The organism is Sediminibacter sp. Hel_I_10 (assembly GCF_000688335.1).
GTDB lineage: Bacteria > Bacteroidota > Bacteroidia > Flavobacteriales > Flavobacteriaceae > Psychroserpens.
Genome location: NZ_JHZX01000001.1, coordinates 3979335 through 4037005, shown reverse-complemented (window position 1 = coordinate 4037005; position 57671 = coordinate 3979335). Strand labels below are relative to the sequence as shown.

The following is a 57671-nucleotide window of genomic DNA, read 5'->3' as shown; positions in this document are numbered from 1 at the left end:
ACTGCTGATGCCACTGACATCTACCGAGACTCTTCCATTTTCATGAGACATCAAATATTTGAATTTCTCACCCCATTTGATGTCATTGAATTTATAAGACGATCGGGAGTAGACCGATTGGGAAAAGGTTTCGTCAAAAGCTTTAATGACCACGATGATCTCCAGATCTCTGCGGAACAGGTCTTCAACACTTAACTCCTGAAACGGACTCTCTTTGGTGATGGGATGCACGATGGTCCATACCGCAGGAAGAAACACCACTTTAGAACGTTCGAGATCTAAAGGATAGAAGTTTCTCAGTTCAGAATTTTCCCTTAAAATAGAGAGCGAGACCGAAGCCTCTACCTCAAGCAGCTGATTGCCGTGCGGGTTCACCACGCGAAACATAAAACCGTTGATGTCTTTATAAGGCGCCATTACCGCATAATCACTATACTTAAGTTTGGCGGCAGGTTTCGAGAATCGGCCATAGACCATCCCTGTGGCCAAAGCAAAGCCTAAAAGCCCCATCATAGATTCTGTAGCCGCTACAATGTTTGCCAAAATTCCTGTAGGGGCTACCTGCCCATAGCCAAGAGTGGTAATGGTTTGGGCACTAAAGAAAAAAGCCTCGGTAAACTGTTCAAAAGGTGTGACCCCATAGATTCCCGTGAGGTGTTCAACGCCAATGATCATGTAAATGGACGCAAAGAGCAGGTTCACACAGAAGTAGGTAGAGAGTATTAAGCCTAAAAAACGTGGCCAAGACATGGACACCAGTGTATGGAAGAAGTTGATTTTTTCCAGAAGCGGTACATTGTCTTTTTTAATGTTGAAGGATCCATCCTTGTTCAATACTCGATAATGCCCAGATGTGGCTTTCTCACCAAGGCCAAAGTCGTCAAACTGCTCCTTCTTATATGCTTTTGCTGTTTCCTTTAAATCCATTACATCGATTACAATATATAGGCTAAACGATTACTTGATTCGAACTGCTTGTGTGGCGAAGGACAACCCTTGTTGGCCCATGGTAGAATTCATGATGCCCTCAAATAAAGGCTGCGGCGTGCCTGCAGGGATTTTCCATTCAAAGATAAAATTAGATCCAGTGCCTCCGGTGATATCTACCTCATCAATAATGATTTCGGTAGTTTCTAAAGGTGCTAAATAGATGGGGTTGTCAAAATAGGTACGCACGGGTTTGCCATGGGTGTCAAAATATTCGGCTTTTAGGATATAAATGGTATCTGAGATGCTCGTATTTCTTAAGCTCACCATAGCCGTAAGGTTATGGGTTTTATGTTCTGAGGTGCTGTAAATTTGAGAATAAATGGAAAGGTAGGATGTGCCAGACTCCAAGGAATCCTTAGCAGGCACAGTGGTGGTGCGTTTGGACCAGTTTTCGGGATGTATAGAACTCATCTCTCTCCCTTCATTACAACTACAGATGAGGAGTATGAGGGTACTTAGAGTTAGATACTTTAGTGTTATTTTCATAAGATTTTTTGTGTTGCCGCTAATTTACGGATTTATTAGCTTTAAAACAGGGTGTATACATATCGCTTTTCTTATTGCAACACGGCGTTCTTTTTTGAAAAAATCGCGTTTGAGACCTGAAAATTAGCAGCCTATGTGTTTTTAAAATGACTACATTTCAGCCGTTTAACCTGATCAAAATTTGTATATGGAATTTAAAAAATTACTTTTTGTTTTTGTTTGTGCAATTGCTTTAAAAAGCCAGGCACAATCTTACAGTTTTTTTATTGCTACCGCAGAGTATAGCAACTTGACGGGGAGTACGTCTTTAAACGGTACTGCCACTTGGGATGACCCAGCGTTCATTATTCCTGTTGGCTTTGACTTTGAATATTTTGGTGTGCCCTTAAGTACGTTCTATCTTTCTGAAATTGGACTTGGTGGCTTATTAGTCAATGTACCTAATGATTTTGGCTTTGTGTCTATCTTGCAACCCTACGGCGCTGATATTATAGACAGGGGCTATGATAGTGAAACGGGTGGGACTCCAACGGGCTCACTCTCTCCGATCTCCTATAAGTTGGAAGGAACGGCGGGTAACCGTATTTTAAAAGTGGAATGGAATAATGTTGGTTTTTATAGCGATGTTGAAGTCAATGGAGCGGCGAATAGCAATTTCACCAATTTTCAATTATGGTTGTTTGAAGCAGATGATAGTATTGAAATACACTTTGGCCCCAATAATATTACCGACCTTGATTTGGCCTTTGATGATCTTGGCGGTTCTTCGGTAGTTTTAGTGGAGTCGATAAACTTTGATACTGGTGCTTTGGGAGATAGTGGAGCGATTACCTTGATCGGTTCTCCAACAAACCCAAGCGTCTCTGTAGTTACAGACACTGATGACATTGAATTTGCAGTATTAGATGGTGTGATTCCTAACGGAACCGTGTATCGTTTTGAACCTTCCAATTTAAGCGCGGCTGGTTTTGAGCGTATGGCTTTCAAATTGTTCCCTAATCCTTCAAGCGATGTGATTAGCATTACAGGCTTAACCCAAACAGAAGCTTTTAGCATTTATGATGTTATGGGAAGAGAAGTCATGCAAGGTGATCTTCAGCCTAAGAGCAGATTAACTATTGAAACCCTTTCCAAAGGACTTTACCTTATGGAATTCTCAAATGGAAACACGTTTAGGTTTCTAAAGCAGTAACTTAAAATGCTTTACTTATAGTGAAGGTTCAGTTTATGTTTTTCTTAGCGCTTTAAGATAAGCCTATCATTTAAGTCATTAAAGACGCCTATTTCCAACGAAATAGGCGTCTTTTTTTAACCGCTATCTTTTCCTGAAATTTTAGGTCTGGATTCAAATGGCTTCAACTATTTCCTACAGAAAAAGTGATTTTAACAGCACACATCCTTGCTTATTTTTTAATTTTAGAAAAAACTTTAAAATTTCAATTTTATGACACAACGATTACTCCATTTATTTTTAACCTTCGGCATCATTACCGTGGGATTTGCACAAGACTATACCACCCCAAATACCGGGATGATTTATAGCTTAGATGATCTGGTAACAGAGAGTCCGAGTACGATGTCGGTTTCAGGAGCCACCTATACCATGGTGGGAAATATTACTATTTCTGAGAATGATACCCTTTTGATTGATTCTGATCTTACTTTAGAGATTGGCGCAGAGCTGTTGATCACGGTTTTTGGGACCTTTACGGTCACTGCAGAAGACGTTACTTTTACCGCCATTGATACCGCAGCACCTTATGAGGGTTTCAGGTTTGAGGAGTTTTCTGAGGTGGACATTCAAAATTCCACTATTCAATACGGTGGTGGTCTGCGTGTGCTCACCGAAACCTTCACCCTTAACAATTGTACAGTAACCAATAATGTTTCTGGCGCTGCTACAGGAAGTGTGATTGCGCTGTCTCGAGGCGTCGCGCAAATCACCAACAACAGCATTACCTTTAATGAAACCCCAGCCATTAGTTCTGGGGCTAACAATGCAGTGTCTGCTTATATTTTCAACAATTACATTGAGGGGAACAATCAGGAAAATTCCAACAGGCCCCAAATTAACATGGGTGCTACCATGACGACAGATACCTTAAAGATCATTCAGAATACCATTAAAGGAGATGTTAGTTTAACCAGTGTTGGAGGGATTGCCGTGGCCAATCTTGTTGGTGGCAATGTTAAGGCCATTATTGATGACAATATCATACAAGATAACCGTTACGGGATTACCGTGGTTGGAGGTAACTCTTTTGCTTATATAAGAGATAATATTATTGAGGATAATGATACGCAGAACAACCCTAACCTTGGCGGGAGTGGGATTTCTTTGAGCAATGGCTCAAACAGTATGGACGTTGTTGCCAGAGGTAACCAAATCCGTCGTAATTTATGGGGTATCACGGTGCTTTCTGGCGCTTCTATTAACCTTGGGGATGACGACGGGAATGCAGGTCAAAATGTATTCTCTGATAACGGCAATGGCGGCACCACTTATGCCTTGTACAACAACACCTCAAACACACTATCGGCCATGAATAATTGTTGGGATGAAGCCAACGCACCCATTACCCTTGAAGATGCAGAAGCGGTGATTGTTCACCAAGTAGACGATTCTAGCTTGGGAGAAGTACTCTTTGATCCTGTAAACTGTGTATTCTTGGGAGTGGATCCTATCTCTTCGGAAAATATTGCCATCTACCCTAACCCTACAGAGGGCAGATTATTTATCGCTAACAATTCCGAATTTAATACCTTAAATGTCTATACATTGGAAGGAAAGCTCATTTTTGAGAGCCCCTTAAACACCGGAACACAAGAATTGTATTTGGATCTCCATACCGGCATGTACCTTATGGAATTGAAAGGCGCCAATGTGGGACTGATTAAAAAGTTAATGGTGAACTAAGGTTTTAACCTAACACTTACATTTGCATTAAAAGCCCCTCCATTTTGGAAGGGCTTTTTTTATAGCAGCACAGATTCTAGATCTGCTCCTACCTCATAAAATTATACGTTTTTGTTGTTTATAATCTTTGCTTTTTAATGTTTTGTTAAAAAGAGAATGAACGTTCATTTTTGTCATACCTTTGTATCAGAATTTAATAATTATGGCCCAACTTCAAAAAAGTATAGACAAACGTAATGCACTGGTAAGAGCAACAATTCAATTGGTAAATGACAATGGTTTTCATGCCACCTCTATGAATAAGATTGCGAAAATGGCCAATGTGTCTCCGGCGACCATTTACCTCTATTTCGAAAATAAGCAAGATTTGGTCAATAAGACTTACATTGATGTCAAGGCAGAATACACTAAGTATGCTTTTGCGAATTATAATGAAACGATGTCTGTTGCAGAAGGTTTTGAAATCATTTGGAAACGTATCGCCGATTTCAAGCTTGAAGAATCTGAAAATGCCATGTTTCTGGCACAATGTGATAATACGCCCATAATTGATGAACCAAGCTTACAAGAAGGGATTCGACATCTACAGCCTCTACTCGATTTATGGGAACGCGGTAAAAAGGAGGGCATCATCAAGCCCTTATCCAACTACCTACTATATGCCTATGCCATTAATCCGCTCTCCTTTTTGATGATGTCTCAAAACAGAGGCGCATTTCAATTGGATAAAAATCAATTAGAAGACGCTTATCAAGCGGCTTGGAGCAGTATTAAAGTGCTTAAATAAGATGAAAAAAACAGCCATTATATTAGGAGCATCAGGTCTTACAGGCGGTTGTGTTTTAGACCAACTTGCTAAGGATGATCGTTACGATAGCATTAAACTGATCTCCAGATCAAAACTAGAGGGTTTACCTCCAAAAGTGACCCAGTATATTGGAGACCTTTTACAATTAGATCAATTTAAGTCTCACTTTACAGCAGATGAGGTCTATTGTTGTATTGGGACCACCACGAGCAAGACGCCAGATAAAGATCTGTATAGACAGATAGATTATGGAATCCCTGTGGCGGCAGCAAGATTGGTAAAGGCACAGCAAATTCCTAAGTTTTTAGTGATCTCTGCCATGGGAGCCGATGAGGAGAGTCGTATTTTTTATAATAGAACCAAAGGCGAGATGGAAGCCGATGTTTTAAAGCAAGATGTGAGGCACACTTACATTTTTAGACCCGCCCTAATTGGAGGGGATCGTGACGAAAAACGCACTATGGAACAACTGGGTTTACGTTTTTTTGAACTCCTTCAGCCACTGCTTGTAGGTCCGTTAAAAAAATACCAAATCATTGAAGCCGAAACCATCGCACGAGCCATGATTCACTTAGCAAATGATGCAAGCACTTCGGAAACCATCTTTAGCTCAGAAGCCATTAAAGCACAAGCAACAAAAACAACAACCAACTTATAAAATAACATACAATGGAATTATTAGATAAACTCAACTGGCGTTATGCTGCCAAAGCCATGAACGGTGAAAAAGTAGCCGAAGCTAAAATTGATCACATTTTAGAAGCTGCACGTTTGGCGCCTACCTCAAGTGGCTTACAGCCTTTTGAAATTATAGTGATTAAGAATCAAGATATTAAAGAACAAATTAAACCAGTAGCTTGGAACCAAAGTGTGATTACAGACTGTTCTCACCTACTCGTTTTTGCTGCTTGGGATACCTATACGGCAGATCGCATCAATTACATGTTTGATTTGACCAACGAGATTCGTGGCTTTAAAAATGAAGGTTGGGAGAATTACAGACAGATGCTGCTTAACTCTTATCCGCAAAAAGATGCCGAAGAGAATTTTAATCATACGGCAAAACAAGCCTACATCGCGTTTTCTCAAGCCATTAGTGCAGCGGCCTTTGAAGGTGTGGATGCCACACCTATTGAGGGGTTTGACCCAGACGCCGTAGATAAGATCTTAGGACTTCGTGAAAAAGGACTGCGCAGTGCCGTTTTATTGCCTTTAGGCTATAGAAAAGAAGAAGACGATTGGTTGGTGAACCTGGTTAAGGTAAGAAAACCAATGGACGAATTAGTCACAGTCATGGAGTAATTCTCTTTTTGAGTGCACATCACAATTACAAACCAAAAACAAAACAACAATGAACAATTTTGAATTTCATAACCCGACCAAAATCATATTTGGAAAGGACACGATAAAACAACTCGACAGCCAAATCCCAAAAGATGTCAAAGTATTGCTACTCTATGGTGGCGGCAGTATTAAGAAAAATGGTATTTATGATCAGGTGAAATCCGCTCTATCGGCATTAGACGTTGTGGAGTTTGGTGGGATTCCCGCCAATCCGGAATATGCAAAATTGATGGAAGCGCTCAACGTTATTAAAGACGAGAAGATCACATATTTATTGGCCGTAGGTGGCGGATCGGTGATTGACGGGACCAAGTTTCTCTCGGCAGCCGCTTTATATGATGGCGATACCCCTTGGGATATCTTAACCCAAAATATAAGAACAGAAAAAGGCATGCCTTTTGGTACGGTTTTAACCTTACCTGCAACAGGTTCTGAAATGAACTCAGGATCGGTAATCACGAGAGAAGAGACCCAAGAAAAACTCGCTATGGGCGGACCTGGATTGTTTCCCGTGTTCTCTATTTTAGATCCTCAAGTCATTACCTCTATCCCCGAGCGTCAATTGGCAAATGGATTGACCGATGCATTTACCCACGTTTTAGAGCAATACATGACTTACCCGATTGGTGCTTTATTACAAGATCGTTTTGCCGAGAGCATTTTACAAACACTTATTGAAGTAGCGCCTCGGGTGTTGAAAGATCCAACAGATTACAAAGCAGCCTCTAATTTTATGTGGAGTTGTACGATGGCCTTAAACGGCCTCATTCAAAAAGGTGTTCCAACCGATTGGGCGGTACACGCTATGGGTCATGAACTCACCGCTTTATTTGGAATTGATCACGCCCGTACCCTAGCCGTTATTGCGCCGAGCCATTACAAATTCAACTTTGAGACTAAGAAAGAAAAACTAGCCCAGTATGCAGAACGTGTTTGGAATGTTACCGAAGGCAGTACCGATGATAAGGCTTACGCAGCCATAGAAAAAACGGTAGCCTTCTTTCATGACCTAGGCATTGATACTAAGTTATCAGATTACACCAAGGACTATGAAGGGACTGCAGAAAAAATATCAAAACGCTTTACAGACCGTGGTTGGAAAGGATTAGGGGAACACCAGTCCTTATCACCAGATCAGGTGGAAAAGATTGTAAAAATGGCCTATTAAGCCGTAGTTATGAGAATTTTTCCATCATTAGCCATAGCGCTCACGATCCTTACAGCATCCAGCTGTAAGCAAACGACAAAAGAAAGTTCTTCTGAAAAGGTTTCAGAAGACACCACAACTATAAAACAAGACAAAGACATGAATGTATTATTTGTATTAACATCTCACGATCAATTGGGAGATACCGGAAAGAAAACAGGATTTTGGGTAGAAGAATTTGCTAGCCCATATTACACCTTATTAGATAAAGGCGCACACATTACCATTGCGACGCCAAAAGGAGGCGCTGCACCAGTAGACCCAACCAGTGATGCTCCAGATGCGGCTACAGAAGCCACTAAGCGTTATGATAAAGACGAACAAGCGCAGGCACGTATTGCCGACACCAAAAAATTATCGGATATGAATCCAGATGATTTTGACGCGGTGTTTTATCCAGGAGGTCACGGTCCATTATGGGATTTGGCCAACGATAGCACTTCTATTGCTTTAATAGAAAAATTCTATAGCCAAGATAAGCCCGTAGCATTTGTATGCCACGCCCCTGCTGCCTTAAAAGGCGTTAAAAACAGTGATGGGACGCTGTTGGTGAAAGGTAAAAAAGTGACTGGATTTTCAAACAAAGAAGAAGCAGCCGTAGGATTAACCGATGTTGTGCCATTGTTGGTAGAAGATATGTTGATTGAAAGTGGCGCTAAGTATTCTAATGGCGACAACTGGGAACCATATGTGTTGCAAGATGGTCTTTTGATTACAGGCCAGAACCCAGCATCTTCAACCGGAGTTGCTGAAAAATTATTAGAAGCTTTAAAATAATCCCTATGTAATCCCTATTGATTCATAGCCAAAAGCCTGTAGACTTCGTGTTTGCAGGCTTTTATTTTGGTCTCAGCTGTTCATTCGTTTTCTTATCTACGCTTTGTTTCTCATAGTCATAGGGCCGAAAACTATTCAAAACTTAGACATTGATAGGATTTATTGCTCACTGGCATACTGGGTATAGTCACTCGCATTTTCCAGTGTATATTTTGAACTGTTTGCTATAAAAATATCAAAATACGCTGTATGAGTTGCGCCCATCACAATCAATACTCTATCCGCTTTGGTCACTGGGATGTCTGAGAAATTGGTATACATTCTTAAGTTGCGTTTGTAAAACTCTGCAATAACATCTGCCCCTTCAAATTGATCTGGTGTATGCATTGTGGCTAATACATTATAAAAATCAAAGGTGGCCATTTTAGCGGCTTTGGTATTAATTTCTTCAAACTGTTCCAACAAGGGTTTCTCATTCAACTGTTCGTAGTACGTCATGGTTTGTTGAACTTGTAGGCTGTCTTCCGCATTCTGATTGGCTATTTGGATTAAGCTGGGGTAGTCAAAACCAATAGGGTTATCAATGCCATAGATGGTTTTGGTACCACTTAATCTAGCAACTTCCATCGCTATGACGTTGACCTCTTCGGAATAATTAATTCTGCTGGTGCGATCGGTCTTATAGTTTTGATAGGTCTCGTTCATGAACTCAGTGCTTTCCGGGGGAATTTCAACACAGATAATGGTGGGTTTAAAGGCCACCAGCTCATCTACTATCTTTTTAATTGCTGCTTTAGATTGCGGGTTGTTAACATCTGTAATTGAGGCATAAGCGTCTGTGCTTCCGCTAAGATGAATGGTCCCAAAGTTCAATACAGGGATGCCTGAGGTCTCTGTTGCTTTTATTGGTGATTGTTTGGGGGTATCCTTCTTAATTTCCGAATTACAGGATAAAACGAGTAGCGTTAATACGCTTATAAAACATGTCTTCATAACTATTTAAAAATTGAAACGGAGTGATTTCATCTGCTGCTAAATTAATTATTGTAGGTGTTCCATCGGAATCAAAATCCCATTAATTTGAGATGCTTTTTTTGACCCAGCAGTATCTCGTACCGTATCACTGTTATAGTCTTTTATTCTGATACCAATTGTTCCTGTTTCCGTAGATGTTTGATGCCGTTTGATCTCATGGGTTTGCTCAATCATTTTGATTATAAAATGAGATGCAACTCAGGTTATGTTAGACAGTAGTCGTGTTTCAAGCAGCGTTTTAATTATCAATGGTAGGTTAGATAATATATGAACTACAGTAAAATGAGGCATTCAAGCTGTTAGGATTTATTATTTAGATTTGTTCTAGATAATTTGGATATGTAAAAGCACATAGATACTTTTGCCAAAAATAATCTATTTATACTAAGTCTAAATAAAAACTAATGAATAAACCAATTCTTATCGTCATCTTTTTATTGCTAACCCATTTCGCGTTTTCACAGTCTGGTAGTGTCATAGGTAGCGTAACAGACCAAACCGAATTGCCGCTAGAAGGCGTTAACGTTTTTTTGAAAAACACCAGTAAAGGCGTTCAAACCAATAACAACGGTGAGTTTGAATTAAACAAGATTGAGCCAGGAGAGTATACCTTGATGGTTACCTATTTGGGATTTAAAACCAGAGAACTATCTGTTTCTGTATCAAATTATCAGCGCACCAATGTCCCATCCATAGTGCTTTATGAAGGCAATGAGATTTTAAGCGAAGTTGTTATCGAAGGGGAGCGTCGTAATAAATTCTCCAGAAAAAAAACGGCTTATGTTTCAAAACTGCCTTTAAAAGATATCGAAAACACTCAAGTCTATAGTACTGTTACCTCAGAACTCTTAGAGTCTCTTGTGGTCACAAATTTTGACGATGCCTTGAAAAATGCTACTGGAGTTGAGCAATTATGGAATTCTACTGGTCGTGGTGGTGATGGCGCCGGTTATTTCTCGCTTCGGGGCTTTGCCGTTCAACCACAACTGGTGAACGGTCTACCTGGCATAACCAACGGAACAATTAATGCTGCAAACATTGAACGTATTGAAGTTTTAAAAGGCCCTTCTGCAACCTTATTTGGTAATGCGGTGAGTTCTTACGGAGGACTTATTAACGTGGTTACTAAGAAACCTTATGAAGGTTCTGGTGGTAGCTTATCATTTACTTCGGGAAGTTATGGCTTTAATCAAATTGTAGGGGACGTCAACACAGCCCTTAGCAAAAAAGATAATTTATATTTTAGATTGAACACTGCGTATACCACGAGTCAAAGTTTTCAGGACGCGGGATTCCGGAAATCCTTTTTTGTGGCTCCCTCTCTATCGTATCGCGTGAATAACAGATTGTCATTTTCATTTTATGGTGAAATTACACAAGCGGAGCAAACCAACCCTATGTTTTTATTCTTAAACCGAAGTGCACCCACCGTAGCTGCCAATCTTGAAGCATTGGATTACAACAATAAACTCTCATTTACAAGCAATGACTTGAGCCTACAAAATCCAACCCAGAACTATAGAGTTGAAATGGATTATAAGCTATCGGATTCTTGGCAATCACAAACCTTACTTTCTAAAAGTGTAACCTCAACAAAAGGCTATTATTCGTATTTATTTGATCACGGATTATTGGAAGGTAACACCTATACCAGATACATTAACAAGCAGAATGCCAATACACAAACCACGGACATTCAACAAAATTTTATTGGTGATTTTGAAGTCGCATCTCTAAGAAATAGAGTGGTTATTGGGTTGGATTACTTTAGTGCCACACAAACCGATAATGGTACTGGTTATGCCTTTTATGGCAACATTACCCCTAATGGTGGCTCTAATGGAGACAACCCTTTTACAGGGGAGGTGATAGAAAATGATATGTATCCATTGTCAACATCGGCAGTTGATGCGGTATTGGCATCACAAGCTGTCAACAATCTAAAATCAACATACAGTATCTACAGTGTTTATGCCTCTGATGTTTTAAATATTACCGATAACTTTTCAGCTATGGTTGGCTTAAGGTTGGATCATTTTGATAACGAAGGGGATTTGTCAAATCTTGAAGATGATTACGATCAGACGACCTTATCTCCAAAATTCGGACTTCTTTTTCAGCCCATTAAGAATAAGGTTTCTATTTTTGGAAATTATCAAAATGGCTTTACAAACGTAGCCCCACAATTGGTGGGTAATCCTGACGAAATTCAATCTTTACAAACTTTTGATCCAGAACAGGCCAACCAGATCGAGTTTGGGGTCAAGACCAACTTATTTCATAACCGTTTGAATGTTATCGTAAGTTATTATGATATCAAAGTGAAGGATCGTGTTATTACAGACCCCTCATCTCCCTTTAATAAAATTCAAGGTGGTGAAGTGGTGAGCAAAGGCTTTGAAGTTGAAATCAACGCCAACCCAATTAACGGTTTGAACATTAGAGCCGGATTTAGTAATAACGATAGCGAAACCACAAAATCTGATAATGCCGAAATCTTAAATAGAAGACCATTGGAGGCAGGACCAGAAACCGTTTATAATTTTTGGGCAAATTATGAATTTCAAGAAGGGTCTTTAGAAGGCTTTGGCGTTGGTGCCGGTTTTAATGGTGCAAGTGAACGCTTTGCAATCAATTATGCTTCTACAGGTGAGTTTATTTTACCAAGCTACACCATTGCAAATGCTTCCATCTTTTATCAAGCAGATCGCTATCGTTTTAGTCTAAAATTGAATAACGCTTTCAATAAAGAATATTATAAGGGTTGGACCACTATTACGCCACAGATGCCAAGAGCGTTATTAGCGAAAATATCATATCAATTTTAATTAGTCGAGTCAGAAAGCGCAGCTTTTTTTAGGCTGCGCTTTTTAAATATTTAAAAGATGACATTTAAGAAGGTTATATTTCAATTACACAAAATACTAGGCCTTGCCACCGGTTTGATTGTATTTATTGTAGCCATTACGGGTTGCTGTTGGGCTTTTAAAGATGACATAGAGAGTCTTTATGACGACTATAAAACCGTTATCGCACAAGATGCGCCCGTATTAACAGCTACGGAAGCCAGGGATCTTGCCGTTGAAGTATTTCCCAATCAAACCGTTCACGGTACGGTTTTTAAGAAAGGCGACGATGCCATTGAAGTGATTTTTTATGATGCAGCACCAGAATTCTATCAAAGTGTTTTCTTAAACCCTTATTCGGGAGACGTGATTCAAATCGATGACCACCTATCGGGATTTTTTGCATTTGTACTAAAGGGACATATACGTCTTTGGTTGCCTAAAGCCATTGGAGAGCATGTTGTTGGTATTTCCGTTTTAATTTTTATACTCATTATTATTTCAGGGTTTATGTTATGGCTTCCGAAGAAACGTAAACACCTAAAGCAACGCTTAACATTTGATTGGAAAGCGACCACCCGTTGGAAACGTAAAAATTTTGATTTGCACACCGTGGTTGGTTTTTACATTTGCACCTTGGCTTTAATTTTGGCTTTTACGGGATCTATGATGTCTTATAATTGGTTGAGGTATGGTGTTTATAAAGCTACAGGAGGCGAGAAAGCGATTGCTTTTACTATTCCTGAAAATAAAAGTGAACCGTTGGAACATGATAAGACTAGCCCAATGGATCAACTCATTGTAAGGCTTCATAAGGCATTACCGAATGCAGAAAGTTTTGAATTGCATTATCCCCACACTGAAGAGGAAAGTATTTTTGTTGAGATTTCGAAAAGTAAAGGCCTGATTTACGATTCCGATTATCGATTTTTTGACCAACATACATTACAAGAAATAGAAACACCAAGTCTTTACGGGAGCTATAAGAATGCTAAGGTCGCTGACAAAATTCAGCGTATGAATTACGACATACACATAGGAGCCATAGGTGGTATTGTAGGAAAGATTATTGTATTTTTAATCAGTTTACTAACCGCTAGTTTGCCTGTTACAGGAGTTTTATTGTGGTATGGTCGCCATTACAAAAAGAAAAAGAAACCGATTCAAGCGTCATAAATAGCCAGAGCTTTAAAACTAGGTTTTGAAGCCCTACTCCATCATCTTTTTCTTGCTTCCTTTACTGAGTTCATTCAAACTTTCTAAAATATCCTGCATCTTAGCCTTGTGGGTATCTTGTTTTTCACTTAGGGTCCAAGCAATGACCTGATAATAGTTGTCTTGACCTTCGTACATGCCGTAGGCATAATAGATTTGGATGCCCTCAATCTTAGAATCTACAGTAACAAACCGTGCTGGCAAACCGTTAACATTGTCCTCTGAAACTTCAGAAATGGTAGGATTGGTCAATGCGGTTTTCATATCGTCTAAGGTCAAGTTGGTATAACCCTCTATATCAGAAGTATAGGTTTCTGTTAAGTCATAATCTGTTAATACTTGATGAAATTCCTCTTTTGGCTCATCAATAACCACCACATAAAACTCTTTAAACAAATGTTGGTATTGAAGGGAGGCATCATCATTTAAATTAGAAGTTTCTGAAAGAAAACTAGGTAAAGTCAGTTCGTAAAGATTCTTTTTAGCAATGGTTTGTGTGTCTTGTTGATCGGCACAGCTGGCGCATAGCAAGGTTAGAGGTAGCCAAAGAAGTAGATAAAGGTGTTTCATTCGGTGTGAAGTATTGCAGAAGGTGTTGTCATTTTAGATCACAATTTAGTAAATACAATTGTAATGTTGAGTCGTCATCTATTTTGAGTGAGCATATCACAATGAAAAGCCTCTTAGAAAAAACCGTAATCCCTTACTTCTTTTTGACTTTCAAGATTAAAATCCGCAATTATTCAGTAAATACGGCATTTGTGACTATTTTTGTAGGGATCACAATATACATCACATGTTAGATTTTGCAGTAATAGGAGCGGCACAAGCAGGCTTGTCAATGGCTTATCACTTAAAAGCTATGGACAAGGATTTTATTGTTTTAGATGGTAAAGACGAGATTGGAGCTTCATGGCTGAGCCGATGGGATTCTCTAAAATTATTTACGCCTACCGAATTCAATCATTTGCCAGGGCTGGAATTTGATGCCCCGAAGGGCCATTATCCAACCAAATTTGAGGTGGCCAACTATTTTAAAAATTATGTGGATGTCTTCAAGATTCCGGTGCAGTTAAACACCTTGGTCACTTCCGTACATAAAACAGAAGACGGTTTTGAGGTGGTGCACAACGGTGGTAACATCTTGGCAAGAAACGTTATTGTGGCTACAGGACCTTTCCATATTCCCTACACACCACCCTGTCATAAGAGAATGGCTGATGACATTTTTCAAATGCACAGTAATAATTATAAGCGTGAAAAACAGTTAGAACAAGGCGATGCCTTAGTTGTTGGTGGTGGAGACTCTGGATATCAAATCTTAAACGAAATTTCTAAAGATGCCTCAAGAACAGTCTATTTTTCTGGAGATACCACTGTTAAGTCCTTACCCCAGAATTTTTTAGGAAAAACACTCTGGTGGTGGTTTACAAAGATTGGATTCTTGAGTTATAATAAGTACAGTTGGATAGGTAAAAGTCTCAGTTCTATAACCCAACCCGTAATAGGTACCGATGTTAAAGAAATTCTATCTAGAGAGAATGTCATCCCTGTAGGGAGAACAAAAGATGCTTTGAACGAGCAGATCATTTTTGAAGACCAAAAAGTATCTAGCATCAAAAACGTGATTTGGGCCACGGGCTATCGTCCTAATTTTACATGGATTGATGGTTTAGAGTTGGACTCTGATGGCTATCCTAAAAATTACAGAGGGGTAAGCAACATTGACGGACTCTATTTTATAGGGCTGCCATGGCTGTTTACGAGAGGCTCTGCAACTCTAGGCGGTGTCTCAAAAGATGCAGAATACTTAGCGACGGTGATTCAAGAGCAAGCAGAGAAGCGCGCCACGGCATAATGGCGTTTCGGTAAGCTTTTAAAATTAGTGTACGTTTTTTCTGAAATGAGCGCGAACACAAAAAACTAAACAAATGGGACATCAATGGATTGCATTCATAGCACTACTGATTTTTTTAATATTCATTTTTCTTTTTTGGAGGTTGACTCGTGGTTATGCGAAAAAAAAATATGGTGAAAAGATGTGGACACATTGGCCAACGCGATTGTCCTATTGGCAAGCGGCTATATTATATGGTATTGGATTTACAGTGATTGCAATGTATCTTTTAAAATCGGGAACTGTTTTGACGTTTTAGAAGTTAAAACTAAACATGGAATTGCATAAAGCTACAATTGAATTATAACTTGATAAGGACTAAGAAAAGCCATCAGATAAGAAAATCATATTGAACCCCAATAGAAACATCAATGTATAAGCTATGAATTTTACAGACTCGATTGGTTCTATTGGAGTATTTTTGATATTACTTGCTTACATTCTTAATGTTTTAGGCAAGATCAAACATAGCGCTCTTTTGTTTATGTTACTCAATTTCGTTGGTGCCACATTGGCCTGTTGGGCTTCTATACGAATGGCTTACGTGCCGTTTATCATCTTAGAAGGCGTTTGGGCTTTGGTGTCGCTCATCGCGCTTTTGAAATATAAACAACGTAAGCCTTAGGTCTTGAGCAGTCGCCTTATTTACTTTTTTTAAAAAACCTTATGAATTTCAAAATGAAGATTGTTCGCAAGGTGTTTTAATGATATTCCTTATGCCGGTATAGAAGTTTGTCGTCTTTTGAAATACACATAAAAACTTAGGATAATGGCTAAAGAAGACACTAAGGTCATCATTGTCCCCGGAACAAATTTTACAAATCCGCCCAGATCCAAAAATAGGAAGTATCCTAAATCTGCCAATCCACCTACCAGTGCGGCGATAAAAATGGCATTTGTCTGCCCTTTCCAAATATAGAAGGCAGCGATAAACGTGACCAGTCCAATCCAAAGTAAATTGAATCCGTGTTGCCCTATAATAGCGCCAGTGGCTTTTGGGTAATCCATCTGAAGACTATTGGGGTTTACTGCATCTGCAATGCCAGTAATGGAAGCGGTAATATCATCTGTTAATATCCCTTTCATGGTCATGATGCCAGCTAAGATGTGCACAAGGCCCCAAACCATCCATAATAGAGCAGCTGTTTTTAATACGGTAGTGAGTTGTTTCATTTCAGTATGTTTTAGAATCACAAAGATGCTTTACAGAAACATGTTACACATTAATGTAGATTAAGAAATGACACTTTACGTTTTTATTTCATACGTTCCTTTTTGAGTTTGCTTAGGGCTTCTGGCGTAATACCCAAATAAGACGCTACCATTTTTTGAGGGACACGTTGTAGTATTTCAGGATAGGTTTCTTCAAAATGAGCATAGCGCTCTATAGCCGAAAAGCTCATAAGCATAACCACCCGTTTTTGTAATACCGACATGCGTTTAATAAGCGCAGCAACATTTTTGCTTTCTTGGTTGAGGTCTTTTGCTGTTACCATAACTACGGAATCTTCTAGAGCATCAATATACAAATCGCAAGGGCGGTCTTTTGATTGACTGTCAGCAATGGTCCAGCGTTCTGGTGCAAACATAAAGATATGCACTTTGCCTTTCTGGTCTATAGTGTAACTTCTCAAGAGTCCGGAAATCACGTGATACACCTTAGTATTCAAATCGCCGCTGTGCTGCAGCAATTCCCCTTTTTTTACGCTCATCTGTTTCAAAGCACACTGCTATTTAATGTACATACAAGTTACATAGAATATCAATAATAAGCGGAGAATGGTGTCTTGCTCTATGTTTCTCATATCATCTTACAGATTTCTTGGTTTGCAATTATTTTGGAAATTATGTTCCTTTCATAATAACATCTGCAAAGACCTTTGAAATACCTAGCTTTTCCAAATAAATCAAGACATATCCCATACTTCAATATGAGCTAAAATAATTCTACTAACTTTACAAGACCAATTCATGCAAACATTTCAATTTCATTTTAAACGTTAGAACTTATGAGTGCATCCAAAATAGAAGTTTCAGGAAGTTATCTCATCAAAGCCATGCTTGTTGTTGGTGGCATTTTGGCATTTCTATATATTGGAGCTACGCTTTTACTGCCTTTAGTGGTTGCCGCTATTATTGCCATTCTTTTAGACAAACCCACTCAAAAGCTACAACAATGGGGTTTGCCCAGTTGGTTGGCCATTTCTATTTCTATTGTCTTGATGGTGGTCATTTTTTTATTGTTGAGCTGGTTCATAGGTTCGCAAATAAATATCATTGTAGACGATTGGCCTACCATTAAAGACAAATCCACAGAAAAATTGAATGCGCTAAGTGAATGGGCCAATGAAACCTTAAATTGGGAATACAAGGACTATATCAATAATAACAAACGTCTTGTTGAGAAACTCGAAGGTTTGGCAAGCAGTGCGGTGTCCTCTTTCGTCAATCTACTGTCGCAATCGCTCATCATTTTTGTCTACATTGTACTTCTTCTCATGCAAAAAAGCATGTTCATTCGGTTCTTTAAAAAATTAACTTCTGATGCCGTTGCTATGACGGGACTTTTAAGTGGTGCTGCAACCATTATTAGCAGTTATCTCTTCGGAAAATCCAAGATCATGGTGATGCTGTTCGTTATATATTACCTTGGCTTTATGTTGGGCTCTGTGCCATATGCTTTGTTTTTGGCCTTGTTTGCAGCATTATTTTCAATTATTCCTTATGTAGGAAATATTATTGGTGGAGGTCTTGCCTTAATGCTCTCTTATTTATACGCTGGCACCACTCCTGCCCTTATTGTACTTGCTGTGATCTCGGCAGCACAATTGCTTGAAAATTACATTCTCACACCTTGGATTATTGGTGATGAAACGGGTCTAAATCCTTTTATTACCGTGTTTGGGATCATTCTATTCTCGATGATTTGGGGCACCGTAGGCGCGATAATCGCCTTGCCAATTATAGGAGTGATTAAGGTGATATTTGAGCATACCAAAGGCATGGAGGCCTATGCTTTTTTACTAAAGAAGGAAGATTGAGTTTAGAGATGTTCTTTAAATTTAAAGATTTTGGAAGATGTAAACCTCTAGCAGATAAGCTTAAGGTTTTAACGCCTCATCCTATTCTTGGGCTTTCTTAAATTTTAAGACCGACGCGTTTTTAGGATTGTAGACATACAGTTCCGAAGCATCTAATTTTACAACTTTTAGGGATTCCTTGAGGTTATCGCTATCAATCCACAAGGTTTGTTGATCTGCATCAATGCTCCATGTTCCCGTTAATTCAATTTCAAAAGGCGACCTGTTTATAAAATCACCTGTGTCAAGAAAGGTATAATTAACGATTTCAGTCTCATTATGTTTTAAAATCAAATCGCTCTCTTTTCCATTTTTTATGCGTCCGTTATAAAACCATGTACCAATCAAGTCTGCGGCATTGATTTTAATGCCCACAATCTCCGCCATGGTGTTTTTTGCGATTTCAATTGTAGGGTTGGTACTGATTTTTGAAAATTGCAATTCCCGACTGTCCTGCTTAAAAATGAGTTGATAGTCACTTAGGGCAATTAATTCAACAGCATAGCTATACCCTTTTGAAGCGTTAAATTGATAGGTGCTGTCTGATAAAAGCGCATAGGTCCCCGTTTCTAATTTCCCCATGACAAGGTGATTGTAATGACTTTGGTCAAACGATAGCTTCATGTCCTTAAAGAACTCATTGGCGATTTCAAGACCTTCGTCGTCAATATCTACATGATCAGGTATTTTCTCATAAGTCCAAGTGCCTATCAAGAAATTATCCTGCGCATGTAGTGTGCTGATGGTCAACCATACCATCAGTATAAAAAGTGTATTTTTGATCATAGTGTTCTAAATGTATATGCCTCTTAAGGTCAAAACAAAGATATCTCTTTATCGCTTTCCTATAGCAAATTTTGTGAGCAGCCCATCTCTTTTTTTTTAGTGTTACGCTATTGTTTTAAAATAAGATAAGACTTGAAGGAACTTGCTATTCAACTTGAATTGAAAGTCGCTGAAGACTATTGTGCTTTTGAGGATCTCACTTTGTTCTTAAACCGCTATTGAGCGTTTCATAATAAAACGTATAGGTGTAAGTTGTGGTGTTTAAAATGATAATTTTTATATTAGTGGGATTCTTAATTACCAGAAATTAGAAATGGGGAAAAATCATTTTGGAATGAAATATCAACATACTACAGGTTTCAATTAATTGTTGCTGGAATTATTTTGGTGATTGTTCTCGTTATAGCTATTTGGAAATATTTTTATTAATTGAAAAACGAAATAACTGGCTGTATCAGGTCCTTTATCATTTTTACTAGCGCACGGCTATCTAAGAGAGAAACCCTGTAATTTATCGGGACTGTAGGAATTTCCATAATGCTTGTAACTAATTCCCTTAAAATGTGATAAATTAAGCATATCAACTATTCAACTCATTTTAATTCAATACTCTATAATTCAATATTTGAAAATCATCAAAAACATACTTTTATTTCAGAAAAAGATATTTTTTATATCATATACACTCTCCATGATTGTCGGAATTTTATTTGATTTTCAACCAAAAATGATTGGTTTGAGCTTTTTGTTCATTTCACCTTTTACGCACTATTTTTTCTATGAAATAAAACATAAAAACCAATATTATTTCTTCTATAATTCAGGAATAAGTAATGTCATGCTCTGGATGTCAACTTTTGTTATTGGATTAATTAATCTATTGATATTAATTTTAATATGAATAAACTTCATGTAGATAGCGTCACAAAATCTTATGACAACAAAGTCATTTTAAGTGATGTTTTTATTTCTTGTGTAAAAGGAGAAATCAAAGGTTTGATTGGTAGAAATGGTTCAGGAAAATCTACTCTTTTAAAAATTATTTTCGGAACGGAAAAATCAGATTACAAATTTGTGAGAATTGGGAATGAAGTTATAAAGAACGTATCCGATGGAAGAAATCTCATCAACTATTTACCTCAAAATAATTTTTTGCCAAATAACATTTCAATAAAGACATTGATTAGTTTATTTCTTCAAAAAAATAATAGAAAAGCAGTATTGGAGAACGAATATGTGAAGCCATTACTGCATCAAAGAAATCAAAATTTGTCTGGTGGAGAAAAAAGAATAATTGAAATTTTATTAATTATTCATTCTGAAGCACAATTTATATTACTTGATGAGCCATTTAATGGGGTCAGTCCAATTGTAAGGGATTATATTATTAAATATATTAGAAGCATGAAATCATCAAAAGGATTTATCATCACTGATCATGATTATGAACATATCATAGATTTAGCAGATAGTATTCTCTATTTACAAAGCGGAATTTTAAAAGAACTAAAAGATAAAAGCGAATTAGTAGCTTTAGGATATATGACAGAAGCTACTTATAACAGTACTTATAAGAACAAGTCTTCAACTTGATTGAATAAACCCACTAATATGCAAATAAACACTATGCCTTATTTAAAACCGACCTATTTTTTTGATTTTGAGACCGCACCCATTCAAGAGCTGATCTCTGAGTTAAAAACTGAACAGCTTTCAGATAAAGCCAAAGCCATAGCATTATACACCAAAGTACGTGATGGTTGGACATACGATCCCTACACGATCAGTCTTTCAGAAGAAAAGTATAAGTCAAGTCATATCGCCAAAAAACAGTCTGGTAATTGTGTTGAAAAAGCCATTCTGTTAATTGCTTGCCTTCGTGCTTTAGACATACCGGCAAGATTGCATCTTGGGAAAGTAAAAAACCATATTGCAGTAGAACGATTGACCGAAAAGTTTGGGTCTAATGAATTAACGCCTCATGGCATGGTTAACGCCTATCTAGGGAATACTTGGTTAAAAATGTCGCCAGCATTTAATGCGTCCTTGTGTGAGAAATTGAATGTAGACCCTTTGGATTTTGATGGCGAACAGCATTCGTTTTTACAACAGTACAACAGCAATGGCCTGCGGTTTATGGAATACATTGACGATTACGGCCATTTTGAAGATGTGCCCATTGATTTTATGAAACAGAATATTAAAGCACACTATCCTCATATTTTTGATATCAATGAAAATATTAAGGAATTCAAACTTTAAGAGCCTGGTGATGAATCAAAATGTAATTCAGTTGATCTTCCATAGAACTCCTGAAATGTGCTTTGGAAAACATCACGTCGTGCAAATGCTAATCCATTAAATAATTTTTACTTCAAAACCAGTCCCACTCCTATTTTTTCAAGTAGATATGGGTTGTGATCAATCACCAAGATGTCATTTGTAGCACTCAGTTCTTTTAAGATCTCATAAAGCAAATCAATATCTGCATAATGCAAGCCAGTACTTGGTTCATCTAAAATAAAGAGCTCGTTTTCAGGACTCTCTTTCAGCCAGTTCAATAACAGTAAACGTTGCTTCTCTCCAGAAGAAAGCGACTGCACCGTTTGTTCTAAACTCAAATGTGCCAAGCCAATAGCTTCTAAACTTTTGATAAGTGCTTCGCTACTAGCAGCTATTTTAAAATCTGAACTCCATAAACTTAATTCCGCAATAGTCATCGCCAGAACCTGAGCAATGGTTTTAGAATGCACCTCATAAGCTAAAATATGGGGTTGATAACGTTTGCCATCACATACTTCGCAAATTTCAATGGCATTGGCTGCAAGGTCTAAACTGGTTTCGATATATCCCATGCCTTTACAATTTGGGCATTGGCTATTTTTGGTCTTATATGAGAAGTCTTTTGCTTTTAAGTCGGTTTTACTAGCAAATAGAGCACTAATGTCCTTTAACAAACCTAAGTAATTTACTAGTAAGGTCTGGTTATAGGTTCTTAGTTTTTTAGGTTCAAAATAATGGGCGCCACTATACGTTTTTGGGAAATCAATGTAACTACAATTGATGGGTTGATTGGTTTTGATACTTGGGATCAAGATGTCTTTTACCAATGTGGTTTTACCAACGCCAGATTTCCCTGTTAGCGCTGTGATACCGCCAATGGGTACCTGTAATTTATCTTTCGATAGGGTGTGCTTGGCTAACTTTTTAATGTTGACATGCGTTGTCCCGTCTTTAAGTTTTACGGTTTTGCTAGGTGCTTTTAAAAAAGGATGGCAACCGGGTTGTTGCAATAATCCTTCTGTATTGCCTTCATAGGTGATATAGCCGCCTAATGCTCCTGCTTTTGGTCCAATTTGTACGATATGATCTGCCGCATGAATGATGGATTTATCATGCTCAATCACAATCACAGTATTTCCTTTAGCAATTAGCTCTTTCAGTATGCGTATCAAGTCTGGAATATTTTCTTGAGATAGGCCTGCAGAAGGTTCATCTAATAAATAGGTGATTCCTTTTAACGGACTCTTTAACTGCTTGATGAGAGCCACCCGTTGATTTTCTCCACCTGAAAGTGTTGGTGATTTTCGGTTGAGTTGCAGGTAATCAATATGCAGTTCCTTTGCTCTTGCAATGGTATTGTGAAGGTGCGGCTCAATTTTGGAGAGCAGTTGTCCGTCAATATCTTTAGTACTGGTATTTTGAGATAGCCACTCGCCTAGCGCTTTAAAATCCATAGCGGTAATGGCAGCAATGGATTTGCCCCCAATGTGAAACTTCAATCGCGCCGGTTTTAACCCGCTGCTCTTACAATGGCTGCATTCCTGTTGAGAAAAAAGCGCTGTAAGATGACCGATGTTTTTGTTTTTTCGAGTTTTATAATATTCGTCTTGTAGGTAGGTAAACAAACCTTTCCATGGCATACTAAGCGCTTGCGTTCCCTGTCTTGTTTTTGTTTGATAGACCCAATTGGCTTTCCAAATTCGATCTCCGGTACCATGCAACACGATGTCTTTTTGTTGTGATGAGAGTTTATTAAATGGGGTTTCCAAAGTAAAATCATGTTCATCTCCTATTGCCTTTAAAATGGCCATATGTTGCCCTAAAGGGTCTCCATAATAACCAATGGCTTTATTGTGGCTAAAAACACCGCTCGCAATACTTTTATTGGTATCTAAAACCAACTTATCAAGATCGGGACGTAATTCTTGACCAATACCTTCACAAATGGTACATTTTCCTAATTCGTGGTTATTAGAAAAATGACTTGCAGATAACTCTTCACCTTCATATTGCGCTTTTCGGGAAAAAGCAAATCGTAAGACTTTATCAATGCCCGTTTGCTTTGCAATATCCGAACGTAGGGACTCGTTTTTTTGTTTTCTTGTAATGCAAATACTAGGTGTTAGGCCTTCAATATAATTGACGTCAAACTGAAAATTCACTCCTACTCTAGATTGTTGGTATGCCGAAAACTGTTTGGTCATTTCCTGAAGTCCATAACCGTGCAACGTATCAATTACCAAAGACGATTTACCCGAGCCTGATATACCCGTAACCACCGATAACTGTTGCTTGGGAAAATCCAAATCCAAGTCCTTGAGTGCATGAGTTCTTGCACCTCTAATAGCAATGTGATCTCTTTGCTGAGGCGCTTCATCATTTATGGCAATAGTTTCAACCTCTAATGCATTATCTACCCAAATATCACAAGCAGAAAGAAATAAAGGATGATTTTCAAAACACAGGATGCCTGCCGTTTGCGCCTTTAGTTGGTTGAGGGCGTCCAACAATTGCACCACATTTTGATGGTGTAATCCTATACTAGGTTCTTCCAACACCAAAAGCGTTTGTTTCGATTTTTTGGCGAAGTGTTTGGTCAGTTTAATACGCTGTGCTTCTCCTCCCGATAAGGTGTTAGAAGGCTGACCAAGTTTGATATATCCCAGACCCAATTGGATCATTAAGGACAAGATCTCGGTAATCTTCTTTTCTTCGGAAAAGAAATCGTAAGCCTCTTCAATACTGAGATTGTAGATAGCGGCTATGGTTTTGTCTTTATAATGTGCGCGAAGCACTTCCGCCTTAAACCGTTTTCCGTTGCAGGTGGGACAGGTTTGGTTGATGCTGCCCATGACGCTCATAGAAAGGGTAATCACGCCAGCGCCTTCACAAATTTCACAGCGTCCTTTTTTATTATTAAAGGAAAAGGCACTTTTTCCAAGATTTAAGGATTTGGCTTCCTGGGTTTTCGCCAGCAGATCCCTGGTCTTATCCGCTAAACCTGTATAAGTTGCTGGATTACTTCGTGGAGTTTTACCAATGGGTTGATCGTTGACCGTTAGCAGATTTAAACCCTCCTGTTGGCAGTAACTCGTGATATGTTTTAAAAACTGAGGTGTTTTTCGACTCACCACAGCTAATTGATTTGTTTTTGGCTGAAGGTTGGCTAGCGTCTGTTTTATGCTATTGTTTTCTGAATTTTGAGCCTTTTCAGCACTCACCATTGCAATGGCAGATAAGGTAGGACTGTTGCGGTTTTTGACCTTTAAAAAGTCTGCCGTGGTACCGTTATAAACCACTTCCCCGCCGTAAATTCCGGCTTTAGGTCCTAACTCTACAATCCAATCCGAGGCTTTTATGAAGTCTAAGTCATGTTCTACCACCATGACTGTATTGCCACGTTTGATCAATCGGTCCAAAATATGGAGCAGATACCTTTGGTAATTGGCGGATAAGCCAATAGAAGGCTCATCAAACACATACAGTATTCCTTGCAGGTTGCTATTGACTTGATTGATGAGCTTAATGCGCTGTCCATCTCCAGAAGAGATGGACGTACTCGGTGTACTCAATTGATAATGGTCCATGCCTAGACGAATGAGATCTAACAACTGAGTGGCCATTTTATCGACCAGAAGCTTTTCGCCGCTATTTAACTCAAGTTGATTGAGATGCGCATACAAATCGGTTAAAGGCAGCTCCATCCAGTCTTGAAAATTTAAGCCCTTCCAATGGTATTTGAGATGTTCGGCTTTAATACGGCCACCCTTGCAACTTGGGCAGACTTTAGAGCTTGCAAATTTCAAGATATTGGGATTCCTATCCCGTCTTAAAATGTCTTGCATGATGGGTAGCATTCCTTTATAGTAGCCCTCTTCGCGAGGTTTGGCCTTAATACCTTGCCAACGAAGACGTGACTCCAGTCCATGTTTTCCGTAGAAGACCTTGAGCCGATCACTACCGTTTAGAACGACGTCTTTTTGTGCCTCAGACAGTGTTTTCCAAGGGATGTCTACCGAAAAGCCATGTGCTTTACAGACCTTATTAAGTTCTTCTACCGTTATTTGGGAATATACGATATAGCCGTTAGGCAAAGTCGTTGTTATAGCGCCTTCTCTCAGGGTTTTATTGGGATCACCCACCAATTTGTCAAGATCAATATACTCTGCTTCACCAATGCCACGGCACACCTCACAGGCGCCTTTAGGGTGGTTAAAGGAAAACAGGGACTTGCTCATGGTATTCTCACCAGAATAACGGGCAAAAATAATTCTAAAGATGGCGGCCAACTCAGAGAGCGTTCCAAAGGTGGCATTGATGGATTGGAAGCGTTTGGTTTGTTCTACCTTTATTACAGGTGGTAAGTCTTCAAGATCATCGACCTCTGCCGTGGGAATCATTTCCCCATTTTGTTGACTATACGCTGGTAAGCTTTCTAGAAAGTAACGGTAGCCTTCATTAGCAATCACGCCCATAGCCAAGGAAGATTTCCCAGAGCCAGACAACCCGGTGACCACGATTAAACGGTTTTCAGGTATGTTCAAATCGATATTCTTGAGATTATTTTGATGGGCATTGGTGATCTTCATACTGCGAAAGGCTTCTTTAGTTTTAGAATTTCCAAAGGTATAAAGAATATAAGGGCTTATAGAAGCGTCTGGGGAGCTTTTGGTAACGCGTTCTAAATTTTAATTAGAACGATTGTTTTATAAAAAACCTTCGGAGTATTTGATAAAATGTATTTTAGTTGACCTAAATTTATCCAATAATTTTGAACTAAATTATGAGACGGTTTATATTACGTTTGACGTTCTCATGTATAATTAAGACAATTTATGTTTAGTTTTTTATTCAATCATATTGCCCTTTCTGTAAAAGATGTGGATCAATCTGTTGCATTTTATCAGGAGGTTCTTCAACTTGAGGAGATTAAGAATACGGCTTCAGACTCAAAAACGAGATGGCTATCCCTTGGTGAAGGCAAACAGCTTCATCTGATTCCTCGTCCAAATTCTGAAATTAAAATAAATAAGGCCGTTCATTTTGCGTTATCAACAACTGATATAAATGCCTTGATCAAGCATCTGGAAGCATTAAAAATCGATTACTCAGACTGGAAGGATACACCGAACAAAGATTATATTCGAAAAGATAAGGTTAAACAGGTTTACTTTCAAGATCCAAACGGTTATTGGATTGAAATCAATGATGCGATCTAACTTCTGAAACACTGTCCTTCTGATTTTTCAACCTGCCAAGTTTATTTGTATTTCCTAAATTAGTTTATAGTTTTTGTAATTACTGTCAATCGAAACGCTTTGTATTACTAAGTACGTTTCAATAAAAAATAAATTTAGGTTGTTAAAAATTGTCGTGGATAGCAAAGTAAATTAGATTCAAGAAAGGTGGCTATAAAAAAGGAGCCAACACCATAGAATTAGTAAATGGCTATAACTTGTTTTGCCAATAATTAGTTTTCTCATAATTTCTTCTTAAATATGTTCATACCACGTTTAGCATCAATATTTTTACACTATTGAAAAAGAAAATCATCATTATCGGTTCTGGGATTGGAGGTTTAGGTGCTGCTGCCTTGTTGGCTAAATCTGGATATGAAGTTACTGTAATTGAAAAAAACACCAATCTAGGCGGTCGTGCCAATATTTTTGAAGCCAACGGTTACACTTTTGATATGGGGCCTTCCTGGTATTTAATGCCCGATGTTTTTGAACACTATTTCAAATTACTAGATGAAGATCTTTCAAAACACTTAGATCTAGTTAAACTTTCCCCCTCTTACCGTGTGTTTTTTTCTAATGATAAGGAGTTACCTGTAGTTGATATTCATTCCGATTTAGAAAAAGATTTACCTCTTTTCGAACAGTTAGAACCCGGTATTACGCCTAAGATTAAAGAATACCTCAAACGTTCTGGTGAACAATATGAGATGGCGAAAAATACGTTCATGTATCGTAATCTTGGGTTTTCTTTAGATTTTTTAAAGTGGGATGTGATAAAAAAAGGGATTGAACTCAATCCGTTTCAAACCATGCAATCTTATCTCAACAGCTGGTTTAAAAGTGATCGTGTCAAAAAAATACTAGAATATACCTTAGTGTTTCTGGGTTCAGATCCGTCAAAAACTCCTGCCATGTATAACATCATGAATGCCATAGATTTTAATATGGGCGTTTATTACCCCAAAGGTGGTATTTATGAGATTGTAAAGGCTTTAGTCACTATTAATAAAGCACATGGCACTCAATTTATAACCAATAGTTCTGTGTCTCAAATCATAGTGGAAAATAAAAAAGCTACGGGTGTACAACTTGAGGATGGCAGTGTGTTAGAAGCTGATATGGTCATCTCTAATGCCGATTTATGGTTTACAGAAACACATTTGCTTGAGAAACGGTATCAAACCTATCCTGAGAAGTATTGGGAAAAGGCCGTCATTAGTCCAAGTGCTTTTATCATGTATTTGGGTTTAGACAGAGAATTAGATATTTTAAGTCATCACAACCTTCGCTTCGGTGGAGATTGGAAACAAAATTTTAAGGAGCTGTTTGATACGCCCCAACTCCCAGATGATCCCAGTTATTACATCTGTAAGCCTACGGAAACTGATCCGGCATTATCGCCACCAGGAACTGATAATTTGTTTGTTCTGGTACCTATTCCTCCAGGTTTAGAACTATCTAAAGCGACTATGGCAAGTTACCGTCAGAAAATTTTAAATCTTATGAAAGCCGATTTAGACCTTCCAGATCTGGAAGACTATGTTGTTTACGAAAGATCTTACTGGAGCGACGATTTCCGAAGCGATTATAATGCATATAAAGGTACCGCTTTAGGTTTGGCACATACTTTAAAACAAACCCTAAAACGTCCTTTAAACTATAGTAAGAAGGTGAAAAACCTTTATTATGTAGGCGCAGGTACAAGTCCTGGGATTGGGATGCCAATTTGTTTGATTTCGGCAGAACTCGTTTACAAACGTATTCAAAAGATTAAAAATCCAAGACCTTTAGAGTCGCTGTAGACTCACTAAAACATATCTTGAAAAAACATATAGAAAAATAAAACTGCTCCAGATGCCACATTTATAAGTGGAAAATAGGTGTAATATTTAAACAGCTTTGATTTGTTGTTGATACTAAGCAATACGATAGCGACATAAATAAGTCCAAAAGAGATGGCAATAACACCTACAAAATAGAAGCCTATAGAAGCAGATATGAGATAGGCCAATAAGCAGAACCAAAGGGCTTTTTTCTCACCGAGCATAGTGGCTAAAGTATGTACTCCAGCTTTCTCATCGGCTTCAATATCTGGAATAGCCGAGTAGGTTTGCATCCCGAATGCCCAAATAAGTCCGCCTATTACGGCTAACCATTGAATGTTTGTATTGCCGGTTATAAAAAAGCCAACCAGTGCTGGTGACACATATATTATTGCAGAAAACAGAACATCTAATGGTGGTTTACTTTTAGCGCGTATGGGAGCTGCAGAATAAAATAACCCTGTGAATAAAAATACGGTTAAGGCTAATTTTGCATACACATTTACCATAAAAAAGAAAGGCACAAAAGGAATGAGTAGCACTCCCATAATCCACCACAGACTTTTATGTTTTTCGGGTTCTAGTACCGATTCATATTTTACTTTCTTCTCGTTATATATATCGGTTTGATAATCATAAATATCATTTACACCATAAATAAACACATTTGCTGGTAAAGAGAAAAATATGCCGAATACTATTAAAAGTATGGTAGTAGTCGTATCATAAACAAATAGGTTTCCTGAAGACATAACACCTACAAGAAAAGTTCCAAGTACATACATCCAGAATCTTGGTCTGGATAAAAAGAAAACTTCTTTGGGTGTTAACCTCATAAGAGAGCGAAAATTGGATGATAGCAACACTTTATCTTGTATTTTGGATGAGTTGTTTATGTTTCAATTAATTTGTTATTGAGTTGAGACAACAGATTGAAGTCTATTTATCACAGATCATCAATCAATCAATCAATCTTTATAGCATGCTCTTATTGTTATAATATCTTAAACCGCAGTTTTTTTTCTTGTTTCTTTTTACTTGAAATAGAGCTTTTCATCTCAACGTCACTTCAATATTGAAAAAACTATCTTTGTAAAAAAAACAAAGATGCCAAGTTCGCTTACCATAGTTACATTGTTTTCATCCTTCTCCTTTCTCTTTTACGGCCTAAGCTGTTTAACTTCTAAGCGCATGGCCAAAGAATTTGAACGGTTTGGTCTTAGCAAACAACGAAATCTTGTGGGCATGTTACAATTGCTAGGCGGTTTAGGTTTGGGAATTGGCTATTACATGTCTGTAACAATAGCGGCTATTAGTGCTGCGGGTCTTAGCGTACTCATGTTTTTGGGCTTTTTTGTACGATTAAAAATCAAAGACTCTGTAGTGGCTTCGGCTCCAGCATTAATGTATGCTTTACTCAATCTATATTTGGCACTATTATTTTTTAAAGCCTTCGTTTAAGCTATTATTTGATCAGAAAAAGCAATAATCAAACAAAGCACAAGAAATATAGCCGCTGGCATGCTTTTATATAAAGGATCATTGATTTTAAAGTGCATGATAATAGAGCCGAGTAATAATACTGCAAGTGCTAAAGCGGCAGGCTGTGCCAATAGAGTGAACCAGATTGAAGCTAACAAACAAAGCGCTAAGACTACCTTCAGAACTCCTACAACATAAAGCATCCAAGCGGGCAAACCATAGACCTCAAATTCTTGTTTCAGGTTTTGGGCATTACCACCACGCCATTTGGTAGGTGCATCTTTTTGTATCAGCCACACATTAATAAGGCTAATAGAAACAATAAATTTTAAAACGATAATTATGTAAGTCATTGTTTTTTTTGTTTAATTATTATGTAAGAATATAAAACAAAATCAAGAAATTACGTAAAAACGGGACTTATTTTAAGTTTATTTTAATATGAACTGTTAATAAAGTCTTAAATCGATTTGAATCCTATCTTCGTCCATAAAGTTTAGATTCACTACAGCAGCACCTTCAGCACTAATCTTATTTCGGGTTCAAGATATGATCTATACGGGCTTCAATATCTTGATAATGGTATTGGGTTTCGGTTCCTACTTGTTTTTTTGCAGCGGCCTCTACTTGGCGTTTCAACGTTTGAAGTTCACCTCTCACCAAGGCTCTAACGTCGCTTTGATTGACATCATAATATTGGTTTGTACGGTCACGATCAAGATCTTCAGTCATGAGATACGCCATGCGATCCACATAAGCACGTTGCAAATTTCTTCGGAAAACATCTACATTGCTACTCGTTCCTACTTCTTTCCAGATGCCCTTACGTAAATTCTGTAACATGTCTAAAGCAGAATAGTTATCGGCGTTTAAAGTATGGTGATCCATCAGTAGCCCCAATCGGTCAAAACTTAGGAGTGCATCGATATAACGGCTTTGTAGACGACTCAGGCGCTGGGTATAGCCTCCATAATCAATTTTCTGAAGTAAGCGTTTATCCAACAACCACTGGGGTGTCTCAAAAGCATTGTTTTGCACCCATTGCATACTGGCTTGTTGTTTAGCTTTAGGCACGGCATTATAGGCCAAGCCGCCTTGTTTGGGGGTAATCAAGTGTTCTTCTACACCGCCTACATAATTAAGCACATGAAAGACATAGCGGTTATAGCAGCTCAACAATTCGCCATAGAGCTCCTCCAAATCTTCATAATCATTGGTTTGATCGCTGGTCCATTCTGGCAAATTCTGAATCACCACCTTTAAGTTTTTCAAGGCATAATTAGAGGCTTCGATAGCATTGTCTCCAATATCTTCTGTTTGTGAGGTTGGATCAAACCGGCTACCCTGCTTTCCGAAGACATATTTAGGATCGCCTGCCTTTTCTAAAATCCAAGCATCTAGCACAGGACGCTCAGCCTCTGCTGTGTAAGCCGCGGGAATATCGCGATAGCCCCAATTGATGGCATAATGGTCATACGGACCAATCTGCCGTATAAACCTAATGTTTTCATCGCCAGGTTGGGCAATGTAATTATAACGGGCATAATCCATAATCGTCGAGGCAATCCCAAACTCTTGAGTAAAATCACCATTTCTATAGCTCTCTACATCATAAGCCTTGCTGGCACTCATATTATGTGGTAAACCGAGCGCATGGCCTACTTCATGGGCAATGACCATTTTCATCATCTCACCGATCTCCTCGTCTGGAGTATTTAAGCTTCGCGCCGAAGGATTTGCTGCACCAGTTTCCAATAAATAACGATTTCTATACGAGCGCAAATGGTTATGATACCAAATGATATCACTCTCAATAATTTCACCACTTCTTGGGTCGGCCACACTAGGGCCCACGGCATTTCTAGTTTCACTGGCCACGTAACGCACTACAGAATAACGCACGTCTTCGGGACTAAATTCTGGATCTTCTTCTTTAGTTGGCGGATCTTTTGCAATAATGGCATTTTTAAAACCTGCGGTTTCAAAGGGTTTTTGCCAAAGTTCGATCCCTGCTTTCATGTATTTGCGCAATTTTTCGGGCGTGGCGGGATCTAAATAATATACAATTGGTTTTACGGGTTCTACCAATTCACCACGAGCATAGGCTTCAGGGTCCTTAGGTTCTAATCGCCATCTTCTAATGTAGGTTTTTTCGTCGGCCTTAAGCTGATCACTTCCGTAATCTACTTGACTGAAAGTAAACCAACCCACACGCTCATCGGCAAAACGAGGTTGCATTGGTTCTTTTGGCAACAATACCATGCTCTGATTCATTTGAAGGCTGATGGTTTCCGCAGATTCTGTAGACGGTGGCTCAGAAGCATTGTAGGTGAGATCTTGTACCACCTCTATGTTCTGCGGGAAACTTTTCATACTGGTAATAAAACTCCTAGAGGCATCTAGGTTTTTGACTTTGTAGGTGCTGCGCAACCGTGATGAGAGTCCGCTGATGGCTTTCACATCACTGTCATAAAATTTGGTAACATCTACGACCACAGCAGTAGAATCTGGGCTGAAGGCTTCAATATCAAAAGCATATAAGGTGGGCGAATAGTTATTGTTTGCTACAGAAATGCTGATAGGCAATGCTTCATCGGCCACGGCATTATAAGATTTCTCCTTGATGAGTATTTTCTTGTCAAATCGCGTCCAATGAATGAGACGTGTATTGGTTTTTGTTCCCGCATTGTAGTAGCCGCCTCCGAGATTAGCTGGGAGTTTGGCAATTCTGCTTACTAAAAGCATGTCAGTATCGAGATAATCGTTTGGGATTTCATAGTAGTACTTCGCTCCTACTTTATGCACTTTAAATAAGCCATCATCTGTAATCGCCTCTTTAGTAATCACCTTGTTATAGGGTTTAATGGCGTCTTTGTCTGGCTTAGCAGCTGCGGCAGCTTTGGCTTCTGCCTTTTCCTTATCTTTTTTCTTTTGGCGTTTGGATTGGGCTAAACCATCTTGAGTGTTAAAAAGGGATAGTGTAAGGATGAGAATAAAAAGTCGCGTCATAATGTATTAATTATCTAGTGTAGTGTTATAAAGTTCGTCTCGAGAGACCTTTAAGTCGTAATAAAAATCATCTACGGTACCCCCATAGCCGTCAATAAGGAAATATCTCAAAGAGGCGATACGCGCTTTTAATTCAGAATTGTTTAACAGATAAGCGATGCATTCATCTGAGCAATTAAAATTGGTAATAAAATCTGGATACCACGCCTCAGTACGTTCAAGTGTTTTGAGATTTTCAACCATGGCATCAAATACAATGGTTTCTACGGCTTTCATATCTTTGAAATAGAGTTTATAGAGTCCGCTCATATCATTGAGCTCTCTAGCCACTTCATTATCTTCCAAATAGACATTATCAATCATGTTGATGGTGCTATTATCAACCTCTAACACCTCTACTTGTAAAATGAGGGATGCCACTCTTGAGCCAAACCTGGTAAGGGAACTATCGTGTGCTTTCTCTAAAACTTTTAGATATTCTTGCTGCAAGGTATCGAGATTGATCCGATAGCGTTGCATCACTTCTAAGTCGCTATCAACTTGCTTTAGAACTCTGGCTTTGAGCGTAAGTGTTCTGTCTTCTGCTTTACGCTGCTCATTCCAATTATTAATGGCTAAAGCAATGAGAATACCAATAACCACTAAGATGACCTCACCTATGGCGTAGCTCAAATATTTAGCAAGACCGCTGCCTTTAGATAGACTGTAGCGCTGTTTATTAAAAAACTTCATAAAAAAGAGGTTGTCTAAAAACACTTTTAAATTCCGTTGGATTAACCAACTTGGTTTATAAGCGTAAATTTAGAAAACCTCTAAGTTACAAATTAATTAAGATGCAAGTCAAACTGAAGTCTTGCGCCCTAATGAACGATCAGATTTTAAGATTCCTCCTTGGCAATCTCTACCTTGGTATCCATCATTAACGTACGGATAGGGAATGGAATATTGATATCGTTTTTATCAAACACTTCTTTAATGAGCATGATTGCTTCACTTTGTTGAGTGAACATTTGACTTGGTTTGGTGTAATCAATATAAAAACGGGTCATAAAATTAATGGAGCTATCTCCAAATTCTAACCAATAGAACTCTACTTTTTCACCATCTTTCTGCGGAAAATGCTCAGCCATGAGTTTGGTCACCATTTCTTTTACATTGCGAAGACTAGAGCTATACCCTACCCCACATTTAACGGTGATTCTACTTCTTTCCGTCAGAGAGTAATTTACAAATGGCTCATCAACAATGAGAGAGTTGGGCATGACCACGATATGGTTGTCTGGACGTCTGAGTACAAAATTCCGAAGGGATATTTCCTCAACAAATCCATTATGACTTGAAGTTTCGATATAATCGTTAATACGTATTCTAGGCATAAACGACAGTAGCACTCCAGAGAACGTATTATTTAATGTGCCTTGTAATGCCAAACCAATGGCCAAGGCCACAACACCTGCACCGGCAAGGATACTGGTTAAGGCTTTATCTAAATCTAAAATCCCTAAGGCTATAAAAAAACCGACTAAAAAGATGACCATAAAGACCATCTTCTTGATGATACGTCTCACGGAAATGTTATCCATTTTCTTTTTAAGCAATTTTAAAACCAATGCAGAAACGATCTTGGCGAGATAATAAAAGCCAAAAAGCACCAACATGGCCAAGAGAAAGTTGGGCAGTTTTAAAATAATTGCATTAAGCCAGGCTTCTAGCTTATCATAGATTTTATCGACATACATACCGATTTCTAAAAAATGTATCATAATTTAATTTAAGGTGTTAATAGGGTTGATAATAATAGCGTACCAACAATTAATAAAATAATGGAGAGCATCCCTCCAACAATCAAAAAGTGCTTAAACTTATAAGCACCAGTGCCGTAAATTAGCGTATTGGTTTGATAGCCCATGGGTGTAAAAAAGCTAAAATTTGCACCAAACATTACCGCAATCACAAAAGGTTTTAACGGTAAATCTAAACCGGTGGCTAAAGCTATGGCAATTGGAGTAACAATAACAGCGGTGGCATTGTTAGAAATAAAGCCGCTCATAAGCATCGTCATGGCAAACAAAGATCCCAAAACGATAACGGGTGCTTGACCAGATAACAAAGATAAGAGTTTTCCTGAAATCCACATATCAGCGCCCGTGTTGCCCATGGCTACTCCTAAGGGAATCATTCCTGCCAATAAAAACACAATTTGCCAATTCACTCTTTTATATATTTTGTTCAAGTTGATACAATCAGCCAAAAGCAGTGCGCCTACACCAGCAATGGTACTCGCTAAAATGGATAGCACACTGGTAGCCGCCAAACCGATTACGGCTATTAAAACCATCATACACCACACTTGTTTGTAACGATTAACTTGATAGTCATCTTCATGCTGGCGCAATACCACGATATTATTATATTCGTAAAAAACCTCCATCTGGTTTTTATCGACGTTAATTAAAAGACGATCACCCGCTTTTACAATCAACTTTTTTATGGCTTTTGGTAAATAGACCTTTTCTTTAAGGTTGAGCATTTTCTTTTTTTGAATACCGACGGGATCTCCAATTTTATGCAAGATCACTTTGAGTTCCTGTAAGGTTTTATCAATAAATTCAGATCCGGGTAAGACCAATACTTCTACAAAAGTTGTTGCAATATTTTCCTCAATGACCTTATTGTCTTTAATCTCATCGTTTTTAAGAGACAACACAAAATCATCCTCAGAAATTAAAGAAAAATCCTGAATGTCACTCATCAAGACCAACTGATCTTCGGCACGTAAGGTGGTGTTTTTACCAGGTGCTGTATTTACATTTTCACCTCTAATCAATTTAAGGACCTTTATGTTTGGGTTTTCATAAAACGGAACCTTTGAAAATGCTTGTCCTACATATTTAGATTCGGCTCTTACCGTTAAAGTGAACAGAAAATTAGATTGTTCATTATAGGTTCTCAAGGTGTTCTCCCCGCCTTTGGGCAACCATTTACTGGCAATAGACATGAACACGACGCCTACACCCAATAATACCAGTCCGTAGAGCGAAAACTCAAAAAAGCTAAACTTCTCCATCCCATAATCTACCGCTACCGAGTTTACCAAAAGGTTGGTTGACGTACCCATAAGCGTGCAGCTTCCTCCCAAAATACCAGCGAATGAAATAGGCATTAAGAGCTTGGGTACCGAGAAATTATATTTTTTAGAGAGTTGGGCAATGATTTTTAAAAAAATAACCACGACAGCTGTTGTGCTTATAAAAGATGAAATTCCCGCAGAAACAATCATAAATACAGGTACCATAATAATGAGTGGTAAAAAACTAAGACGTTTAATAGCATCGCTAAAAAGCTGGATAACGCCATTGTCTTCTAAACCTATGGCCATGATCATCAACATTAAAACCGTGATGGTTGCAGGATTGGCAAAGCCACTTATGGCTTCTTCTGGGGTAGTGAGACCGGTAAGCACCAAGGCCACTATGATAAAAAAAGCAATTTTATCAATAGGCATGATCTCTGTGACAAAAAGCACGATAGATACCCCTATGATGGAAAATATTAAAATAATCTGGAGATCCATCGTTTATAATTAGAGCATTCTAAGATATTAAATTCATTGGCTAAAACTTCAATACCAAAGCATTTAAATGCAATGGGTTAAAGCTTTTGTTATTAGAGCCTATTTTAGGCTTCTGCACTAGCAAATATCAAGTGTTAGGGATTGCGTCAAGAATTAATAGATTTCAGCTATTTGGTGCCGCCTTTAAAGCCTATCTTTTCCAAACTATTAATAACAATTTCTACGGAAATTCTAAAACTATACATATTATGACGACCAATTTTGAATATCATGACATTAGCGCTAGTGAACGATTAGAAGCATTCACTGAAGAAAAATTAAAACCAGTCTTTAAACGGTATGAATTTGTAACCAGAGCAGACATCTTTTTCAAAAAAGAAAACACCTCTAGTGATGAAACTGGTATGAAGTGTGGTATTCGTTTAAGTGCACCTGGACCTCGCCTATTTGCTGAAAGTTCTCACGATAATTTTGAACAGTCTGTTGCAGAAACGGTAACTGAATTGTTAAGACAATTAGAGAAGCGCCAGTCTAAAATGAAGAACTATTAAATAGACATTCACTCCTATTATTTGATGTTCAGAATATCATAAAGAAATGTGAAAATTCTAGGGGCAAACATCTAGATCTCGAATGCTGTCGTAAATAGAGACAGTAACCAAAAATAAATCGAATACAATATGAAACGAATTACAGTAATTGTAGCACTTGCATTTTTAATGACCTCTTGTGTATCCAAGAAAAAATATACAGCTCTTGAGCAAGATAACGGAGAGTTAAAAAGTGAACTGACTAAAACTAAAGTTGAAAAAGAAGAACTGGAAGCTAAGTTTGACGAAATTCAAGCACGTGTTGACAACTATAACTCTAAAATAAACTCACTTACTGAAGACAATAATGCCAAATTGGTAACCGTAGATGGTGTAGTTATTTCTGAAAATCAGAAAGAGGCTTTAAGAGAAACACTAAAAAATGTACCTCCAGCTTATATGGCGACGGCCAAGACATTGAAAGATAGTATGAACCTTGCTGTTCAATTCAACCTTAAAAAGTCTATGGAGAACATTGAGGAAGATGACGATATCAATGTCAATATTGAAGAAACGGTTGTCATGATTTCTATTTCTGATAAAATGTTATTTAAGTCTGGTAGCTATAACATTAGCGATAAGGCCAATGATATTTTAGCTAAAATTGCTAAAATCGTAAACTCTGAAGAAAGTTTAGATGTTATGATTGAAGGTCATACAGATGACAAAGCGTTTGTAAGCTCTTCTGCAATTAAGGATAATTGGGACTTGAGTGTTTTAAGAGCTACAGCTGTAGTTAAGAAACTGCAAGACAAATACAACGTTGCACCTGAGAAGTTGATTGCTGCAGGACGTTCATTCTATCAACCTTTAGTAGAAAATGATACTAAAGAAAATAGAGCCACTAATAGAAGAACCCGTGTGGTGATTCTTCCAAACATTGATAAATTTTTCGCTCTAATGGCAGAAAAAAAATAATAGCATTTACTTAACCGACTTAATATTGGTTAATTAATCCGAGGAAAGACCGCTGATATAGCGGTCTTTCTTTTTTTAAATGCTTTCATTCTCTGAAATATATAACTAAAAGCAATACGAATTAACGCTGCCGAGTGGTCATGATAAATTGCAATTCAAAAAAAAGCGACACTCTTAAATTGAATTTCAAGCATAATTTTAAAACTTAAAGTTTAGTTAAAATTTTTACAGGTGAAATTGTTTGTTAATTTTGAGCATCGCTCAACTCAACTTTTTATCTATGAAAAAAATTACTTATGCGCTTCTTATATTTAGTGTGGTCATCTGTAATGCGCAGAATTCTGTAGCAAGAGAATGGAATGAAATGACGCTTATAGCTATACGTAATGATTTAGCACGTCCCACAGTGCATGCTCGAAACTTGTTTCATACCTCGGTTGTGATGTATGATGCTTGGGCGCTTTTTGATGAGAATGCAGAAACCGTATTTTTAGGTAAGGATTTTGGCGGATTTAACTGTGTCTTTACAGGTATTGCAACTCCTTCTTCATTAGATGCTGCAAGAGAGGAAATCATGAGCTATGCCATGCTACGTTTATTAAACCACCGTTTTCAAAACTCACCCAATGGTGCTTTCTTGCTCTCAGAGTTTGAAACTTTATTTACAACTCTAGGCTATGACTCCAATATCACATCCATTGACTACAGTACCGGGAGCTATGCGGCTTTAGGAAATTATATGGGAGCTCAAATGATTGCTTTTGGCTTGCAGGATAATTCTAATGAACAGTCCAATTACGCCAATAGTTTTTATACACCTTTCAACCCACCACTGATTCTTGAAAACTACTATGAGACCAATCCTATTGACCCCAACCATTGGCAACCCTTGGCTTTTGATGTTTATGTTGATCAAAGCGGTAATGAGTTTCCGTTGAGTACACCTGCATTCTTAGGTGCAGAATGGGGTCAGGTCACGCCTTTTGCATTGTCTTCTGAAAACTTGGAAATTATCAATAACAGTTTTGATTGCTATGTTTACAACAATCCGGGACCTCCAGTTTATATTCAAGACTCCAATGAAGATGGTATTTCCGATCCTTACAAATGGAATTTTGCAATGGTAGCCACTTGGTCTTCTCATTTAGATCCCGAAGACCCTACAATGATTGATATTTCACCAGCTTCTAAAGGTAATATGAATATTTTAGACCTTCCTGAAACTTTTGAGGAATATCAAGCCTTTTATGATTTTACCAATGGGGGCGATTCTAGTACAGGTTACGATCTTAATCCTGCGACTGGCCAACCTTATGAAACGCAACTGGTGAAACGTGCTGATTTTGGTCGTGTACTTGCAGAATATTGGGCAGATGGTCCTGCTTCTGAAACCCCTCCAGGACATTGGTTTACTATTTTAAACTATGTGAGCGATCATCCCTCTTTAGAAAAGCGTATTGCGGGAGAGGGCGATGTTGTAAGCGATCTGGAGTGGGACGTCAAATCTTACTTAGCCCTTGGTGGTGCCATGCACGATACCGCCGTGAATATTTGGGGTATTAAAGGCTATTACGACTATGTGAGACCAATATCTGCCATTCGTTATATGGCAGGAAAAGGACAAAGTTCTGATAGTAGTCTACCTAGTTATGATCCACATGGTTTACCCTTGATTACCGGTGCAATAGAATTAATTACTTCAGGCGACCCTTTAAGTGGTGATAATGATGAAAACGTCAATAGAATTAAAATAAAAGCTTGGAAAGGCCCAGACTTTATTGAAGATCCTACGACTGATATTGCCGGTGTCGATTGGATCATTGGTACGCATTGGTGGCCCTACCAACGCGGTACTTTTGTAACTCCAAATTTTGCAGGTTACCTTTCTGGGCACTCTACGTTTTCTAGAGCTGCTGCCGAAGTACTGACAAGACTGACCGATAATCCATTTTTTCCTGATGGTATGGGGACATTTAACGTCACACAAAACGATTTCTTATTTTTTGAAACGGGACCTTCCGAAGATATGGTGCTGCAGTGGGCTACCTATCGGGATGCTTCCGATCAAGCGAGCTTATCTCGAATCTATGGAGGCATTCACCCGCCTATTGACGATATTAGAGGTCGACAACTTGGTTATGAGTTAGGAAATAGTGCCTTTGATCTCGCCCAAACTTATTTTCAAGGCAGTCTCAGCATTCCAACAATCAACATAGCAGATCATATTTCTATCTTTCCTATGCCATTTCAAGATCAGTTGCAAATTCAAAACAAAAACACCTCTAGCTATGTCATGACCTTCATTGGTTTAGATGGTAAAATTATAACAACGTCAACCATAGCGGCGGATATGAATACTCTCAATTTAGGTCATCTTAATTCTGGCATTTATTTTGCCAAATTTAGAGATAACCACAGTGGTATTCAGTTTACTAAAAAAGTTGTTAAATACTAGTCAGAATCAGTTAACATAAGGTAATTTTGCACAAAATTTGGAACCTTATGTTTTCATTATTTAATAGTTTTAGGCTTGTAGCGCTTCTTGAAGGCATCTCGTACATTCTTCTTTTGTTTATAGCCGTGCCTATCAAGTATTTTGCGAATGACCCGCAATACGTTAAGCTTTTGGGGATGCCACATGGTATCTTGTTTTTGGCCTATATTGTTTTAGCGATTGTATTAGCTTCGGAAATGGGATGGACCAAAAAAACGCTCTTCATTGTACTTCTGGCATCCATCATTCCGTTTGGCACCTTTTATGTTGAATATAAATATTTGAAACCTAAGCGCAACTCATGAAAGACATACAATGTTTTTTCCATGACTATTTTGTAAGCATCGGCGTGTCAGAACGTGCGGCTGAGTATTTTAATATGCTTAGTTTATTGTTTGCACTTCTCATCATCATTTACATTACCGATAGGATTACACGTAAGTTGTTGATCAACACGTTCACCAAATTATCTGAACGCACAAAAACCAACTTTGATGACCTTTTGGTAAATCACCGGGCGCCACGTCATATTGCCCATATTGTGCCGTTAATCGTAACCATTAAGTTATTTCCTGTTGTTTTTTACGATTTTCCTCAGTTTGAGACCTATGTGCTTATCTTACTTAAAGTATTTGCCATAGTCATTATTGTTTGGATCATTAGAAGCATTTTAAGAACCTTTGAGAGTTACTTCAAAACCCTTCCTAGTCTAAGAGATAAGCCTATTGATAGTTATATACAAGTGGTGATGCTTTTTGTATGGATCATCGGGATTGCTTCTGCTTTGGCAGTATTGATCAATTTATCCTTTTTAAAGTTCTTCACCACTTTAGGAGCTGCTTCGGCCATCTTATTGTTGATTTTTAAAGACACCATCCTTGGTTTTGTTGCAAGTATTCAGGTTGCCATCAACGATAGTGTTAGAATTGGCGATTGGATTACTATGGATAAATATGGCGCCGATGGAGATGTTGTTGAAATCAATTTATCTACCGTTCAAGTGCAGAATTTTGACATGACCATTACCCACATTCCTACTTATGCGCTTATTGCCGATTCTTTCAAGAATTGGAGAGGCATGCAAGCCTCTGGAGGGAGACGAATTAAACGGTCTATTTTGCTCAAGGCAAAAAGTATCAAATATTTAACTGATGATAAGATCGAGGAGTTAAAAAGGATTGAGATAATTAGTCAATATCTTGGGGATCGACAACAGGAGATCAATAGTTTTAATAAAGAGAACAACGCCAATAAATCGGTACTCATCAACGGGCGCAACTTGACCAATTTGGGCGTGTTTAGAAAATATTTACAGACCTATATTGAAAACCATTCAGGAATCAATAAAGACATGTTTATTATGGTGAGACAATTGGCTCCTACAGCTCAAGGTCTTCCGTTAGAGATTTATTGTTTTAGTAGTGATAAACGTTGGCAGAATTATGAATACATCATGTCTGACATTTTCGATCATGCGCTAGCAGCGGTACCTTATTTTGACTTAGAAGTCTATGAGCTTACTTGTATTTTAGCACCGTCTTCAGACGCGTTATAAATTACTTGTCTTCTAAGCGGTCTTTTACAAACTCAATCTTTGTTTTTCCATGAGGTGCAGGCTTTCCGTCTTCACCTAAATTGACCATGATGATTTTGTCAACCGTTAAAATGGTGCCTCTGGTCATTTTGTTGCGTACCTCACACTTCATGGATAAGGACGTATTTCCAAATTTAAGAACCTCAATACCTATTTCAATAATATCTCCTTGCTTTGCAGAGGCCATAAAATTAATTTCAGACATGTATTTGGTAACGACTCTAGAATTCTCTAGCTGAATCACAGTATATAAGGCCACTTCTTCGTCAATCCAAGCTAAAAGTTGTCCTCCAAATAAGGTTTGATTGGGATTTAAATCTTCGGGCTTTACCCATTTTCTTGTATGAAATCGCATTTAAGTTCGGTTTTAATTGGTTTTAAAATAAGGTGTTCTCGTCCCTATTTGGAATTTTTAAATCATAACCCAATTCCGTATTGAGTTGTTCAATAAAGTAGGCAGATAAGAGTGGGGACTCTTTTTCTATATTTTGATGAATAAAGAAATCAACTTCGTCAATCCCTTGATCTTTCCATTCTTTGAGGCGCTGCACCCACTCATCAAGTCGTGTATAGTCGCTTTTGTGATTGGCACCAACGTATCTTACAAAAGCGGTACTATTGGTTAAGCGCATGTGCATTAAGTCTCGCCTACCAGCTGTATCAACAATCACGTTAGAGATATTATTGGTCTCGAGTAGATCATAAAGTTGATCTGCTACTACAGTCTCATTATACCAATCTGTATGTCTAAACTCTATAGCCAAAGGGATCTCTTTGGGCCAACTTTCTACAAAATCAATGACCCTATCAAAATCTTTAGGTTTAAAATTAGAATGCATTTGCAAAAAAATAGTTCCCAACTTTTCTTTTAGGTTGGCTGCATTGTTCAGGTAATTTTCTACAACACTATCAACGCCGCTCAGGCGTTTCCAATGGCTAATCTCTTGATATAATTTTGGGAAAAACTTAAAGTTTTTTGGTGTTTTGTCATACCAGGTCGCAAATTGTTCCGCAGGAAAAATACGATAAAACGTCGCATTCATTTCAATAGCATTAAACTGAGAGGAATAATACCCCAGTTCGTCTTTAGTGCCTCTAGGATAGAAGCCTTTAAGGTCTGCCCTGTTCCATTTAGCGCAGCCTACAAAAATTTGAGGCAGCACATCGTTTTTTGATTTTTCAAGAACACGCGCCGTATCTATATGATCATTAGGGAGACTGAGGTCAAGGTCTTGAGGGTTATCAACGCTTCCAAATTTCATACTGACGAATTTAACTCAAAGATACTTGAAATTTCAAGGCTTTAAAAATCTGTACCAATCTTATGTTGATTTCGATTTTGAGAATAGTTGCAGGTATTTTTTACAAACTGAGGATGTAATGAGCCGTTAGGTTTTTACAGGAATATTATTTAGGTTGAGCTATAAAAACGATTGTATGATGAATCTCATAATGCCAATATTATAGGTATACCGTCATTTGTTGATAAACTCGTTAACAACATAAGCGCTCAGTTTTGATAGTCAATCGTATTCTTCCTACATTTATTAAAAATCAGAGCCATGACACAAAGAAGCAAAGACCTAATATCTATAAGGCCAACTATTGCAACAGCCTTGGTCAATGATGATATGACGAGCGATGAGCGCTTTCAAAACGCAACGCTAAGACCTATAGTTAAAATGCAAAATGAGCTTTTTATCGAAGTGTTTAAAAATTACATTAAAAAACGCAAGAATGTGTTTTATGAACTTCAACTCCCCAAGCAGTTGGCGTATATAGAAAATGCGATCAACAAGGATATGAAGTTTAGAAATTCTCTAAAAGGGATGGTGATAGGACAATTTACTGCGGAAGAATATGCACTATATATTCAAAACTCTTCTGCTCTTAACAAACGTATGATGAATATTACAAAGGAACGCCTTATCAGCAATATCCAACTATTTAATGGCGCATTTGCCGAAGCTATATGAGTATAAAATCTGAATTGTTACAAATTTGCTTTGAGCACGTTAATAAACGTATTACTAGCTATAAAAACGAGATCGACACTATAAAAGACGCTATTGAGAGCAACGATAAAAGCAGTGACGAGGATGATGATTCTGGTAACGGAAAATTGTTGAATGATCTCGAAAAAAACGCGCAATACCTGAGTGATGCCCATAAAATGCTAGATACTTTAAAATTGATCAATCCCAAAATACAAAATGATTATGTCGTTTTAGGAAGCTTGGTCATGACCAAAACTATACATTTCTTTATCGGTGTGAGCTTAGGTAAAATTGCTTTAAATGATCAAGAGTTTTTTGTAATTTCAAAAAACGCTCCTGTTGGTCAATTAATGTTAAACAAAAAGGTAGGTGAACAAATCTCGTTTAATGACGCCAGGTATGATATTATTGATATCAAGTAAGCCTTGTGAAATTTGAGTTTTTTTAGATTGAAATTCGTTTTGAATTGAGAATTAAGAATTAAGAAAAATATACCATAAAAAAAGTCCTAGCATTAGCTAGGACTTTTTAGTAGATACTCTTATGTATTAGTTGTCGTCACTTGCTTCTTCAGCAGCTTCCTCAACTTCTTCTTCTAAGTCTTCTGCAGCATCTTGTACATCGTCAGAAGCATCTTCAAGATCTTCTTCAACATCATCCATTGCTTCTTCAACCTTTTCGTCTGGTGTTTTTTCTTCTCTACAGCTTGTAAATACGGTAGCTAATGTGAACATAAACACCATGGATAGTACTAGTTTTTTCATCTTAAATTTGGTTTAAATTGTTAGTGATCTAAGGGGATAAATGTAATACAAAAAACAGATAGTGCAAATTTTACATAAAAAATAAGCCAAATAAATAGAAATTGGTTCAATTCCCTTTATTTGGCTTATAACCTTAAGGTTATATAATTATAACTTTTAAGATTCTATAATGGTACTTTTTAAATGATCAGATGATTTTTTAGACCATGCATTCAGCATCCAGCTAGATTTCTCAAGCTCTCTAATATAAGCACCAATTAAATCAATGGTACCTTCATCTTTAGCAGAACCTGCCTTCTCAATTACCTTAGACATTTGTGCTAAAATAATCTTGTGATCGTTTAAAATCTCCTTAACCATCGCTTTATCCGTTTTTAGAGGTGATACCTCTTTAACCGCGGAAGCCTCTAAATAATCACTCATCTTACTCATTGGGTGATATCTTAAAGTTAAGATGCGTTCTGCGATCTCATCGATTTTGGTTCTAGCATCTGTGTATAACTCTTCAAATTTGATATGTAAGTCAAAGAAATTCTCACCTAATACATTCCAGTGAAAATTTCTCATTTTTTGATAGTAAACATTATAATCAGCAAGTAAGGTATTTAACTCTACCACTACTGGTATTAATTTTTCCTCAGACATATTTAAATAACTCATGTGTATTGGTTTAATAGTATTAATAATTTCTTTTAACACTACTAAGATACAGCTTATTGAGAGGTATTACAACGCTATTAACAGGCTTTAACGCTCATTAAGGTTTATTAACTTAAATTGTGTTAAAGCCATTTTTTTCTTCTAAAATAGTTTAACATAAATAAGAATAAAATAGCCATAGCTCCTAATAAATAGAAATATCCATTTTCGGTTTGAAGCTCAGGCATATTTTTAAAATTCATACCGTAGATCCCCGCTATAAAGGTCAACGGAATAAAAATGGTGGCAATAATGGTTAAGACCTTCATGATCTCATTCATTTTATTGCTAATGATGGTCATGTACATGTCCATTAAACTCCAAACCATCTCCCGGTACAAATCTATAGATTCACTCACTTGAATGATATGGTCATAAAGATCGCGTAAATAGCTGTTTGTTTTAACGTCAATAAAATTGACATCTGCTTTTTCTAGTCTGTTAATGACCTCTCTTAGCGGAAAGATTGCCCTTCTAATCTTAAGGATGTCCTGTTTTAAGCTTTGAATTTGGTTGGGTGTTTCATTACTGTCGGTGTTAGCCATAAAAATATTACCCTCAAGATCTTCTATTTTATCACCAAAAGCTTCAATCACTGAAAAGTAATTATCCACAATAGCATCGAGAATAGCATACATGAGATAATCGGCGCCTTGGGTTCTTATGCGCCCCTTAGAGCTTGATATACGCTCCCTTAAATCATCAAACACATCCCCATCTGCTTCTTGAAATGTCAATATGTAGTCTTCTCCTACAATCATGCTAACATGCTCATATTGCAATTCTTCGTCATTTTTAAAATATAGCATCTTAAATACGATGAACAGATAATTCTCAAATTCATCAATTTTTGGGCGATGATGGGTATTTACAATATCTTCTAAAGTAAGGGGGTGGATGTTGTAGTGCTCGCCAACCTCCTCAATATCTTTTAAATTATTAAGGCCATTGATATTAACCCAAGTTACTTGATTAGTTCCTTTATAATGAAACGCATCATTAATAAGCTTGGAATTCTTAACATGATAGGTATCTTGATTGTAATTTATGATATCAATTGAAGTAGATGTCACCTCCTTCTTGCCTTGATAGGCCATTGTTCCTGGAGGTAAGTTTTTGACTTTATAGGACTTTTTCTTTCTTTTTAGCTTCATTTTCATGTCTTGAACTTTCAAGTTAAAAATATCAATTTTATAAGATTAGGAGCCCATTTATATCACAAAATATTTAAGGGTGATTTCGTTGTTAAAAAAGACTTGATTTTATATAGCAATACACTTGCGTATCGTTTATTTTTTTATTAATATGCCAAAATAAATTTTTTCAAATACACATTCATGGGAAGACCTCCAACAAGACCAATTAAATTCAGGGATGGATTTTATATAGAGATTAGAAATAAGGGTAAAAACACAGGTATTAAATTACATAGAGATACAAAAGAACAAATGATGAGGACCATCAAGGAATATGAGCTTACTAAAGACGTTCTTATTCTCGGGGAATCTAAAAATGGCAAATGGGTAGATAAAAACCCAGTGATGCACGTTGTAGAAGATTAATTCTTTTCAAAATATAGAAAAAACCGACTCAGGTATGTTAATATCACTTGAGTCGGTTTTTTTATGCCCAGTCATTAAATAATGAGGCTGTGTTTATTTCAATATTAATGTTAGATTTGTTTGTCTAACCTTTCTCTATTTTAATATGGTAATTTCTACACTAGATTGGGTCATCATTATATTTTTCTTGGCTTTATTTGCTGCTATTGGCGTTTACGTTTCTAAACAAGCAGGTAAAGATTCTAAGGCCTTTTTTCTTTCTGGCAGAAATATGCCTTGGTGGTTACTCGGCGTGAGTATGGTGGCAACAACCTTTGCTGCAGACACGCCCAACTTTGTTGCTGGTGTAATTAGAGAAGATGGTGTCTTCGGAAATTGGATATGGTGGAGTTTTTTGTTAACCGGCATGCTTACTGTTTTTTTCTATGCTAAGTTATGGCGACGTAGCGGAATTACCACAGATCTTGAGTTTTACGAATTGCGATACAGCGGAAAAAGTGCCGCTTTTTTACGTGGCTTTAGAGCCATCTATTTAGGAGTGTTCTTTAACGTTGTCATTATGGCCAATGTGTGCTTGGCAGCCATAAAAATTGGTCATGTAATGTTTGGTTTCACAACTTTTCAAACACTCTTCATCGCATCGGTAGTAACGGTTGTTTATTCTGCTTTGGGCGGATTAAAAGGCGTATTGCTGACAGATTTCGTTCAATTTATCATCGCGATGGTTGGGAGTATTTGGGCAACCATCCATATCGTCAATATGTCCGAAATTGGAGGTATCAAAAAACTATTAGCCACTCCTGAAGTTGCTGAAAAAACAGCAATGCTTCCAGATTTCTCAAAACCAGAGCTCTTTATCCCCTTATTGATTATTCCGTTAGCTGTACAATGGTGGAGTGTTTGGTACCCTGGTGCAGAGCCTGGCGGCGGTGGTTATATTGCACAACGTATGCTTGCTGCCAAAGATGAAAAACATGCGACTTGGGCTGTATTATTCTTTAATTTTGCCCATTATGCCTTACGGCCTTGGCCTTGGATCATTATTGGTCTTGCCTCCATTGTGATTTTTCCGAACATCGAAAGTTTACAAGCCGCATTTCCAGAATTGGAATCTTCCTTTGTAAAGAATGATCTATCCTACCCTGCCATGCTTACGTTTTTGCCTGCAGGACTTTTAGGAATAGTCATTACCTCTTTAATCGCTGCGTTTATGAGCACCATTTCCACCCACCTTAACTGGGGAAGCTCTTATGTGGTCAATGATTTCTATGCCCGATTTGTAAGAAAGAATGCTTCAGATAAAGAACAAGTATTGGCGGGAAGAATTTCTACTGTAGTGATGATGGTGTGCGCTGCACTTTTGGCATTGGTGCTTGAAGAGGCAAGAGATGCTTTTGATTTGATGTTACAAATTGGTGCCGGTACGGGGTTGCTATTTATCTTACGCTGGTTCTGGCATCGTATCAATCCGTATTCTGAAATTGCTGCCATGGTTATTTCCTTTGGAATTGCGCTATTCTTTTTTGTAAATGGAAAAATGGATACACCGTTTGTGGAATTGGAAAGTCATTGGCAATTGGTCTTTGGAGTTCTGGTAACCACCATTGGATGGGTTGTTGTCACCTTGCTCACAAAACCTTCAAACGAGGAAACCATAAATTCCTTTGATAGTCTGATTTTTGGTAGCGAATCTAAGTTTAAAGGATTCGGAATGAAAATATTAGGATTTTTCTGTGGGGTTATCGGTGTGTATTGCACCTTATTTGCCATAGGTAATTTTATCTACGGAAAAACAGCATTGGCATTCGGATTGTGTGCTGTGGTATTGGTGTGCTGTTTTGCTATTGTAAAATCGTTTAAAGCAACGACATAGCCTTAATCAATAGTTGTGCGGTAGCAGGGTTGGTGGCCAAAGGCACATCATGTACATCACAAATACGCATAAGCATTAATACATCTGGTTCGTGAGGGTGTTTTTCTAAGGGATCTCTAAAAAAGAGTACCATATGACATTTACCCTCAGCAACACGTGCTGCGATTTGTGCATCGCCCCCCAAAGGACCGGAAAGCATGCGCTCTACCTCGAAACCGGCTTTTTTTACTTTTTTACCTGTGGTACCGGTAGACACCAGTTGGATGTTCTTTTGAAGTAGTATTGCCCTGTGTTCATTTAGAAACTGAACCATTTCTGTTTTTTTACCATCATGGGCAATAAGTGCTATTTCCATAGTTTACATATCTTTTGTGTGATACTTTACAAGGCCTTGAATTGGGCGTCTTGCAAAATTACCGACAATGAATCCCATTTCTGCTGCGACTTCACGAATTTCATTTTCAGAAAAGAACGCAATCGATCCTGCAAAATGTACTGGAACAGTTTTTATTTCCTCCTTATATTGAAAAATCATGTTATTGGCAAATCTTGTAATACCTGATTTAATAAGCTTCTTGGTATATTCCGAATCCTTATTTAAAAACATGAACTCTGCAAAGTTTGCGAGATATGCATTAGGATTTGGTTGCTTGTACAGGTTGTATTTTATAACGTCTGGATCTAAATTGTATTTGTGCTCAAAGGCGATTTTGATCTCCTCTGGCATATTATTGTAATAGTAGTCTTTAATGAGCTCTTTTCCGAAGTAATTTCCAGAAGCGTCGTCCATTAAGGAATACCCCAAAGATTTAACACGTTGGTGTAACTTTTTACCATCGTAATAACTGCAATTTGAACCAGTACCCATAATGCAAACCACAGCAGCTTCGTCATCATGATTTAATGTCGCGCGTACCGCCGCCATTGTATCTTCTTGAACATCAACTACAGCATTTACAAAAATAAATTGAAGAACGTGTGCTAACATGGTTCTCGGTTTTTCTGTACCGCAACCAGCACCGTAGAAAAAAACATGGGTAACGGCTTCTTTCAAATCCATTAACTCTTCACTCTCCTTGATGATTTTCTTAATCTTATTTTCCTTAAGAATAGCGGGATTTAAGCCACTAGTACGAATTTTTTCGCGGAGTTGTTTTCCATCTTTATCTACTGCGATCCAGTCACATTTTGTGGATCCACTATCTACAATTAAAATCATGTGTATGGTGTATAAAAAATCCGTAGAAATCTAAGTTACCCAATATTTGTGCATCTTAGTGACTACGGATTTTATGTTTAAACTTATTATAGAGAATTTACTTTTTGAGCTAAATCAACTAACTTGTTAGAATATCCAAACTCATTGTCATACCAAGATACAACTTTAAAGAACTTAGAATTTAACTCGATAGCAGCATCTGCATCAAAAATACTTGTACGTGCATCGCTAACAAAGTCTTGAGATACTACTAATTCATCAGTATATCCAAGGACACCTTTCATTTCTCCTTCTGAAGCTTTCTTAAACGCAGCTTTAATTTCTTCTAAGCTGGTTTCTTTTTCAGTTCTGAAGGTTAGATCTACAACAGAAACATCTGCGGTTGGTACTCTAAAAGCCATACCTGTAAGTTTACCATCTACTTTTGGTAATACTTTACCAACTGCTTTTGCAGCTCCTGTAGATGCTGGGATGATATTTAAAAGTGCACTTCTACCGCCTCTAAAATCTTTTTTAGATGGACCATCAACAGTTAGTTGTGTTGCAGTAGTTGCGTGAATGGTTGTCATTAACCCTTCTTCTAAACCAAAGTTATCATCAATAACTTTAGCTAAAGGTGCTAAACAGTTTGTTGTACAAGATGCATTAGATACAATCTTATCTGCTGCTGTTAATTTACTATCATTAACACCCATCACAAACATAGGTGCGTCTTTACTTGGTGCAGAAATCACAACTTTCTTAGCGCCTGCTTGTATGTGATAATCGGCTGTTTCTAAAGTAGTGAAGATCCCTGTGCATTCAGCAACAACGTCTGTATCTACTTCATCCCATTTTAAGTTTTTAGGATCTCTCTCTGCAGTAACTCTTACGGTTTTACCGTCAACGACCAAATGACCGTCTTTAACTTCTATTGTTCCGTCAAAATTTCCGTGTACGGAGTCGTATTTTAACAAGTAAGCTAAGTGCTCTACATCTAAAAGATCATTAATTGCAACGACATCCACATCTGGGCGGTTAACAGTTGCTCTAAATACGATTCTTCCGATTCTTCCAAAACCGTTTATTCCTAATTTTAAATTTGCCATTGTATTTGTTTATTTATTTACTATTAATTTAATTCTATTCTAATACTTTTTAAGTGGTCATGATTTCTGAAACCCGAAGTAATTCCATGTTGATTTTTGATTTTCCTTTTACAGCTTGCTCAAAGGGCGTTAATGCCATTTTATCATTCAATAAGCCAACCATATAAGCTGTTTTGCCATTAAGAAGCTCTTCAACAGCCCTTACTCCCATTCTACTGGCAAGTACACGATCAAAACAAGATGGCGAACCACCGCGTTGCATATGACCTAAAACCGAAACTCTCACTTCGTACTCTGTCATATTGGCCTCTACGTAATCTTTTAGCTCGAATACATTTTTACCAATTTTATCGCCTTCAGCTACAACAACTATACTAGAAGATTTTCCTGAGCGCTTGCTACGTCTTAATGATTCTAACAAACGATCTAAACCTAAATCTTCTTCGGGAATTAAAATTTCCTCAGCACCAGCACCAACACCAACGTTAAGTGCTATGTGACCAACATCTCGGCCCATAACTTCAATAAAGAAGAGACGATTGTGTGAACTTGCCGTATCACGAATTTTATCAATGACTTCTACTACCGTATTTAGCGCAGTGTCATAGCCAAGGGTATGCGTTGTACCGAAAATATCATTATCGATAGTTCCTGGTATTCCCATCACGGGAAAATCATATTCCTGACCAAAAATCATAGCTCCAGTAAAGGTACCGTCTCCACCAATAGTGACTAAGGCATCAATACCGGCTTCGGTAAGTTTATCGTAAGCTTTTTTTCGTCCTTCTGGAGTTCTAAATTCTTTTGAACGTGCAGATTTTAAAATGGTTCCACCTTTATTGATGATGTCCTTTACACTACGGGCATCCATATCAATAAAATCTCCTTCAATCATCCCTTCAAAACCTCGATAAATACCAGCGCACGCAATGCGATGATAAGCACAAGTTCTTACTACAGATCTAACGGCGGCATTCATTCCTGGAGAATCACCTCCAGAGGTCATGACTCCTATTTTTTTTATTGTTTTTGACATTGTTTTTTAACTTTCAATAAGTAAACTTAGTAAACAAAAACAACAATATAAATGGAATTAGCTATTATTTGGGAGGCCTATTAAATATCAAACGTTTTCGTTAATAAAAAAACTTATTTTTCTTAAAAACACACAGTATGAATTACTTAATTAATCGTTTTTTGACTTGATATTTATGAAATCGGGAGTGAGATCTTCTTCAGATTCTTCATCTTCCTTTTTAGGGGTTTCTTCTTTATCAATTTTATTTTTTCCGTAGAAAATAATCTCGAACAATTCTTTAAAAGTATCGAACTCTACATTATAAGATATACCGACACCTTGGGTATATCCAATTTCTTCACCAAAATTACGAATGCTATTTTCTCTATTGAAAAATTTAGCGGTGAGTGTCCCTTCTTCATTAAGTAAAACATCAATTTGAACATCTCCGGCAATTACCGTTTGGTTGACCCCTCCAATGGGCACGCCTACTTTGCCATTGATAAGTACCCGGTCACTAATCTTGGTGCTCAAGGTCAGCCCCAAGCGGTCATCGGTTTCATAATCTGTAGTTTGTTCGCCAACCTCGTAATTAACACCTACTTGAAGTTTACCGTCTGCATTGGTCAAGAAACTATTAAAAAAAGCATTTACACGATCTGATATGGTACCATAAGCTTGTTGTCCTAAACTAATTTCACTGGCAAAGGAGCCTGTAGATAGCAAGAAGAGCGCTTGATTGGTTCTACTTTCTTTGGTTTCTAAACGGTATTCTAGCTCAGATTTTACTGTGGAACTTACATTTGGGAAATTAAATGTAAAATCGGGTTCGGGTTGTTCTAGTTGTCCAGCCAAATTGACCTCTACCTCTACATCAATACTTCTATTGATGGGATTATCTAGCAACACCGAAGGGTTTGCCTGCGTTCGATATACCGCAGTTAAACCAATTTGGGCTTTTAGCGGATCGCCTTCCCAACGTATAGAGCCACCTGGCACAACGGTTAGTTTTTTCTGAACAAATCCGCCGTAGGCAAAATTGTATGTTCCTTCAACAATTTGAAAATCACCAAACATTTGAAATTTCCCGTTCGTGTTGATATCAAAAAGTAAGTTACCGTTACCAGAACCTCTGATGGTGCTGCCTGAATTTTTGTCTATTACAATCTCAATATCGGCATAAGGATTTACAATTAAATCAAATTGTAACTCAAGCCCTTTGACCTCGGTATCCCTAATTACCTCTCCTTTTAATCGGGCTAGTTTTTCTTCAGGACTCAAGAAGTGGATGTAAGAGTTGTCTCCATAAGTTTCGAGATCATTTAATGGGATTTTAAAAACCGTCCCTCTTGCGGTGCTCCCGTCAACAGCGATGATCAATTGATCTGTGGGGCCTTTTATAGTTGCGATACCATCAACAAACGCGGTACCGTAATATAATTGCTCTTCATCATAAGTGGTATTTAATACCAAAAGTCTACTGGTTTCTATTTCTAGACCCAATTTCCAATCTGAGAAACTTTTGTGTCCAATAAATCCATTAAGCGTTGCATTTGAGAAGTACTCAGAGTCTGTAATTTCTACATCTTGAAAAATAAATTTCTGGGATTCTAATTTTACCTTACTATCAAAATCAAAACTATAATCTACATTTAGATATGGAATGGTGAGCCCAGCATTATCCAAGAGCAATTCTCCATTAATATCTGGGTTTTTAAGATCTCCTGTAACTTTGGCGCTCCCTGTTACCAGACCTCTTATATTGGTAATCACGCCAGCTCCGAAAGGATCTAAGGGGTCTAAAAGAAATTCGTCAAGGTCAACGTCTAAATCAATGATATTGGTTTCTACATCAATAGTACCTTTGGCATCTAAAGATTTTAAATTATCATTTTTAAGGGTAATATCTACATTATAATTGGTTAAGGATTGGTTGCCAACGATGGCCGCTCTTAAATCTCCAAGTTCATAATTATTGGCCTTAAAATCGGTAATCGTTACATTAGAACTTGGTATATAAATACCATCTTCCTGCAAAACTTCCAATTTGCCATTGACCTTACCTTTCAGCGTCAGGCTATCTACTCTAGGTGTTATTTTATCTAAATCGACATCTGTAAAATCAAGCCGAATGTCTTTGTAGTTATTTTCTTTGACAATACCCGAGAGTTCAATCTGTTCTTCAAAATGGCTCATGACCATTTCATTAATATCGAAAGTTTTGAATTCTCGATCAAAGACCACCTTGTTTAATTTGTTTCTGTCTTCATTGATTGTCCAAGTATTTCCTTTAAAGGTCACTTTAGATCTACTAAATCCTACCACGGATTTATTATTTTCATCAATGGTATAAAATAAACTGAGGTCAAAATTATCGGTGTTTCGATTCCCGCCTTGAAATTCAGATTTAATAAATAGCGTATCACGTTGGGTAACGTTAATTAAACTGAATTTAGAGACGTCATAATATTTGGTGTAGAGCGTGTCGATCTCAATATACGTATTGAACAAGGGGTTGCTATTGTCTATTAGAATAGAAATATCGTTGGCAAAATAATCAAACAATTTAATCTGTGGCGCATTAAAGGTGAGGTTGAACTGTTTCTCATCAGTTTCCATGCGGCCTTTGATTCTGGTATTTGCACCCAACTCCAACTCATGATAAAAAACTTCCACTATTTTGTTATAGATATTGAAATCGAATTCTAGATATTGATCGGTTTCAATGACGTTTGGGACGTAGTTGGTATAGATGCTTCCTACAGAATTTTCTACCAGCTTACCAATATCCTTAAACTTAAAGTTTCCGCTTAAGGTCCCTTCCATAATATCTGGAGAATCAATAGTAATGGTTCTTTTGGTACCTTCAAACTGCGACTCTATTTTAAAATCTTTAAAATAATATTGGTCATGCTCATTAACATAAGTGGTGTTTCTAAAATTTAAAGAACCGTAAGCATCATCAATATTAGAACCTTTCATAGAGGTAGTTACCATACCTCTAAACTCTGAAATACTGTCTTTGGTAATAAAATTAAGTGCCCTAAGGTTTGCATATTCTACGTTGGCCACAAAATTGAGGGTATTGATCTCTTTTGACAAGTCGGCCAAACCATCAAACTTGAATTTGAAATTTTTATCCTTAGCCTCTAAAAAACCATTGAAAATATTATTTCCAAGTCTTCCGATAACTTCAATATTTTTATAATTGTAGTTATTGTATTCAATTTCAAAAATTTCACCTTGCACCCTACTGCTTAGATTTTTTAAGGTAAAACCTACACCATCTACAGATACGTCTAAGGATGTTGTTCCTAAATCTTCATTATTGAGCAAGGCGCCTAAATTGAAGTCCTCAAATTTTACGTTACCAACGTAACTTGCATTGTCTATATCATCTACCCGATTCATTTTCATATCGGAAACGATATTTCCTATTGAAGTGACTATTCTTAAATCGGCATCAATGGTGTTTTTTGTAATGTAAGACCTACCGGAAATGGTAAAGTTGCCTACTTTGGAAAATACAGAAGGAATAGATTCTCCTAAAATATTTGGCAATAGGGCTTTTAGATCGTAATAATTAGAAGACAAGTTATCAAAACGCCCATCCATAGAAAAGTTGCCTTCTTCAGTATTAAAAAGGTCTTTGAAATTGAGATCTCCATAAATTCGAGTTCTTGAACTGGTTTTGACTTCAAGATTATTGGCATTTAAATTATTTAGGGTTCCAGAAAAATCAACGTTAATTTCTGCTTTTTGGTCAGAACCAAACTCATCATAAAATGTATTGAGATCATTAAGGTAGATTTCTGAATCCTTAAAACTAGCGGTAACGTTCACCTTATCTTCAAAATAGATAAAGTCTTCACGGTTGTAGTCAAAACGCAAAGCACCTTTTAAGTTAGAGTTTTCGGTCTTGATGCTTAGATTTTGAAAACTCATGTGGTCTAAGGTATATTCAAAATCGGTAATCATGTTTTTGACATAAGCGCCTCTCGTGTCTTTAAACGTTAGAGTATTGATGCGCGCATTGACGTCGCTACCAAAGATCACAAAATTTGTGGCGTTGATATTGAGGTCGTAAAATTCTAAAAGTTTTTCTTCTTCACGATTTTCGTCAAGCATTCTAAAGATGCCGTTATAGATAGAGACATCACTGGAAGAGAGCAAAAATTGATTGTCTTCGGTTTTGGGGTTGTCAGAATTAAATTTGGCGACAAAAACATCAAGATTGGTTTCGTCTTCATCTAAATATTTTTTCACATTAAACGTGAGATCAATAATATCAATATCTCCAAAGGTTAGAGAACCGTTGTATAAATTTCTAAAACTTAGAATGGAGGTGTTCAGCTCGTTGATATTAATGAGCGTATCCTTTCTATAGTCGGCAATAAACACATTCTTTAGTTCGACATCGCCATTAAATTGTAGACCAACTTTCCCTATATTAATATTGGTGCCGAACTCATTATTAATACGATTGGTGGCATTTTTACCCAAATACGTTTGAACCGCTGGGATAGAAAAAAACAGCACCAAAATGATGAACAGTAGCAAGATGATTGCTACAATTTTTGAGACTATTTTGAGAAATTTTCTGATGCGAATGGAAAGTTATAACTTTGACTTCAAAATTAACAATTATTGTGCCTAATTTCTTCTAATGGCTTCACAAAAAATATACATTTTAGCAATTGAGTCTTCCTGTGACGATACAGCGGCGGCTGTACTTTGTAACGACACTATTTTAAGTAATGTTGTTGCCAATCAAAGCATTCATAAAGCTTATGGTGGTGTGGTGCCAGAACTCGCATCTAGAGCCCACCAACAGAACATTGTGCCTGTGGTTGATCAAGCTCTGAAAAAAGCAGCTATTGATAAATCACAATTGCATGCTATTGCCTTTACCCGTGGCCCCGGACTCATGGGCTCTTTACTGGTGGGTACCTCTTTTGCAAAATCATTTGCCTTTGGGTTGGGCATTCCATTGATTGATGTCAATCACATGCAAGCTCATATTTTGGCTCATTTTATAGATGAAAAGGATTACAAG

Annotated in this window: 52 protein-coding genes (2 of these 52 cut by a window edge); 27 read left to right on the top strand and 25 right to left on the bottom strand. The window is 37.6% G+C overall.

Annotated features, from left to right (window positions below; genetic code table 11):
- A protein-coding gene (locus P176_RS0118175) for an ion channel (RefSeq protein ID WP_026756042.1) crosses the window boundary here: on the bottom strand, window positions 1-927 show its 5' portion. The gene continues 39 nt to the left of window position 1, outside the view; 927 of the gene's 966 nt are visible here — the first part of the coding sequence; its start codon is at window positions 925-927; the stop codon falls past the left edge of the window.
- 30 nt (window positions 928-957) lie between these two features.
- Window positions 958-1476, bottom strand: coding sequence for a DUF3124 domain-containing protein (locus P176_RS0118170; RefSeq protein ID WP_037349048.1), 519 nt, complete (start codon window positions 1474-1476; stop codon window positions 958-960).
- Window positions 1477-1663: 187 nt separating this feature from the next.
- Between P176_RS0118170 and P176_RS20160 the strand changes: the two genes are divergently transcribed.
- The 7 genes from P176_RS20160 to P176_RS0118135 all read left to right on the top strand — a co-directional run bounded on the left by P176_RS20160 (window position 1664) and on the right by P176_RS0118135 (window position 8529).
- Window positions 1664-2668, top strand: coding sequence for a T9SS type A sorting domain-containing protein (locus P176_RS20160; RefSeq protein WP_051605563.1), 1005 nt, complete (start codon window positions 1664-1666; stop codon window positions 2666-2668).
- 252 nt (window positions 2669-2920) lie between these two features.
- Complete coding sequence (locus P176_RS0118160) at window positions 2921-4393, top strand: T9SS type A sorting domain-containing protein (protein WP_026756040.1); 1473 nt, start codon at window positions 2921-2923, stop codon at window positions 4391-4393.
- A 202-nt stretch (window positions 4394-4595) separates the two neighbouring features.
- Window positions 4596-5180 (top strand): TetR/AcrR family transcriptional regulator, encoded by a 585-nt coding sequence (locus tag P176_RS0118155; protein ID WP_026756039.1) that lies wholly within the window; start codon window positions 4596-4598, stop codon window positions 5178-5180.
- A gap of 1 nt (window position 5181) precedes the next feature.
- Window positions 5182-5859 carry an NAD(P)H-binding protein gene (locus P176_RS0118150; protein ID WP_026756038.1) on the top strand — a complete coding sequence of 226 codons (678 nt, stop codon included), beginning with the start codon at window positions 5182-5184 and terminating at the stop codon, window positions 5857-5859.
- 11 nt (window positions 5860-5870) lie between these two features.
- Window positions 5871-6503 (top strand): NAD(P)H-dependent oxidoreductase, encoded by a 633-nt coding sequence (locus P176_RS0118145; protein ID WP_026756037.1) that lies wholly within the window; start codon window positions 5871-5873, stop codon window positions 6501-6503.
- Between the two features lie 49 nt (window positions 6504-6552).
- On the top strand, window positions 6553-7713 hold the full coding sequence (locus P176_RS0118140) for an iron-containing alcohol dehydrogenase (protein ID WP_026756036.1): 1161 nt from the start codon (window positions 6553-6555) through the stop codon (window positions 7711-7713).
- A gap of 9 nt (window positions 7714-7722) precedes the next feature.
- Window positions 7723-8529: a type 1 glutamine amidotransferase domain-containing protein gene (locus tag P176_RS0118135; RefSeq protein ID WP_026756035.1), complete on the top strand. Its 807-nt coding sequence runs from the start codon at window positions 7723-7725 to the stop codon at window positions 8527-8529.
- Between the two features lie 159 nt (window positions 8530-8688).
- Here the strand turns inward: P176_RS0118135 and P176_RS0118130 are convergent, their stop codons facing one another.
- Entirely contained in the window at window positions 8689-9522 is an 834-nt protein-coding gene (locus P176_RS0118130) for a DUF5694 domain-containing protein (RefSeq protein WP_026756034.1), read from the bottom strand.
- 48 nt (window positions 9523-9570) lie between these two features.
- Complete coding sequence (locus P176_RS20485) at window positions 9571-9738, bottom strand: hypothetical protein (RefSeq protein ID WP_156033161.1); 168 nt, start codon at window positions 9736-9738, stop codon at window positions 9571-9573.
- A gap of 230 nt (window positions 9739-9968) precedes the next feature.
- On the opposite strand from P176_RS20485, the gene P176_RS0118120 reads away from it, so the two are divergent.
- Together P176_RS0118120 and P176_RS0118115 are read left to right on the top strand one after the other, a co-directional pair.
- On the top strand, window positions 9969-12392 hold the full coding sequence (locus P176_RS0118120; protein WP_026756033.1) for a TonB-dependent receptor: 2424 nt from the start codon (window positions 9969-9971) through the stop codon (window positions 12390-12392).
- Between the two features lie 57 nt (window positions 12393-12449).
- Complete coding sequence (locus P176_RS0118115) at window positions 12450-13586, top strand: PepSY domain-containing protein (protein WP_026756032.1); 1137 nt, start codon at window positions 12450-12452, stop codon at window positions 13584-13586.
- A gap of 33 nt (window positions 13587-13619) precedes the next feature.
- On the opposite strand, the gene P176_RS0118110 is transcribed toward P176_RS0118115, so the two are convergent.
- Window positions 13620-14195, bottom strand: a complete 576-nt coding sequence (locus P176_RS0118110) for a hypothetical protein (protein ID WP_156033159.1) — start codon at window positions 14193-14195, stop codon at window positions 13620-13622.
- A 226-nt stretch (window positions 14196-14421) separates the two neighbouring features.
- Here P176_RS0118110 and P176_RS0118105 point away from each other — a divergent pair, with 226 nt between their 5' ends.
- Together P176_RS0118105 and P176_RS0118095 are read left to right on the top strand one after the other, a co-directional pair.
- The gene (locus P176_RS0118105; RefSeq protein WP_026756030.1) at window positions 14422-15483 is read left to right on the top strand and encodes an NAD(P)/FAD-dependent oxidoreductase; all 1062 of its coding nucleotides are present in this window, start codon (window positions 14422-14424) and stop codon (window positions 15481-15483) included.
- 421 nt (window positions 15484-15904) lie between these two features.
- Window positions 15905-16147 carry a hypothetical protein gene (locus tag P176_RS0118095; RefSeq protein ID WP_026756028.1) on the top strand — a complete coding sequence of 81 codons (243 nt, stop codon included), beginning with the start codon at window positions 15905-15907 and terminating at the stop codon, window positions 16145-16147.
- 89 nt (window positions 16148-16236) lie between these two features.
- On the opposite strand, the gene P176_RS0118090 is transcribed toward P176_RS0118095, so the two are convergent.
- Together P176_RS0118090 and P176_RS0118085 are read right to left on the bottom strand one after the other, a co-directional pair.
- Window positions 16237-16695, bottom strand: a complete 459-nt coding sequence (locus P176_RS0118090) for a hypothetical protein (protein WP_026756027.1) — start codon at window positions 16693-16695, stop codon at window positions 16237-16239.
- A gap of 83 nt (window positions 16696-16778) precedes the next feature.
- Window positions 16779-17234, bottom strand: a complete 456-nt coding sequence (locus P176_RS0118085) for a Crp/Fnr family transcriptional regulator (protein WP_231481295.1) — start codon at window positions 17232-17234, stop codon at window positions 16779-16781.
- 297 nt (window positions 17235-17531) lie between these two features.
- Between P176_RS0118085 and P176_RS0118080 the strand changes: the two genes are divergently transcribed.
- Window positions 17532-18563: an AI-2E family transporter gene (locus tag P176_RS0118080; RefSeq protein ID WP_026756025.1), complete on the top strand. Its 1032-nt coding sequence runs from the start codon at window positions 17532-17534 to the stop codon at window positions 18561-18563.
- A gap of 81 nt (window positions 18564-18644) precedes the next feature.
- Here P176_RS0118080 and P176_RS0118075 read toward each other — a convergent pair whose 3' ends face one another.
- Window positions 18645-19388 (bottom strand): hypothetical protein, encoded by a 744-nt coding sequence (locus P176_RS0118075; RefSeq protein ID WP_026756024.1) that lies wholly within the window; start codon window positions 19386-19388, stop codon window positions 18645-18647.
- 897 nt (window positions 19389-20285) lie between these two features.
- Between P176_RS0118075 and P176_RS19800 the strand changes: the two genes are divergently transcribed.
- Window positions 20286-20981: an ATP-binding cassette domain-containing protein gene (locus P176_RS19800; RefSeq protein WP_051605562.1), complete on the top strand. Its 696-nt coding sequence runs from the start codon at window positions 20286-20288 to the stop codon at window positions 20979-20981.
- An 18-nt stretch (window positions 20982-20999) separates the two neighbouring features.
- A complete protein-coding gene (locus tag P176_RS0118060) occupies window positions 21000-21650 on the top strand; it encodes a transglutaminase family protein (protein WP_369793780.1) in 651 nt (216 codons plus the stop codon).
- Window positions 21651-21757: 107 nt separating this feature from the next.
- Here the strand turns inward: P176_RS0118060 and P176_RS0118055 are convergent, their stop codons facing one another.
- Window positions 21758-26260 carry an ATP-binding cassette domain-containing protein gene (locus P176_RS0118055; protein WP_026756021.1) on the bottom strand — a complete coding sequence of 1501 codons (4503 nt, stop codon included), beginning with the start codon at window positions 26258-26260 and terminating at the stop codon, window positions 21758-21760.
- Between the two features lie 246 nt (window positions 26261-26506).
- On the opposite strand from P176_RS0118055, the gene P176_RS0118050 reads away from it, so the two are divergent.
- Both P176_RS0118050 and P176_RS0118045 read left to right on the top strand, forming a co-directional pair.
- Window positions 26507-26890 (top strand): VOC family protein, encoded by a 384-nt coding sequence (locus P176_RS0118050; protein WP_026756020.1) that lies wholly within the window; start codon window positions 26507-26509, stop codon window positions 26888-26890.
- A gap of 317 nt (window positions 26891-27207) precedes the next feature.
- Window positions 27208-28713 (top strand): NAD(P)/FAD-dependent oxidoreductase, encoded by a 1506-nt coding sequence (locus P176_RS0118045; protein ID WP_026756019.1) that lies wholly within the window; start codon window positions 27208-27210, stop codon window positions 28711-28713.
- 5 nt (window positions 28714-28718) lie between these two features.
- Here the strand turns inward: P176_RS0118045 and P176_RS0118040 are convergent, their stop codons facing one another.
- Window positions 28719-29570, bottom strand: coding sequence for a prenyltransferase (locus P176_RS0118040; protein ID WP_081820742.1), 852 nt, complete (start codon window positions 29568-29570; stop codon window positions 28719-28721).
- A 271-nt stretch (window positions 29571-29841) separates the two neighbouring features.
- On the opposite strand from P176_RS0118040, the gene P176_RS0118035 reads away from it, so the two are divergent.
- Window positions 29842-30195, top strand: coding sequence for a DoxX family protein (locus tag P176_RS0118035; RefSeq protein ID WP_026756017.1), 354 nt, complete (start codon window positions 29842-29844; stop codon window positions 30193-30195).
- Here the strand turns inward: P176_RS0118035 and P176_RS0118030 are convergent.
- From P176_RS0118030 to P176_RS0118010, 5 genes are all read right to left on the bottom strand, one after another.
- Window positions 30192-30569 carry a DoxX family protein gene (locus tag P176_RS0118030; RefSeq protein WP_026756016.1) on the bottom strand — a complete coding sequence of 126 codons (378 nt, stop codon included), beginning with the start codon at window positions 30567-30569 and terminating at the stop codon, window positions 30192-30194. The two genes, P176_RS0118035 and P176_RS0118030, sit on opposite strands and share 4 nt — an antisense overlap.
- Window positions 30570-30747: 178 nt before the next feature.
- Complete coding sequence (locus tag P176_RS0118025; protein WP_026756015.1) at window positions 30748-33225, bottom strand: zinc-dependent metalloprotease; 2478 nt, start codon at window positions 33223-33225, stop codon at window positions 30748-30750.
- A 6-nt stretch (window positions 33226-33231) separates the two neighbouring features.
- On the bottom strand, window positions 33232-33957 hold the full coding sequence (locus P176_RS20155; protein ID WP_026756014.1) for a DUF6090 family protein: 726 nt from the start codon (window positions 33955-33957) through the stop codon (window positions 33232-33234).
- 146 nt (window positions 33958-34103) lie between these two features.
- Window positions 34104-34988 carry a mechanosensitive ion channel family protein gene (locus P176_RS19790; RefSeq protein ID WP_051605561.1) on the bottom strand — a complete coding sequence of 295 codons (885 nt, stop codon included), beginning with the start codon at window positions 34986-34988 and terminating at the stop codon, window positions 34104-34106.
- Window positions 34989-34996: 8 nt separating this feature from the next.
- The gene (locus P176_RS0118010) at window positions 34997-36799 is read right to left on the bottom strand and encodes an SLC13 family permease (protein WP_026756013.1); all 1803 of its coding nucleotides are present in this window, start codon (window positions 36797-36799) and stop codon (window positions 34997-34999) included.
- Window positions 36800-37047: 248 nt separating this feature from the next.
- Here P176_RS0118010 and hpf point away from each other — a divergent pair, with 248 nt between their 5' ends.
- The 5 genes from hpf to P176_RS0117985 all read left to right on the top strand — a co-directional run bounded on the left by hpf (window position 37048) and on the right by P176_RS0117985 (window position 42356).
- Window positions 37048-37350: a ribosome hibernation-promoting factor, HPF/YfiA family gene (gene hpf, locus P176_RS0118005; protein WP_026756012.1), complete on the top strand. Its 303-nt coding sequence runs from the start codon at window positions 37048-37050 to the stop codon at window positions 37348-37350.
- A gap of 129 nt (window positions 37351-37479) precedes the next feature.
- On the top strand, window positions 37480-38307 hold the full coding sequence (locus P176_RS0118000; RefSeq protein WP_026756011.1) for an OmpA family protein: 828 nt from the start codon (window positions 37480-37482) through the stop codon (window positions 38305-38307).
- Window positions 38308-38587: 280 nt separating this feature from the next.
- Window positions 38588-40762, top strand: a complete 2175-nt coding sequence (locus P176_RS19785) for a T9SS type A sorting domain-containing protein (RefSeq protein ID WP_051605560.1) — start codon at window positions 38588-38590, stop codon at window positions 40760-40762.
- Window positions 40763-40809: 47 nt separating this feature from the next.
- Complete coding sequence (locus tag P176_RS0117990) at window positions 40810-41106, top strand: DUF3817 domain-containing protein (RefSeq protein WP_026756010.1); 297 nt, start codon at window positions 40810-40812, stop codon at window positions 41104-41106.
- Window positions 41103-42356 (top strand): mechanosensitive ion channel family protein, encoded by a 1254-nt coding sequence (locus tag P176_RS0117985; RefSeq protein ID WP_026756009.1) that lies wholly within the window; start codon window positions 41103-41105, stop codon window positions 42354-42356. Before P176_RS0117990 ends, P176_RS0117985 begins: the two co-directional genes overlap by 4 nt.
- Before the next feature lies 1 nt (window position 42357).
- On the opposite strand, the gene P176_RS0117980 is transcribed toward P176_RS0117985, so the two are convergent.
- Window positions 42358-42750 carry an acyl-CoA thioesterase gene (locus P176_RS0117980; RefSeq protein WP_026756008.1) on the bottom strand — a complete coding sequence of 131 codons (393 nt, stop codon included), beginning with the start codon at window positions 42748-42750 and terminating at the stop codon, window positions 42358-42360.
- Window positions 42751-42772: 22 nt separating this feature from the next.
- Window positions 42773-43657, bottom strand: a complete 885-nt coding sequence (locus P176_RS0117975; RefSeq protein WP_026756007.1) for a DUF72 domain-containing protein — start codon at window positions 43655-43657, stop codon at window positions 42773-42775.
- Between the two features lie 300 nt (window positions 43658-43957).
- Here P176_RS0117975 and P176_RS0117970 point away from each other — a divergent pair, with 300 nt between their 5' ends.
- Both P176_RS0117970 and P176_RS0117965 read left to right on the top strand, forming a co-directional pair.
- Window positions 43958-44371 (top strand): hypothetical protein, encoded by a 414-nt coding sequence (locus tag P176_RS0117970; RefSeq protein WP_026756006.1) that lies wholly within the window; start codon window positions 43958-43960, stop codon window positions 44369-44371.
- Window positions 44368-44814 carry a hypothetical protein gene (locus tag P176_RS0117965; RefSeq protein ID WP_037349042.1) on the top strand — a complete coding sequence of 149 codons (447 nt, stop codon included), beginning with the start codon at window positions 44368-44370 and terminating at the stop codon, window positions 44812-44814. Before P176_RS0117970 ends, P176_RS0117965 begins: the two co-directional genes overlap by 4 nt.
- A gap of 126 nt (window positions 44815-44940) precedes the next feature.
- On the opposite strand, the gene P176_RS0117960 is transcribed toward P176_RS0117965, so the two are convergent.
- The 3 genes from P176_RS0117960 to corA form a co-directional block, all read right to left on the bottom strand.
- A complete protein-coding gene (locus P176_RS0117960; protein WP_026756004.1) occupies window positions 44941-45156 on the bottom strand; it encodes a hypothetical protein in 216 nt (71 codons plus the stop codon).
- Window positions 45157-45312: 156 nt separating this feature from the next.
- Window positions 45313-45816 (bottom strand): Dps family protein, encoded by a 504-nt coding sequence (locus tag P176_RS0117955; RefSeq protein WP_026756003.1) that lies wholly within the window; start codon window positions 45814-45816, stop codon window positions 45313-45315.
- Between the two features lie 122 nt (window positions 45817-45938).
- On the bottom strand, window positions 45939-47009 hold the full coding sequence (gene corA / locus P176_RS0117950) for a magnesium/cobalt transporter CorA (protein WP_026756002.1): 1071 nt from the start codon (window positions 47007-47009) through the stop codon (window positions 45939-45941).
- Window positions 47010-47192: 183 nt separating this feature from the next.
- On the opposite strand from corA, the gene P176_RS0117945 reads away from it, so the two are divergent.
- Both P176_RS0117945 and P176_RS0117940 read left to right on the top strand, forming a co-directional pair.
- Window positions 47193-47417 (top strand): hypothetical protein, encoded by a 225-nt coding sequence (locus P176_RS0117945; RefSeq protein WP_026756001.1) that lies wholly within the window; start codon window positions 47193-47195, stop codon window positions 47415-47417.
- Window positions 47418-47562: 145 nt separating this feature from the next.
- Window positions 47563-49290 carry a sodium:solute symporter family protein gene (locus tag P176_RS0117940; RefSeq protein ID WP_026756000.1) on the top strand — a complete coding sequence of 576 codons (1728 nt, stop codon included), beginning with the start codon at window positions 47563-47565 and terminating at the stop codon, window positions 49288-49290.
- Here P176_RS0117940 and P176_RS0117935 read toward each other — a convergent pair.
- The 5 genes from P176_RS0117935 to P176_RS0117915 form a co-directional block, all read right to left on the bottom strand.
- The gene (locus P176_RS0117935) at window positions 49274-49645 is read right to left on the bottom strand and encodes a methylglyoxal synthase (RefSeq protein WP_026755999.1); all 372 of its coding nucleotides are present in this window, start codon (window positions 49643-49645) and stop codon (window positions 49274-49276) included. The genes P176_RS0117940 and P176_RS0117935 overlap by 17 nt on opposite strands.
- Window positions 49646-49648: 3 nt before the next feature.
- On the bottom strand, window positions 49649-50509 hold the full coding sequence (locus tag P176_RS0117930) for an N-acetylglucosamine kinase (protein WP_026755998.1): 861 nt from the start codon (window positions 50507-50509) through the stop codon (window positions 49649-49651).
- 86 nt (window positions 50510-50595) lie between these two features.
- Window positions 50596-51597, bottom strand: coding sequence for a type I glyceraldehyde-3-phosphate dehydrogenase (gene gap / locus P176_RS0117925; RefSeq protein WP_026755997.1), 1002 nt, complete (start codon window positions 51595-51597; stop codon window positions 50596-50598).
- Between the two features lie 49 nt (window positions 51598-51646).
- Window positions 51647-52633: a 6-phosphofructokinase gene (gene pfkA / locus P176_RS0117920; protein WP_026755996.1), complete on the bottom strand. Its 987-nt coding sequence runs from the start codon at window positions 52631-52633 to the stop codon at window positions 51647-51649.
- Between the two features lie 150 nt (window positions 52634-52783).
- On the bottom strand, window positions 52784-57175 hold the full coding sequence (locus P176_RS0117915) for a translocation/assembly module TamB domain-containing protein (RefSeq protein WP_231481293.1): 4392 nt from the start codon (window positions 57173-57175) through the stop codon (window positions 52784-52786).
- A 106-nt stretch (window positions 57176-57281) separates the two neighbouring features.
- On the opposite strand from P176_RS0117915, the gene tsaD reads away from it, so the two are divergent.
- A protein-coding gene (gene tsaD, locus P176_RS0117910; protein ID WP_026755994.1) for a tRNA (adenosine(37)-N6)-threonylcarbamoyltransferase complex transferase subunit TsaD crosses the window boundary here: on the top strand, window positions 57282-57671 show its beginning. Its footprint extends 633 nt past the window's final position; 390 of the gene's 1023 nt are visible here — the first part of the coding sequence; the start codon lies at window positions 57282-57284; its stop codon lies off the right edge, out of view.

What these genes read in the sequence shown, in the direction of transcription:
- P176_RS20155 (WP_026756014.1), bottom strand. Translation starts at nt 33,957, where the DNA reads ATGAAGTTTTTTAATAAACAGCGCTACAGTCTATCTAAAGGCAGCGGT.
- P176_RS0118055 (WP_026756021.1), bottom strand. Translation starts at nt 26,260, where the DNA reads ATGAAGATCACCAATGCCCATCAAAATAATCTCAAGAATATCGATTTG.
- P176_RS0118160 (WP_026756040.1), top strand. Translation starts at nt 2,921, where the DNA reads ATGACACAACGATTACTCCATTTATTTTTAACCTTCGGCATCATTACC.
- P176_RS0118025 (WP_026756015.1), bottom strand. Translation starts at nt 33,225, where the DNA reads ATGACGCGACTTTTTATTCTCATCCTTACACTATCCCTTTTTAACACT.
- P176_RS0118115 (WP_026756032.1), top strand. Translation starts at nt 12,450, where the DNA reads ATGACATTTAAGAAGGTTATATTTCAATTACACAAAATACTAGGCCTT.
- P176_RS0118145 (WP_026756037.1), top strand. Translation starts at nt 5,871, where the DNA reads ATGGAATTATTAGATAAACTCAACTGGCGTTATGCTGCCAAAGCCATG.
- P176_RS0118050 (WP_026756020.1), top strand. Translation starts at nt 26,507, where the DNA reads ATGTTTAGTTTTTTATTCAATCATATTGCCCTTTCTGTAAAAGATGTG.
- P176_RS0117990 (WP_026756010.1), top strand. Translation starts at nt 40,810, where the DNA reads ATGTTTTCATTATTTAATAGTTTTAGGCTTGTAGCGCTTCTTGAAGGC.
- P176_RS0117975 (WP_026756007.1), bottom strand. Translation starts at nt 43,657, where the DNA reads ATGAAATTTGGAAGCGTTGATAACCCTCAAGACCTTGACCTCAGTCTC.
- P176_RS0118135 (WP_026756035.1), top strand. Translation starts at nt 7,723, where the DNA reads ATGAGAATTTTTCCATCATTAGCCATAGCGCTCACGATCCTTACAGCA.
- P176_RS0118000 (WP_026756011.1), top strand. Translation starts at nt 37,480, where the DNA reads ATGAAACGAATTACAGTAATTGTAGCACTTGCATTTTTAATGACCTCT.
- P176_RS0117940 (WP_026756000.1), top strand. Translation starts at nt 47,563, where the DNA reads ATGGTAATTTCTACACTAGATTGGGTCATCATTATATTTTTCTTGGCT.
- P176_RS0118035 (WP_026756017.1), top strand. Translation starts at nt 29,842, where the DNA reads ATGCCAAGTTCGCTTACCATAGTTACATTGTTTTCATCCTTCTCCTTT.
- P176_RS19800 (WP_051605562.1), top strand. Translation starts at nt 20,286, where the DNA reads ATGAATAAACTTCATGTAGATAGCGTCACAAAATCTTATGACAACAAA.
- P176_RS0118010 (WP_026756013.1), bottom strand. Translation starts at nt 36,799, where the DNA reads ATGGATCTCCAGATTATTTTAATATTTTCCATCATAGGGGTATCTATC.
- P176_RS20485 (WP_156033161.1), bottom strand. Translation starts at nt 9,738, where the DNA reads ATGATTGAGCAAACCCATGAGATCAAACGGCATCAAACATCTACGGAA.
- P176_RS0118095 (WP_026756028.1), top strand. Translation starts at nt 15,905, where the DNA reads ATGAATTTTACAGACTCGATTGGTTCTATTGGAGTATTTTTGATATTA.
- P176_RS0118170 (WP_037349048.1), bottom strand. Translation starts at nt 1,476, where the DNA reads ATGAAAATAACACTAAAGTATCTAACTCTAAGTACCCTCATACTCCTC.
- P176_RS0117960 (WP_026756004.1), bottom strand. Translation starts at nt 45,156, where the DNA reads ATGAAAAAACTAGTACTATCCATGGTGTTTATGTTCACATTAGCTACC.
- pfkA (WP_026755996.1), bottom strand. Translation starts at nt 52,633, where the DNA reads ATGTCAAAAACAATAAAAAAAATAGGAGTCATGACCTCTGGAGGTGAT.
- P176_RS0118130 (WP_026756034.1), bottom strand. Translation starts at nt 9,522, where the DNA reads ATGAAGACATGTTTTATAAGCGTATTAACGCTACTCGTTTTATCCTGT.
- gap (WP_026755997.1), bottom strand. Translation starts at nt 51,597, where the DNA reads ATGGCAAATTTAAAATTAGGAATAAACGGTTTTGGAAGAATCGGAAGA.
- P176_RS0118075 (WP_026756024.1), bottom strand. Translation starts at nt 19,388, where the DNA reads ATGATCAAAAATACACTTTTTATACTGATGGTATGGTTGACCATCAGC.
- P176_RS0118090 (WP_026756027.1), bottom strand. Translation starts at nt 16,695, where the DNA reads ATGAAACAACTCACTACCGTATTAAAAACAGCTGCTCTATTATGGATG.
- P176_RS20160 (WP_051605563.1), top strand. Translation starts at nt 1,664, where the DNA reads ATGGAATTTAAAAAATTACTTTTTGTTTTTGTTTGTGCAATTGCTTTA.
- P176_RS0117985 (WP_026756009.1), top strand. Translation starts at nt 41,103, where the DNA reads ATGAAAGACATACAATGTTTTTTCCATGACTATTTTGTAAGCATCGGC.
- P176_RS0117930 (WP_026755998.1), bottom strand. Translation starts at nt 50,509, where the DNA reads ATGATTTTAATTGTAGATAGTGGATCCACAAAATGTGACTGGATCGCA.
- P176_RS0117965 (WP_037349042.1), top strand. Translation starts at nt 44,368, where the DNA reads ATGAGTATAAAATCTGAATTGTTACAAATTTGCTTTGAGCACGTTAAT.
- P176_RS0118085 (WP_231481295.1), bottom strand. Translation starts at nt 17,234, where the DNA reads ATGAGCGTAAAAAAAGGGGAATTGCTGCAGCACAGCGGCGATTTGAAT.
- P176_RS0118030 (WP_026756016.1), bottom strand. Translation starts at nt 30,569, where the DNA reads ATGACTTACATAATTATCGTTTTAAAATTTATTGTTTCTATTAGCCTT.
- P176_RS0118110 (WP_156033159.1), bottom strand. Translation starts at nt 14,195, where the DNA reads ATGAAACACCTTTATCTACTTCTTTGGCTACCTCTAACCTTGCTATGC.
- P176_RS0118060 (WP_369793780.1), top strand. Translation starts at nt 21,000, where the DNA reads ATGCAAATAAACACTATGCCTTATTTAAAACCGACCTATTTTTTTGAT.
- P176_RS0118155 (WP_026756039.1), top strand. Translation starts at nt 4,596, where the DNA reads ATGGCCCAACTTCAAAAAAGTATAGACAAACGTAATGCACTGGTAAGA.
- P176_RS0118150 (WP_026756038.1), top strand. Translation starts at nt 5,182, where the DNA reads ATGAAAAAAACAGCCATTATATTAGGAGCATCAGGTCTTACAGGCGGT.
- P176_RS0118140 (WP_026756036.1), top strand. Translation starts at nt 6,553, where the DNA reads ATGAACAATTTTGAATTTCATAACCCGACCAAAATCATATTTGGAAAG.
- P176_RS0117935 (WP_026755999.1), bottom strand. Translation starts at nt 49,645, where the DNA reads ATGGAAATAGCACTTATTGCCCATGATGGTAAAAAAACAGAAATGGTT.
- P176_RS0117980 (WP_026756008.1), bottom strand. Translation starts at nt 42,750, where the DNA reads ATGCGATTTCATACAAGAAAATGGGTAAAGCCCGAAGATTTAAATCCC.
- P176_RS0117945 (WP_026756001.1), top strand. Translation starts at nt 47,193, where the DNA reads ATGGGAAGACCTCCAACAAGACCAATTAAATTCAGGGATGGATTTTAT.
- P176_RS0118120 (WP_026756033.1), top strand. Translation starts at nt 9,969, where the DNA reads ATGAATAAACCAATTCTTATCGTCATCTTTTTATTGCTAACCCATTTC.
- P176_RS0117955 (WP_026756003.1), bottom strand. Translation starts at nt 45,816, where the DNA reads ATGAGTTATTTAAATATGTCTGAGGAAAAATTAATACCAGTAGTGGTA.
- P176_RS0118080 (WP_026756025.1), top strand. Translation starts at nt 17,532, where the DNA reads ATGAGTGCATCCAAAATAGAAGTTTCAGGAAGTTATCTCATCAAAGCC.
- P176_RS19785 (WP_051605560.1), top strand. Translation starts at nt 38,588, where the DNA reads ATGAAAAAAATTACTTATGCGCTTCTTATATTTAGTGTGGTCATCTGT.
- P176_RS0118040 (WP_081820742.1), bottom strand. Translation starts at nt 29,570, where the DNA reads ATGAGGTTAACACCCAAAGAAGTTTTCTTTTTATCCAGACCAAGATTC.
- P176_RS0118105 (WP_026756030.1), top strand. Translation starts at nt 14,422, where the DNA reads ATGTTAGATTTTGCAGTAATAGGAGCGGCACAAGCAGGCTTGTCAATG.
- hpf (WP_026756012.1), top strand. Translation starts at nt 37,048, where the DNA reads ATGACGACCAATTTTGAATATCATGACATTAGCGCTAGTGAACGATTA.
- P176_RS0117970 (WP_026756006.1), top strand. Translation starts at nt 43,958, where the DNA reads ATGACACAAAGAAGCAAAGACCTAATATCTATAAGGCCAACTATTGCA.
- corA (WP_026756002.1), bottom strand. Translation starts at nt 47,009, where the DNA reads ATGAAGCTAAAAAGAAAGAAAAAGTCCTATAAAGTCAAAAACTTACCT.
- P176_RS19790 (WP_051605561.1), bottom strand. Translation starts at nt 34,988, where the DNA reads ATGATACATTTTTTAGAAATCGGTATGTATGTCGATAAAATCTATGAT.